18 protein-coding genes, 1 tRNA gene and 1 pseudogene are annotated in these 41,483 nt (G+C 39.6%); 8 read left to right on the top strand and 12 right to left on the bottom strand.

The features are described from left to right. A pseudogene (locus H6G74_RS31960) lies at positions 1-108 on the top strand (IS982 family transposase); the annotation flags it as partial. Between the two features lie 332 nt (positions 109-440). Here the strand turns inward: H6G74_RS31960 and H6G74_RS27215 are convergent. The 3 genes from H6G74_RS27215 to H6G74_RS27205 all read right to left on the bottom strand — a co-directional run bounded on the left by H6G74_RS27215 (position 441) and on the right by H6G74_RS27205 (position 5,304). Then, positions 441-511 (bottom strand) — tRNA-Gly (locus H6G74_RS27215). 50 nt (positions 512-561) lie between these two features. Continuing rightward, positions 562-1,689 (bottom strand): hypothetical protein, encoded by a 1,128-nt coding sequence (locus H6G74_RS27210; RefSeq protein WP_190970614.1) that lies wholly within the window; start codon positions 1,687-1,689, stop codon positions 562-564. Between the two features lie 60 nt (positions 1,690-1,749). Beyond that, positions 1,750-5,304, bottom strand: a complete 3,555-nt coding sequence (locus H6G74_RS27205; protein WP_190970613.1) for a response regulator — start codon at positions 5,302-5,304, stop codon at positions 1,750-1,752. 1,059 nt (positions 5,305-6,363) lie between these two features. Here H6G74_RS27205 and H6G74_RS27200 point away from each other — a divergent pair. Next, the gene (locus H6G74_RS27200) at positions 6,364-6,981 is read left to right on the top strand and encodes a GNAT family N-acetyltransferase (protein ID WP_190970612.1); all 618 of its coding nucleotides are present in this window, start codon (positions 6,364-6,366) and stop codon (positions 6,979-6,981) included. A gap of 1,003 nt (positions 6,982-7,984) precedes the next feature. Continuing rightward, positions 7,985-8,539, top strand: a complete 555-nt coding sequence (locus H6G74_RS27195; RefSeq protein ID WP_190970611.1) for a hypothetical protein — start codon at positions 7,985-7,987, stop codon at positions 8,537-8,539. 45 nt (positions 8,540-8,584) lie between these two features. On the opposite strand, the gene H6G74_RS27190 is transcribed toward H6G74_RS27195, so the two are convergent. The 3 genes from H6G74_RS27190 to H6G74_RS27180 form a co-directional block, all read right to left on the bottom strand. Beyond that, a complete protein-coding gene (locus H6G74_RS27190; RefSeq protein ID WP_190970610.1) occupies positions 8,585-9,730 on the bottom strand; it encodes a histidinol-phosphate transaminase in 1,146 nt (381 codons plus the stop codon). Positions 9,731-9,809: 79 nt separating this feature from the next. Further along, positions 9,810-10,442 (bottom strand): YqiA/YcfP family alpha/beta fold hydrolase, encoded by a 633-nt coding sequence (locus H6G74_RS27185; RefSeq protein ID WP_190970609.1) that lies wholly within the window; start codon positions 10,440-10,442, stop codon positions 9,810-9,812. A 124-nt stretch (positions 10,443-10,566) separates the two neighbouring features. Next, on the bottom strand, positions 10,567-12,213 hold the full coding sequence (locus H6G74_RS27180; protein ID WP_242051363.1) for a FecR family protein: 1,647 nt from the start codon (positions 12,211-12,213) through the stop codon (positions 10,567-10,569). 312 nt (positions 12,214-12,525) lie between these two features. On the opposite strand from H6G74_RS27180, the gene H6G74_RS27175 reads away from it, so the two are divergent. Beyond that, complete coding sequence (locus H6G74_RS27175; protein ID WP_190970607.1) at positions 12,526-13,908, top strand: hypothetical protein; 1,383 nt, start codon at positions 12,526-12,528, stop codon at positions 13,906-13,908. Between the two features lie 24 nt (positions 13,909-13,932). Here the strand turns inward: H6G74_RS27175 and H6G74_RS27170 are convergent, their stop codons facing one another. Further along, on the bottom strand, positions 13,933-14,754 hold the full coding sequence (locus H6G74_RS27170; RefSeq protein WP_190970606.1) for a sulfurtransferase: 822 nt from the start codon (positions 14,752-14,754) through the stop codon (positions 13,933-13,935). A 126-nt stretch (positions 14,755-14,880) separates the two neighbouring features. On the opposite strand from H6G74_RS27170, the gene H6G74_RS27165 reads away from it, so the two are divergent. The 3 genes from H6G74_RS27165 (at position 14,881) to glmU (ending at position 19,311) form a co-directional block, all read left to right on the top strand. Beyond that, complete coding sequence (locus H6G74_RS27165) at positions 14,881-15,789, top strand: tRNA (5-methylaminomethyl-2-thiouridine)(34)-methyltransferase MnmD (RefSeq protein ID WP_190970605.1); 909 nt, start codon at positions 14,881-14,883, stop codon at positions 15,787-15,789. 788 nt (positions 15,790-16,577) lie between these two features. Then, positions 16,578-17,807: an HD domain-containing phosphohydrolase gene (locus tag H6G74_RS27160; RefSeq protein ID WP_190970604.1), complete on the top strand. Its 1,230-nt coding sequence runs from the start codon at positions 16,578-16,580 to the stop codon at positions 17,805-17,807. A gap of 145 nt (positions 17,808-17,952) precedes the next feature. Continuing rightward, complete coding sequence (gene glmU, locus H6G74_RS27155; RefSeq protein WP_190970603.1) at positions 17,953-19,311, top strand: bifunctional UDP-N-acetylglucosamine diphosphorylase/glucosamine-1-phosphate N-acetyltransferase GlmU; 1,359 nt, start codon at positions 17,953-17,955, stop codon at positions 19,309-19,311. A gap of 74 nt (positions 19,312-19,385) precedes the next feature. On the opposite strand, the gene H6G74_RS27150 is transcribed toward glmU, so the two are convergent. The 4 genes from H6G74_RS27150 to H6G74_RS27135 form a co-directional block, all read right to left on the bottom strand. Beyond that, positions 19,386-20,342, bottom strand: a complete 957-nt coding sequence (locus H6G74_RS27150; protein WP_190970602.1) for an isoaspartyl peptidase/L-asparaginase — start codon at positions 20,340-20,342, stop codon at positions 19,386-19,388. Between the two features lie 198 nt (positions 20,343-20,540). After that, a complete protein-coding gene (locus tag H6G74_RS27145) occupies positions 20,541-20,699 on the bottom strand; it encodes a DUF2256 domain-containing protein (RefSeq protein ID WP_083468775.1) in 159 nt (52 codons plus the stop codon). Between the two features lie 148 nt (positions 20,700-20,847). Beyond that, the gene (locus H6G74_RS27140; RefSeq protein WP_190970601.1) at positions 20,848-22,989 is read right to left on the bottom strand and encodes a PAS domain S-box protein; all 2,142 of its coding nucleotides are present in this window, start codon (positions 22,987-22,989) and stop codon (positions 20,848-20,850) included. A gap of 6 nt (positions 22,990-22,995) precedes the next feature. Next, the gene (locus H6G74_RS27135; protein WP_190970600.1) at positions 22,996-28,782 is read right to left on the bottom strand and encodes a trifunctional serine/threonine-protein kinase/ATP-binding protein/sensor histidine kinase; all 5,787 of its coding nucleotides are present in this window, start codon (positions 28,780-28,782) and stop codon (positions 22,996-22,998) included. Between the two features lie 410 nt (positions 28,783-29,192). Here H6G74_RS27135 and H6G74_RS27130 point away from each other — a divergent pair, with 410 nt between their 5' ends. Beyond that, positions 29,193-35,126, top strand: a complete 5,934-nt coding sequence (locus tag H6G74_RS27130; protein ID WP_190970599.1) for an AAA family ATPase — start codon at positions 29,193-29,195, stop codon at positions 35,124-35,126. Between the two features lie 106 nt (positions 35,127-35,232). Here H6G74_RS27130 and H6G74_RS27125 read toward each other — a convergent pair whose 3' ends face one another. Then, positions 35,233-41,076 (bottom strand): trifunctional serine/threonine-protein kinase/ATP-binding protein/sensor histidine kinase, encoded by a 5,844-nt coding sequence (locus H6G74_RS27125; protein ID WP_190970598.1) that lies wholly within the window; start codon positions 41,074-41,076, stop codon positions 35,233-35,235. Between the last annotated feature and the right edge of the window lie 407 nt (positions 41,077-41,483).

Here is a 41,483-nt window from a genome sequence, read left to right as displayed (position 1 = left end):
CATGTTGCCGCTAAAATCACCAGTCATACTCTACGCCTTTTTCTGCGTCAGCGTTTTGGTATTGATGTGCTTACTTTTGAACAGCATCCTCTGGCTTCATTCACATAAGGCGTACTCTTCTTCCGCCTCTGGTTGGTGTTTAATACCTACTGCACATGGCACTTTTAGCTTCGCAATCAGATTGATAACGCACTGTATCGTGTACTACTTTGTAAGATCCCTCTGTTGTGGCAACTGTCGTCGGGTTTCCCGTTAGTGCAGTGTTAGCGACACAAAAGCTTCACCCAAGGGGCTTCCCGCAGGATAAGGCATGAAGTTATAAGAGCTTGAGAGGGTTCTTGCGTAAGTCCTATATATTTTTAGTACAAAAATACTATAAAAAGAACTGTCCTATAAACAAAACTCTTGTAATCCATAAATTACAAGGGTTTTACTTTTTAAGCGGGCGGCGGGAATCGAACCCGCATTAATAGCTTGGAAGGCTATAGTTTTACCACTAAACTACGCCCGCGAATTTTCAACTTAATCATGATAACACTATTTTGGATAAAATTCAAATATTTAATTAGAATTAACCGATTGAACTGTAATTCTGACAAACAGATTACTCAATTCTGGTTTGCTACCATCTTGATTGTAGGCGGGAGTAAACTTCTCGTTGCTGAAAAGTTCCTCGATCGCTAGTTGATAGAGATTCTTTTCGCCTTGGAGTTTGGCGGGTTGTATTTCTAAGACTCTAGCTTCTTGAAAGTTACCATTTTGATCAATTACTAAGCTGGCTAAAAGTTGTGCTGGTGCAAGTCCCTGTTCGCCATTGAGAGAATTTACGGCTAATGTTTTCATACTGCTTCCCTGGTATTGAGCCAGAACATCAGGTAAATCTTGGCTGAGTTGACGCATTTCCTGATCAGTTAAAGGCACTATTTTAATTGTTGAGCCAACTTGTGGAGAGGTTTGAGAATTTGTGCTTGTAGGAGTTGGAGAAGTCTGGGGATTTTTCGGTGTTGGGGTGTCAGAAGTTGTACCTGTAGAATTTGGAGGGGGATTTCCAGTCGGCGTAGGCGAATTTTTCTTGGTTCCTGTGGTGGAACTTGTTGGTTGATCACTAGGAAGATTGCTGGGTAACGGCTTTCCTTTTCCCAGAACGATTTGTTGGCGACGATTCCAAGGAAGATTACCAACAGCCACTGTCGGTGTAGGTCTAGGCTGTGGCGGAGATTTAGTTAAGTCAGGTGTAAAATTGGGTTGCGGTGTCGTTTGTTGTGTGGGTTTTGGCTGCGAAACTGATTTTTTGACTGATGGTTTAGGTTTAGTGTTTTTTGGCGAAACCGCAGGTTCTTTTTGATTCAAAATGCTGGTATTTGCGTCTTGATTTCTGGGTGTAGTTTTTGCTGTTTCAGTTCTGGCTACAGATTTTGGCGATGAGTTGTTTGGTTTGGGTGAGACTGTCGTCTTAGGTAATGTTGATTTGGCTGTGGGAGAAATTTCCACAACCTCAATAGGAACAATAGCTTGGCTTGGCGCTGGAAACCACATTCCCAAAGCATTAGAAGATCGCATCAGCCAGAAAACCAACAAATGTAGGGAAACTGAACCTAGAGCAACAAATATCCATAAACTGGGAGGATCGCTATGTCGTCGCCAAATTTTGGGCGGAACAGGAGTTTTATCTGCAACAGGCGTTGTCATATCACCAAAGCCAAATATAATCCAAAGTCTTTAGCAAAGCTTAAGGACTCCGTTTGGATCTTAGCGATTAACTACTAAATCTGGCGAAACTGCAAAAGTCAGGACAGTTTCATCAACTCCTTTGAGTTTTAATGGACTACCTTTGGTAATTTCTTCATCCTGTAAATAATCTGCCACAGCCGCCGAAACCAAAATTGTACCGGGAACCGCAGCAGCTTGCAACCGGGCGGCAATATTCACACTTGGCCCAATCGCAGTATAATCAGCGCGTTCGGCGCTACCAAACATCCCCACAACGGCTGTACCTTGGTGAATTCCGCAGCGAAACTGTACGCCAGAACGTCCATCGCTTTCAAATACACCTTGGTCTCGCCAACGCTGGTTTAATTGTCCTAGTGAACGGTGCATTCCTCTGGCTGTGTTGACAGCGCGACGTACCTGTTCATTCGGAGTGAGTTCTTCTGGCGCTCCATACAAAGCTAAAATCGCATCTCCCATGAATTTATCTACAGTCCCGCCATTGTCAAACACAACTTTGGTCATACATTCTAAATATTCATTCAGTAATTCTGCCACCCGACGAGACCTGAGAGTGTTAGCTAACTGAGTAAATCCGACAATGTCACTAAACAAAACTGTAATCAACCGTGGTTCAGGACGTAAATCTAAAGTTAAATCCCCGGCGGCGGCTTTCTGCACCAAGACACTGGGAAGAAATCGCTTGAGAACTGATTCTGTTAGATAAGTATTCAGTTCTAAAACCCGTCGTTCATTTTCCTTCAAAGCCAAAAGATTTCTGACTTCTGCCAGCAATTCTCTATCGTTAAATGGTTTGGCTAAATAAGCATCTGCACCATGTTCTGTACTTTCAATGCGAGTTTCTTCGTCTACTTTGGCGGTAAGCAAAATGATGGGAATTCCTTTTAATTTCTCATCAGAACGAATCATCCGAATCATTTCTAGCCCTGTCACCAGAGGCATCATCAAGTCTGTGACGATTAAGCTGGGTAAAATTTCTTGAACTACACCAAACCCTTCATAACCATTACGTGCTGTGTGGACTTGATAGCCGTTGCGGCGAATAATATCAGATACGTAAGTTCGTAAATCTGGGTTATCGTCAACAACTAAAATAGAGTGACGGCTATTCTGCTGTGTGCTGGAGTCTGCCACCGCCGGATGGTGATTGATCTCTGAATTCTGATTTAGCAGCACAGCTGATACATCTTTTGTGATGTGTTCCAATTTTTCGGCTGTTGGTTCTATCAGTTCCAAATCAGCTAATTCCACAGTGGCACGGCTGGTATTCAATTCAGCTGGTGTTTCTAATACTTGATTGATTGGTAAGTGTTCATGACCAGTCAGTAACCACAATGTAAAAATAGTTCCTTCACCGTACACTGAATCTACAGTGATTTTACCGCCATGCAGTTCTACCAATTCTTTGACTAAGGCCAACCCCAGTCCACTACCTTCATAAGAACGGTTTTCTGAGCCTTCAGCTTGGCGGAATCGCTCAAATAACATCGGAATCTGCTCTTGAATAATGCCAATTCCTGTATCTTTGACTTGCAGGATGCAGTATTCGTTGTGATGTTGGAGTGTAACGCTGATTGTGCCATCTTCAGGTGTAAACTTCATGGCATTTGACAGTAGGTTGTAAACCACTTTGTCAAATTTTTCCATATCTAAGTAAACCTTGGGACAGGCATCAAAATCAGTGGCAAGATGCAGTTGTTTTTTCTCACAGTAGGGACGAAATGACTCGACAATTTGGCTGACGAATTCCACTAAATCACAGGGACGAAAACTAGGCTGCATTCGGCCTGCATCTAAGCGTTGTAAATCGAGTAATTGGTTGACTAGTCGCAGCAGACGGCGAGAGTTACGTAAGGCGATCGCACTTTGGGCATGAGATAATCCTTCACCAGCCGCTACTGCCGATTCTAACGGCCCTTGAATTAAAGTAATTGGGGTACGGAATTCGTGGGAGATGTTTTGGAAAAACTCGGTTTTTTGTTTATCTAATTCTAATAAACGCTCGGCTTGTTCACGGGTTTTTTGATACAGGCGTGACTGCTGTACGGCGATCGCGGCTTGCGCGGCTACTGCTTTAGCCAGTTCAATATCAGATGATACCCACTGCCGGATTTTTCGCCCTTCCCGTAAGGTAATACTACCAATACATTTGCCATCTGCTAACAAAGGCACAACCATCAGCGATCGGGCTGGCTTTTTCACAGGTAAGTCTAAACCCTTTAGTTCTAAGGGGCTGACACTTATATCAGAAATTACTACTGGCTCCTGTGTCCGCAAAATTTCTTGCAACAAAGGATTATCTTTAATAGGAGCTTTCGTTGAGTAAGGGAAATTTTGAGATATTAAGTCAAGATTAATATTTAAATTAGTATTTTGCCCTGGTTTAAGTATATGGTCAGGATGTTGAAAAACATCATATAATCCCACACACTGAACAGCTTCATCTTCCTCTGTCCATAAAGACAGCGCACAGCCATCAACTTGTAAGGCTTGCCCTAATTGATGGGTAATGGCAGCAAAAATATCTTGTGGGTCTAAGCTAGAGCGAATTGCAGTTGTAACTGTATTAATCAGTGCTTCTCGTTTCGCTAAAGCACGTACCTGCTCATAAGCATAGGCTTGAGATAAAGCCAGCGCCGCCTGATCTGCCACCATTGTCACTAGCTGAATTTCTTCATTCCCCCAAAGGCGGGACTCATGACACTGATGCAGTGCCAATACTGCTAACAATTCTTGTTGACAAATCAACGGTACAACTAAGCTAGAGCAAATATTCGCAGTAGCAAAAGCTTGTCCTCTTTGTTGTAGTTTTGAATCGTCTCCTTGAATTCGCTCATCAGTAGCGACATCGTGAATTACCTGAACTTCACGGGTTTCCCAAACTGTTTGCGCTAATAAAGCCGCTGAAGCCGAGAAGGATGTGGCTGCTGTATCTCCTGAAATTTCTGATACTGTTTCTGTTTGTGTCTGGGACAGTTTTTGGTAGACAAATCCTTCGTCTGCTAACTGTTCATCTTGAAAAGGACGTAACAGGCAGACATCTACCTCTAACATGTGACCAACGGTATCGACAATTGCTTGCAAAATTTGCCGATAGTCTAAAGCACTGCGAATTGTATTAGTAACTGTATTCAGCAGCGATTCTTGACGCAATGTGCGGGTGAGTTCGCGGGTGCGAGCTTTTAAAACATTGTGGGTATCCAAAGCTTGGCGTACCACTGCTTTAAGTTCTTCCGCTTCCCACGGTTTGGTGACATATTTGAATACCTTACCAGCGTTGATGGCTTCTACTAAGTCTTCGACATCAGTGTAGCCAGTCAAAATAATCCGAATAATATCTGGATATTGAGTTGCTGTCAGGCTCAAAAATTCCGTACCACTCATAATTGGCATCCGCTGATCGGAGATAATCACTGCGACTTCTCCTTCTTCTGCCAGCAGGTCTAGTGCAGCCGGGCCAGAAGTTGCCCGCAACACTTTATAATCACGATAAAAAGTACGGTAAAGCAAATCTAGGTTGTCTGGTTCGTCATCAACAACCAAAATTTTCGGCTTACTGTTTACTTGAGATTTCATGCACCGCTTTCCTGCTGCAATAGCAGTTGAATAAAGAATAATCTGCTCAAGAGATAATTTGTCTGAATCAGGTAAGAGCAGAGCATTTCGCCCAATCGGGTTTTCTGGCTATACAAATGCTGGGTGTAAGAGTATCTACTCACAGTAATTAGCCTCAATCGGTGGTAATGTTTGCCACTGGCTCTGATACAGCACAGTTGTTGGGACGGTTGGTTTTTGTACTACAGAGTAGATGCTTGCTTTTCAAGTCTTGTTTCACCTCCTATGAAAACCTTTGCGGATGACATACAACATTCAGGTCTGCTGGAAAAGCTAACTGAAGCTGCATATTAAGTTTGCCCTTTGTCGCCGTTGTAATAACATTTGCAAGTAAATTTTATTTATTTTGGTCATGGGAGAGTGAGCTAGGTCACAACGATGAGTATTAAAGGCAAAGTATACTATTAGACTCATTGCTTGTTCTAATTTAGCAATCATAACCACCAGTGAGAAAAGTGACATGGGGCTGTCACAGATTAATGCTGCTTTAACTATTACAGCATGTACTTAGTTTATCTAGGCGATCGCTAAAAAATAACTGCATTATTATCCCAAAAATGTTTGAGATATTTTTTCAGTATAAATACGGTAGTAATCTATCTTTTTATCCAAATTACTATATAGCTTTTTAGTTTTATAGTATAAAAATAATTCTTTATCCCACCCGGTAGAGACGTTACATACAACGTCTCTACCGGGTGGGAGTAGGAATACTATTTCTGAAAGCAACTTAGTATCATCCTCAGAAGTGCTTGAAAAGCTGTCTAAGATCAGTAGTGAGTCTTTTTCCCCTAGTAATTAATTTCGGAGTTCTGAATTCTTCAATGGTTGTGACAATTGATATCCTTAGTTGCCTAAAATGATGCCAAGTATGTTATTAACTTACAGAAGAACCTCAGCTACCGAAATAATTCCCTGATATGCAAGTAAATAAAACAATTGTATTGAAAGTAGCAAACGGTGTTTTAGAATATTTGAGAAAATTTTTGTAAAATACAATTAACTAATAATAAACTAGCCTTGACATCCTGGTTTTTTGACTCATCTCACGAACAACCACTGACATCAGCTACAGAACAAGCTGGTCAACAATTCCAAATTCGTGCAGCTACAGCTACCGATTTAACAGCTATTGCCCAGATTATTGCAGAAAGCTTTCACTCCCCAACTGGTTTCTGGGGATGGGCTTTTCCGTTGTTACGCCTGGGTATTTACGAAGACTTCAGAAATCGTTTATCCTCAGCCGCACCCCATCATATTTGTTTAGTTGCTGTTCAAACCAGTGTTACTGGTGCTAACAATTTAGTGGGAACTGTAGAGTTGGGACTGCGTTTCCCTGATTCATGGAGAAAAAATGGTATAAGTTTTATTTATTTGTCTAATTTGGCTGTTGACCAAAAATATCGGCGGCATGGTGTCGCCTCAAAGCTACTACTGAGTTGCGAAAAACTTTGCCAGGAATGGGGTTTTCAAGATTTATATCTCCATGTTTTAGAAGATAACCATCAGGCACGACAGTTATATTTCAAATTAGGTTACAAGATGTGTAAAGTAGAGTCTAATTGGAATTTTTTCTTTCTCCAGCAGCCTCGTCAAATCTTATTGCATAAACGCTTACAGCCAAATTCAGAGTGCTGACTCCTGAATTCTAAACCACAAATTGCTGTGAATACGTCTTAGGTGATGGCAGAAAGATGTAGCGATCGCAGTTAGAACTTGTATTGAGATTCTTCTTTAAGAACTCACACCTAAGTTTTTTAACCTACATTTTAAGCCTAAGTTAGTTTTTGATAATCAAAATTGTGCCATCACCAATTAAAATAAATTAAGCTAAATTTTCGATTATCGATAAAGTTATTTTTATATGAATTTTCCTAAAATATATTTCGTAGATATTACGATTCATATTTGATTTTTGAAAAAACATTACACAAAAAATACCCTTTAATATTTGCAATTCTTTGCCTGTAAGGATAATTGCAAATATTCAACCTGAATTAATGTATAGGAATCATATTTGATTTATGAAAACAATCAATAAACCCAGGTAAGGCTTCTTTGCGACTCCACAACGCCACTTGCTACAACTTTGGAAACCTCCGCAACGCAGTGGCTCCTCTCTATTCGCTGTCTACACAACTAAACTCGGAAATCAGACAGGATTTCTATAGTAATAATCTGTTTGATATCCAGCCATTGTAGAAACGGTAAATAGAAAATCAAATCTAGATTTACTTGCTATTCTGAGACAAAATGCTTTATATTTTCAACTGCTCTCAAATAACGACTTAATACCTTATTTAATCAACGCCTAATCTAAATTCTTCAATATATGATATCCACTATGTGGAAGCCATCGGTAAAACTACGCTAAATAAAATATTCCTCATAATAACTTTGTATTCATTTTATTCATCTTTATAAAAACTTTAATTTTTTGAGAGTTTAGTTGGAAGACAAATTCAGCTATATCTCATAAAATATGATTACATAATTACTGAGTGAAATCTGATTCATCTCTGTTATTAAGTTGAACAAAAAGTTCTTGATAGTAAGATAACCAAAAAACTAATTTGATTTAACACCAAGTTACTGCTTGACGTGCATCAAACTACCAAATTATTCAAAAGTTATAGAAAACATGGATAGCGAACAGCCAACGCGCTATCAAACCGCTATGGTATCAACTTATTACCCCGAAACCAGTTTTCTGAACCATCTTGTTATGTCAGATGGAACTGAGCAATCTTGCGGCTCGGATACTTTAAACCTTCTGCATAGCGGAAAAGTTTTGATTGTTAATAGTCGCAAGCGGAATGGGTTAATACTTTTTAAACGCTACCATGCAGAATTTGCTGGCCCAGGGGCAGCGGTTGGTGGAGAATATGACAGTGATTGCCAGATGGTTCTGCCGATCGGCAATTTATCTTTATTAGATCCCGAATCTTATGAAGAACGCCAGAAAGCTTACTTAATTCGGCGACAATGGATTCGCTTAATCAAGCAAATTACCGAAAATCCTGTGCCGCAACAGCGAGTCCAAAAGATTTTAGATCAGTTTGACCAATATTTTCAAGCAGAAATAGTGACTGATTTACCAGATGCAGCTTTTGCGCTTTTAGTGGGTGTATTTCCTCAAACTGTGAGGATGGTACGTCGTTTTGGTAGTGAAGTTGATGGCAGATTCAATTACTAGCTATTACAAAATATGAGTCGGAATGATTCATGATTCAGTATTTTTTTACTTGAGATTTGCCATAGCAGCTTGTAGTCTTTCCCAGGTACGGGAATTTTCTGCGGGAGTTCCAATTGTGATTCGTAATCCCTCACTCAGTAGTCTGACAAGAGTGCCAGAGTTGCTGAGTTGTTGGTGTAAATTTTGTAGGGTAAGATTTTTGGCGGTGGAACTATTGGGTTTGAGACGTACATAAAGGAAGTTAGCTGCACTGTCTGATACTTGCAAGACGGGATGTTGTGCCAAAACTTCTATCAGCCTGTCACGCTCATTGAGAGTTTGTACAATTGAACCCAGTAAGAGTTGACGATTTTGTAAAACTACTAATGCGGCGGCTAGTGAAAAGCTTGGCAGGTTATAAGGCAAGCGGACTTTCTCTAAAATGGCGATCGCTTCTGGATGAGCAATACAATAACCCACACGCAATGCAGCTAAACGGAAAGCTTTAGAAAAAGTTCGTAGTATTATCCAATTGGGATGCTGTGCCAATTCACCCACTAAAGTATTTTGGCTAAATTCAAAGTAAGCTTCATCGATTACTACTAAAATTTCCTCTGGTAAACTTTTTAGCCATACTAATTCTGCCGCAGTGAGTGGATTAGCGGTGGGCGAATTAGGATGTACAACAAAAACTACCCGAATTGGTGGATTTTGGGTTTGGGTAATGGCTGTTTGTGCGGCTTTTAAGTCGATTTCAAAGTTTGTTTCATCTCTGCCGACTGACACCACTTTGATACCCAAGGTTTGGGCTAGAATGCCGTACATCGAAAAAGTGGGATTGGCTACTAAGATTGAACCTTCTCCTCCCAGACAGGTGGCGATTAATAAAGAGCGAATGAGTTCATCGGAACCATTACCCACAGAAATATTAGCCCTAGTCAACGGTGAAGAGGCAAGATTAGCTGATTCATTGACATATTCTGCGATCGCATCTTTGAGTGACTCATGGCCGCCATCAGGATAACGATTGGTTTCGATAACTTGCTGATATGTCCAGGCTAATTTTTCTTTGAGTTCAGGGGGTAAATCCTCAGGACTTTCATTGGTATCCAGTCGATCAAACTGGGTGGCGACTGGTTCTGCTGTATTGCTGCTAGGGTGGGGTTTGTAAGCTGTAAATTGGGCTAAATCTGACCGGATAAAAGGAAGCATAATTTTTGGTCGATAGTCATTATTGATTTGTTCTTATGACTAAGAGAGTGCTTGTTGGTATGTTTCATATTTTACCGTTTTACGGTAACTGACAGAAGAGGCGAATTGCTTGCCAAATTTCGGTTGTGACATTACCTAAAGCATGATCACTCTCAAGTTCTATTAACTTTACCCAAGGGCGCGAGTTTGCAAAGTGACGACTGGCTGTAATGGGAATTACCTCATCTTGTCTACCGTGTAGAATCAGCATTGGCACTGGACGCTGTAAGATATCCTCTCGGTATTGCTGGGCATCTGTCACGAAATCGTAACTTAGAGGCAGCGATCGCGCTTCCCCATAGTGGTAAATCATGAGATATTTTTCTTGTTGCCAACGCTTCATCGCTTCATCTCCTAGCTTCGGCAACCAATGAGATAAAAAGCCAAAAGCAGGTGCTAACAAAATTAAGCGTTCCACTTGCTCTTGTTGTTGTGCCAAATAAGCAGATACTAAACCACCTAAACTAGAACCGATTAATGTAACTGGTTCAGAACTATCCAAGAATGCTGCTACTTGATTGATTTGGCGAGTAATTGTCAACTGGGAAAAATTACCAGCATTGAGATCAGGAATGTTTAGCTGTATTGGAATTGTTTGAAAGCGATCGCTCATCGCCTGGGCTTTAGCAGATTTAGGGCTAGAAGCAAACCCATGAAGATAAATGTATTGCAAGACCGTAGTTATTGAAATTAAAAGGAATAGGGAAAAGTGCAGACTGACAAAGAGGGTTAAAACCTTTCCAAAGCGATCGTCTTAACCCTGAGCAAACTTGTATTATTTATACCCATTCAAAGGTTTAAGGTGGGGGGAAATCTCCTTCTAGTGGTCTCCCTCCAGAATGACCACCACCAGTATCATCACCACCGGGATTGCCACCAGGGTTTCCGCCTGGATTGCCTCCGGGATTACCACCAGTATCATCACCACCGGGATTGCCTCCGGGATTGCCACCTGGGTTGCCACCTGGGTTTCCGCCGGGATTGCCTCCGGGATTGCCTCCGGGATTACCACCTGGGTTTCCGCCTGGATTACCACCGGGATTGCCACCTGGGTTGCCTCCGGGATTACCACCTGGGTTTCCGCCTGGATTGCCTCCGGGATTGCCTCCGGGATTACCACCTGGGTTGCCACCTGGGTTTCCGCCTGGATTGCCACCTGGGTTGCCACCTGGGTTTCCACCTGGGTTGCCTCCGGGATTACCGCCGGGATTGCCTCCGTGATCACCGCCTGGATTGCCTCCGGGATTACCGCCTGGATTACCACCGTGATCACCTCCTGGATTGCTACCGTGATCACCGCCAGGGTTGCCACCGTGATCACCTCCTGGATTGCTACCGTGATCACCGCCAGGGTTGCCACCGTGATCACCACCAGGGTTTCCACCAGTGTTGCCGCCAGTGTTCCCGCCTGAGTTGCCGCCAGTGTTCCCGCCTGAGTTACCGCCAGTGTTACCACCAGTGTTGCCACCAGTGTTGCCACCTGGGTTACCGCCAGTGTTGCCGCCAGTGTTACCACCTGGGTTACCACCAGTGTTCCCGCCTGGGTTACCGCCAGTGTTACCGCCTGGGTTACCGCCAGTGTTGCCACCGGGGTTGCCAGGATTATCAATATTACTTGGCAGATTTATTTCATTATTGCTGGTATTGCGGGTAGTGTCTGATATGACTTCTCCAGTATTGACAAAAGAATCTACTGAAGAATTATCTAATTCCTCATTTTGGTCAGATGAGTTAGAAGCGTTATTACCAGATAACTCCATAAAAGATGGATTTTCAATGACTCCTTGACCGGCTAGAGGCATTTGTGTTGCTAATGCTGCGATAATTTCAGATTGAACACTAGCGATCGCTGGGTCAGGGTTAGCTGTATTATTTTGCTTGGTTAAATCTAATCCTTCTACTAAATCACTGGTTTCATAAAAAGTTTTCAGATCAAAATCATATAAGCCCCGAAATTCACCTTTGACGATGACCATCAGTTGTCCTGCTGATAAGACCTGATTTTGGGAGGCTGCTTGATTCAATACTTCAATACCGCTATTTGTCAGCGCCCCAACAATTGTGGTGTCTGTTTGTTTGTCGTAGCGGACAAATAATGCTGAACCACGAATAGCCGCAGTCGCACTTGGTGTTTGTATGCGTGTCTGTCCTTTTCCTGGTGGAATCAGCAATAGTACTGTCCCGTTTGATAGCCGAAAATTTCTAGTTTTGGGCAAGAATTGAAATACTGCTCTTTCTCCAACCCTCGCTAAAGAACCATCGTTAAAACGTAAATCAGCTAAAGATGCTCTACCTGTAGACAACCCATCGCCAGGAATTATCGGATCTAATTTGCGTGCTGGGCGCTTTTTATGATTCTGCGGTAACAATTGCACTAAATTTCGCAGATTTTGAATCTCGGCGCGAGTCAGAGGAGTAGACGCGATCGCCGATAAAGGCATCATGTTCACTCCCCATACACTCATTATCAACAAGGCAATAAATTTCAAAGACATCGCTTTAATGCTGGATAATTTACCTGAGACAACACCAACTGAAGATAGATTCTGAAATATTAGATTTACTTATCAGTTTGTGAGTTTTATCACTAAATTTTTTTGTATTCATTGAAAATTTTAGCGAAATTTTGTTATAAATCAAAGTAATAAAAATTATCAAAAAATATTAAAATCAAATAATTAATTTTTAAAAGGTAACAATCTTTGTCTTTTAATGAGCAAACTGAATGACGATATTCTGTTGTCTATAAAATATAAATGTTAATACAATCCCAGGACTGGACAAAACTGTTATTTACAACTTTATTAGCTTTGATTAGTGGCAATAAGTGTTGTATGGGAGTAGATGTAGTATTGGCTGCTAACTTAGATAACTCTGGTGATCAACACAAAGCAAACATAAAATCTGTTAAAGATAGCCAGCAAGTTTATCAGTTTTACCAGAATATCAAATTTCAGGCAAGTAATTTTGATTTTCAGCGATCGCCGCTACCGAATTTTAATTCAGTAGCAAACATACTCATATCTCAATCTAACCCTGAAGCAAACCCTGAGACTGAATCCTTACCTCAAAGGCCAACTCCACCTAGCAATCCTCCACTATCCAATGAACCACTACAGCTAGAAGCACAGCCTAGAGAGTTTCCGCAGTCTTCACCCACAATTATCGAAGAACTGTTAGATAAACCCGCAGTCAATAGAACTGAGCAGTTAGAGATACTCAGAAGGATTTTACAACCAAGACAAAAACCCAAAACCCAAACAGATAATCGGCGAGAATTACAACTAAGAGTTAGACAAAGACCTTTACCCCAACAACAACCAACATCTAATGCTAATAGTATCCGGGAACTGGAGTTAAGGGTAAGGCCAAGACCTTTACCACAAATAAAACCACCTGTAGCCAAGTTTAAACCTATCGGCTCTCTACAGGCTAATGTTGGTTACTTTCAGACAAATAACATTTTTTCTTCTGAGTTTTTTCCTAGAGAAGATGGCTTAATTTTTTATGGTCTGAGTCTGGCTTCTGCTTATTTTCCTTTAGGCAATAAAACTTATATTAATGGTTCAATCAATGGAAATTTAATTCGTTACATTGATCAATCAAGATTTAACTATAATCAAATCAGTTTTAATGTAGGTATTTATCAACAACTCTCGCCTCGGATGTATGCAGAGTTAGATTTTAACAACCAACAGTTTTTCTATGCTAAGAGCGTTGGTAGGTTTCAAGCAGGCGATCGCTTTTTAGATGAAAATTCAGTCAGAGTGTCTTTAGGCAGACGAGATCCCCTTAATTCTAAATTAACCCTAGATAGCTTTTACGAATTTAGTGCTAATTTTTCGGAACCCAATAGTCGCAGTCGGCTAATTAATAATTTCTGGTTATCTCTGAGTTATGCGTTACAAGAGCCGCTACAAGTAGGAATCAACTATCAATTAACCCTTGCTGATTTTACACAAAGACAAAGAGATGATAATTATCACCGTCTGTTTGGCCACGTGATTTACCGAGTATCAAACTCTAGTAATTTAAATTTACAGAGTGGTTTTAGCTTTGGAGATTCTACAGATAGAAATATTAATTTCGACAACTGGTTTTTGAGTGTTTATTACAATTTGAGAATTGGTGAATTTTAATATAAAAATCCAAAACAGAAAATTCTACATATAACTAATCCAATCACTCCAGCTACCTGCATACAATTTACCTGTATGAATGCCGGCTAATTCTAAAGAAAGCAAATTCACGCAAGCTGTGACACCAGAACCACAGTAGACTAAAATTTCTTTGGCTGTGGCAATATTTTCCCATCTTTGACGGTGCTGTAATTGGGAAAGTAGATAACCAGAGGAGTCTGTCACTTCTTGCCAAGGATAGTTAACTGCGCCAGGAATATGTCCAGCAATTTTATCAATGGGTTCTCGTTCACCACGATAGCGATCGCCTTCTCTAGAATCAACTAAAATAACTTCTGGTAAGTCTTTACGGCTTTTCACAACGTCTATATCTACTACCAGTTCGGTTTGAATTTGCGGAATAAAATTACCTGTCTGGGGTTCTGGAATCGCATCTGTCATGGGGTATCCAGCTTTTTGCCATGCAGCATAACCTCCATCCATGACTACCACTTGTTCATGTCCGAGATAACGTAATAACCACCACAAACGAGATGCAAAAGCCAAGCGAGAGTCATCATAAGCTACCACCAAAGTTTCTTGGGAATTAATTCCAATTGCTGATAATTTCTTCGCTAAATTATGAGTATCAGGTAAAGGATGTCTCCCACCATGTTTGCCTATAGGACTGGAAAGATCCTGATTTAAATCTAAATAATATGAGCCAGGAATATGACTAGTTTGATATTGTTGTCGTCCCAATTCTGGTTCAGCTAGAGAAAAACGACAATCAACAATAACAACTTGTGAATCATTGAGATGATTAAGCAGCCAATCTGGAGAAACAAAAAGTTGAGTATTAACCATAAATATAAGAATTTATAAGAGTCAGAGAATCAAAATCACAATTTATTAATAATACTAGATTGTGATGCAATTATAACTAGTCAAAGTTTTTTAACTATTGACTATCAACTAAAATGGAAAAGTCTAATGGTAGAATTTGAAAATTTCATACCACAAGTAACAGCAGATGGTTCGTTTACTTTTTTCTCCCCAGAGTTTAACGAATCATTTCACAGTCATTTTGGTGCGAAACAAGAAAGTTATTTTAAGTTTGTTGAACCAACCCAACTGGCTCAAGCAGCGCAAAAACCAGTTGTGCGGTTATTAGATGTTTGTTATGGTCTAGGATACAACACTGCGGCAGCTTTACAGACAATCTGGAGAGTAAATCCTAGTTGTTATGTGGAATTAATAGGTTTAGAACTGAATCCGGCTGTACCGCAAGCTGCGATCGCCAATCATTTATTTGATCAGTGGGATTATGAATATACACCAATTTTGACCCAACTAGCTTTTGAGGGGCAAGTGAACACAGAACGCATGCAAGCAAAGTTATTCATTGGTGATGCGAGAATTTCAATTCAAGCAGTTAATCAAGCAGGGTTTTATGCAGATGCTATTTTTTTAGATCCCTTTTCACCACCCCAGTGTCCTCAACTATGGACTGTAGAATTTATGCAGCAAGTTTCAGTGTGTTTACAGAAAAATGGCTGGCTGGCGACTTATTCTTGTGCGGCATCTGTACGGACAGCCATGAAATTAGCGGGTTTAAACATAGGTTCTACGCCACCAGTCGGCAGGCGATCGCCTGGTACAGTGGCGGTATATCCTGATAATGAGTGTTTGAGCAATTTACTGCCGCCTCTTTCCCCAGAAGAACAAGAACACTTGTTAACTCGTGCCGCAATTCCTTACCGCGATCCCCAATTAAATGAGCCGCCAGAAGTCATTATTGTGCGGCGACAACAAGAACAACAAGCTTGTTCATTAGAACCTACTTCCCGTTGGCGCAAACGTTGGTTATGGAAAAACCAAACAGGCCATTCTAAGACTTAAGCACTGACAGCAATAATACAATATGCTTGGGAACTTTCTGGTCTTGAGATTTGATGATTGACCATAAGTCAGTGATTGCACTTGCTCCAGCACAATTATCCAAGCTTCTAGAACGACGTATTTTCACTATGCATAAAATAGTTGTTTTGTACAGTGCATAAGTCCTAATATATTCCTAATTCAAATCATACCCATTGGGCGAGACAACAACTAAAAATATATATATGGACGTTTTACTGCCAGCTAGTGTTTAATCACACCTGAAATGCCTGACACACTGCGTTGCTAATTCTTAGATGTTGAAATCTACAGTCTTTCATACGCGATGCTTTTAAAATTGTTCTATTTTTCCATGTATAGGTTACGTCAGTTAACCTCAGAGCCAACTATTTATTGAATATGATGATTATCAAAAAATTCTCGCAAGAAGTATATCTTTTTTTGAAATTTTCCTAAAAAATCAAAATAAAAATATAATTTTTCAGACAATTTATAACAGTAAAACATCATAACTGTAGCTGTACTGAAATTTGAAAAAATCTCCGTAAAAAACCTGATTTAATATCTGCATGAATTTATGATACTAGAATGAGTACTTAGGATGTTTACGGCAAATTTACCTTAGTAAAATTATATTTTTATAAAGAAAATATCCTTGACATGATAAAAACAAGCAGCTTCAAAACAGGTAAGCAAGCTTGTCAAAATCCAAATAGGAGTAAGTTAGCAAAGCTAAATTTGATTTTTGTAGACGGAAACTGTTAGTTTAAAAAAAATGGGGTGCTTGCGTGATTTACTGGAGTGCTAATTCCACCAACTCTAATCAACAAAGTCATAGTGGAACAAATACCAAAAAAAAAGTACGTACAGAAAATGCAAATCCTGAGCTAGAATGGCGAGATTTAGAGGAATATCCACTAAACTTATCCCAGCAAGAAGTAATGATTGAACAGGGACAAACCGAGTCTTCTTGGAGCAAATCGGAGATTAATTCTGGTTACAATTCATTATTATCTAGAAATCTACAAGCTAAAGGCTCCAAAGTGAATTGCTTCTTTGATAATGAAGCACCAAAAATTTTAGTAGTTGACGACCATGCGGCAAGTCGAATGACAGCTGCGGCGTTGTTGGCAATGGAAGGTTATGAAGTGATTGAAGCAGACAGTGGTGCGGCTGCTGTAATGTTAGTAACACAAAAACAACCAGATTTAGTTTTACTAGATGTGATGATGCCCGGTATGGATGGGTTTGAGGTATGTCAATTACTCAAACAAGACGAACATACAAGACTGATTCCAGTAATATTTATTACAGCATTAAATGATCGGCGATCGCGCATTCGTGGTATTGAAGTGGGCGCTGATGATTTCCTCACCAAACCTTTTGATCGAGTGGAATTAGCAGCCCGTGTGAAGTCTTTAGTCAGACAAAAGCGTTTAAACGAAGACTTAGACCATGCTGAACAAGTCTTATTTTCCATTGCGAGAGCCATTGAAAGCCGAGACCCCAACACCGGAGATCACTGTGAGCGCCTCGTCAAGCTAGGACAAGCTTTTGGTGAATACTTAAATCTTTCTCGTTCTCAACTGCGGGATTTGATGTGGGGTGGTTATCTTCACGATATAGGTAAAGTTGGCATTCCCGATGCAGTGCTACTCAAAAATGAGCAACTCACCTTAGAAGATTGGGAAATGATGCAGCAGCATGTTTTAATTGGGGAAAGAATTTGTCAGCCCCTACGTAGTATGCAGGGTGTAATTCCGATTATTCGCCATCATCATGAGCGTTGGAATGGTTCGGGTTATCCTGATGGACTCAAAGGTAATGAAATTCCTTTCCTCGCCCAAGTATTTCAATTGATTGATATTTATGATGCTTTGACTAGCGAAAGACCTTACAAAAGAGCCTTTACGCCAGAGGAAGCTTTATCAGTAATGCGAGAAGAAACAGAAGCAGGTTGGCGTAACCCCGAACTCATGGAACGGTTTACTGATTTTATTCACACTTACAAGCGGTGATGATGTTTTAGCTCTCAATTGTCAGTGGGAGTAGAAAGTAGAACTAAAGGCTACCTTCATCTAAGGCTTGTGCAACTTGCTTTATGCCTCCTGCTATACTACCCTTTGGGAACGTCAAGGGCGAACACGCTTCATACTTTTGATTATGGTAGTTGTAGCAATTCTAGCGGCGGGACGCGGCACAAGGATGAAATCAAGCTTACCCAAAGTTTTACATTCTTTGGGTGGGCGATCGCTAGTAGAAAAAGTTTTGGAAAGTGTAGAACCACTTTCACCTACAAGGCGCATCGTGATTGTAGGCTATCAAGCCTCAGAAGTAAAAGCTGCTATCCAGTCAAGCTTGAGCTTAGAGTTTGTGGAACAGACGGTACAACTGGGAACAGGTCACGCCATCCAGCAATTACTCCCCCATCTTGAGGGCTACACTGGAGATTTACTAGTTCTGAATGGTGATGTTCCACTTTTACGCACCGAAACCATAAAACAGCTATTGCTCACTCACCAACAAAATCAAAACGCTGCTACTATTTTGACTGCACATTTATCCAACCCTAAAGGTTATGGGCGAGTTTTTTGCAATGGGGAAAACATCGTTCAACAAATGGTTGAAGATAAAGATTGTACCCCTGCTCAAAGAGAAAATCGCCGAGTTAATGCCGGGATTTACTGCTTTCGTTGGCCGGACTTAGCTCAAGTTTTACCGCATTTAGAAGCCAACAACGCCCAAAAAGAATATTACCTCACCGATGCTGTTACCCAGGTTGGGAAAGTGATGGCGGTGGATGTGGCAGATGAGCAAGAAATTTTGGGGATTAACGATCGCCTACAATTAGCTACAGCTTACGAAATTTTACAAAGGCGGATCAAAGAAAAGTGGATGACCGCAGGTGTGACGCTCATCGACCCCAACAGTATCACCATTGACGACACTGTAGAATTACAAGCCGATGTGATTATTGAGCCGCAAACTCACCTGCGGAGAAATACCATAATTAAAACTGGTAGCCGCATTGGGCCGGGAAGTTTGATTGAAAATAGCCAAATCGGTGAAAACGTCAGCATTCAATATTCTGTAGTCACAGATAGTATTGTCCAAGCCGGAACTCGAATTGGACCTTACTCTCATTTACGTGGTAATACTGAGGTGGCTGAAAATTGTCGTATCGGTAACTTTGTTGAGTTGAAAAATACACAACTAGGTGAAAAAACTAATGTAGCCCATCTATCTTATTTGGGCGATTCTACTGCAGGTACTCAAGTCAACATTGGCGCAGGTACAATTACCGCTAATTATGATGGTGTCAAAAAACACAGAACCAAAATCGGCGATCGCACTAAAACAGGTTCTAATAGCGTCTTAGTTGCACCAGTGACTTTGGGTGATGATGTCTATGTCGCCGCAGGTTCCACAGTTACTGAAGATGTGCCTAATGATAGTTTAGTGATTGCTCGTAGCCGTCAGGTAGTCAAACAAGGGTGGCGGAAGAAGAGTGCTGAGTGCTGAGTAGGAAAAGTTGTGAGTTATCAGTATTATCTCCATTTATCTAACTACAACTCAAACTGACTCAGCACTCAGCACTAGGATATACAGCCGACTTGCGTACCATCAGCCATTTCTAAAGTGTCGCCAATTTTTTCACCGTTGTGATAGGCGGCGAGTAAAACTTGGCTAGTTTTACCCCAGGCGATCGCACCACTAGCATCTAAAGCGATCGCACCTAAATCTCTTTGATGTTCGTGGGCTTCAGCAAAAGAGCGTTGCATGGCATCTTTGAGGGTCATCCCATCAGTTACCCGCACCACAATTCTGGGTGCTAAACATTCATCGATAATATCTTCGCCAATGCCAGTACAGCTAACAGCCGCATGACCAGTTGCATAATTCCCCGCCGGCATGGCTGAATCACTGACTCGACCAATGCGTTCAAAACCTTTGCCCCCGGTGGATGTGCCGACTGCTAGTCCACCATGAGCATCTAAAGCAACTACGCCAATTGTGCCACGTCCGGCATTGCTGGTTTCTAATAACTCTGGCTCTGCTACCACCCCAGCCATTGTTCTTTTAAAATTATCTTGCCGTTCTTGAATCCATTCTTGTAAGCGTAAGTCAGTTAAGGCGTTGTAACTGGGAACTTGTAACTCGCGGGCTAATTCCGCCGAACCGTAATCTGAAAGTACACGGTCAGGAGAGTTTTGTAAAAAATAGGCTAACTCAATGGGGTTTTTGACTCGTGAGACATTAATCACACCGCTAAACCGCCCGGAGATTCCATCCATTAAGGCAGCACTCATCCGAATTTGACCATCAGATTGCAGTACCGAACCAGTACCCGCATTAAATCGGGGGTCATCTTCTAATAATTGGCAACCCCGCAGTACTGCGGCGGCAGCGTTTGTGCCTGATAATAACAAAGCATAAACATCTTCAATGACTGCATGGAGCGATCGACGTACAGCCTCTAATCCTCCTTTGCCGTGGAGAGAACTACCAGCCCCTCCATGAATAATTAATTTTGGTTGCACTTTTACCTGCATTTATAAATTTATTGCGCTATTTGCGTCTCAATTGCAGTTGATTTTACTAGGAATTGGGACTGATACCAATTCTCCATGAATATGCACTTAATTTTTTTACGAACCGCCAAGAACGCCAAGAGCGCCAAGTCAGACACAAATAATTATTAAGTGCAAGCTTACAGAGATTTACTCTGAGAAAGTAATTTTTTCATCCTCTTACTCTGTTTTCGCTTCAGAACGACGACGGCGACAACGTTCTGAGCAATATTTCACTTCATCCCAGCAATCTTGCCACTTTTTTCGCCAAGTGAAGGGACGTTGACATACAGGGCAGATTTTTGTAGGTAGGTCAGATTTAGAACGATAGCGCCCCATATAAATACTGTAAAAATATCAAGTTGATTTCTGAGAGAGACGAAAAATAATTATAACCAGTTTGCGAAAAAGCCGGGAGGCTGGAGGTGATGTTGCTGTGTGAATAAAAGAGACGTGGGGGACAAGGGAGAGATGTTTATACAATCAATTAATCAATGATTGGTTGGCAAATGGGAATGGTGATGACAAACTCTGTTCCTTGTCCTGGTTGGGAGTAACACTCCAATTTACCTGCGTGTTTTTCCGTAATGATTTGATAACTGATTGACATTCCCATCCCAGTTCCTTTACCAACGGGCTTGGTGGTAAAGAAGGGATTGAAAATTTGTTTTTGAATTTGTTCAGACATACCCATTCCATTGTCAGCGATCGCAATTGTTATCCAATCAGAATCAATTACCGCAGTCCGAACTGTAATTGTTGGCGGTTCATCTTTCCTTGTTCCCATTTCTAAAGCATCAATGGCGTTTGTCAGAATATTCATCAACACTTGATTGAGTTGTCCAGCGTAGCATTCTACTAAAGGTAAAGAAGCATAATCTCTAATAACTTGAATTTCGGGAAATTGTGGCTTTTCTTTGAGACGATGTTGCAAAATCATTAAAGTACTATCTATACCTTCGTGAATATCAACATCTTTAAATTCGGCTTCATCCATCCGTGAGAAGTTACGTAGAGATAAGACAATCTGACGGATACGTTGAGTGCCGATTTTCATGGATTGCAAGATTTTGGGTAAGTCTTGCTGAATGTAATCTAAGTCAATTTCCTCAGACAAAGTTTCAAATTCTGGCAGATTCATCGCTTGGTATAAATTAATTACCTGCAATAAATCTTCGGTATGTTCCTCTAAATGGGTAAGATTACCGTGAATAAAATTTACAGGGTTGTTGATTTCATGGGCAACTCCCGCAACTAATTGTCCCAAGCTAGACATTTTTTCCGCTTGAATCATTTGTGCTTGGGTGCGTTGTAGTTCTTGGAGAGTTTGGGCTAAATCTTCGGCTTGTTGTCGCAGTTGGGCTTCGATTTGCAGGCGATCGCGGATATCACGGGCGATAGTTGATAAAAATTCTATTTCTCCCTGTTCATTCTTATGGGCAATCATTACCTGAGAAACGGGAACTTCTTCACCACTCCGACTAAGTAACTTAGATTCTCCTGACCAGATACCCTTTTCAAGTAGAGTTGGTAGGCTTTCTTTCTGAAATTTGTCTAACATCGAAGGTTCTACAAACTCGCTAATATGAAACTTATCAGTTTCGGAAGCAGGAATACCCAACATTTTCTGCCCTGCTTGGTTGAGATAGCGATTATTTCCGTTGACATCAGCTATACCAATGATGTCTGTGGTTGCTTCCAGGATGGTGGTTAATCTGCGTTGTTCTTTTTCAGCTTGTTTACGCTGGCTAATATCACGCACTACCGAAAGTGTATGGGGTTTGCCATTGTAGTTCAAGAGTTTACCTGTAACTTCGATATCAAAACAAGTACCATCTTTGCGAATATCTACCGCTTGAGCGTGAAATTCTAAACCCATATTGATGGTACGAATAAATTCCTCAAATAAATGAAAATAATCGGAATGAATATAATCAAAAGGGCTTAATTGTATAAATTCTGCTGGCGTATAGCCGTGCATTTTGCATAAAGCTGGATTGGCAGCAACAAGCTTACCAGTCTCTAATTCCATAAGACTGATGCCATCACTAACAGCCTCAAAAATATTACGATACTGGGCTTCTTGTTCACGTAATGCTGCTTCAGTTGCTTTGCGATCGCTAATATCTCTCGCTACCCAAACAACAGTATTATTGGTCATTGGTGCAATATTTGCCTCAAACCAAATTTCTTGATCACCAATGGGCAAACTGTATTCGATTTTGGTATTTTTCTTTGTTTTAAGTACTTGTTGAATACATCCCACAAAAAGATCAGCTAGGTGGGTAGGTAAAACTTCATAGGCAGTTTTACCAATAATTTCTGTAGGAGGTTTATACAGTAATGGCGCACAACTAGGAGCAATTTTTAAGTATCTACATTCGGCATCAACAACAATAATTACATCTTGGATAGCGTTAAACAATGCGAGTAATTCGGCTTGTTCAGCTTTGAGTTCTATTTCGGCTTGCTGGTAGTTTTGTAACAGTTGTTGAGTATCTTGCAGTTCCTTTTCTAATTGAGCAATTCTGGTATTGGATTCACTGGTAAATTGTGCTAACTGTTGTTGTAAATCAGCATTTTGTTGCCGCAGCAAGATAATTTCTTGTTGTATGGGTATATTATTCATAATTTATTAGTTAATCGGAAGTAAAATGACAAATTCTGTACCTTGTCCTGGTGAGGAATTACATTCAATGGAACCGCCATGTTTTTCGACAATAATTTGACGAGCGATCGCAAGTCCTAAACCTGTTCCTTTACCTACACCTTTAGTAGTAAATAAGTTGTCAAATATTTTTTGCTTGACTTCTGCATCCATCCCAATGCCGTTATCAGCAATTTTGATTTCGACATATTGATTTATTAAAGATGTTTGAATTGTGATTTGATGTTTAATTACTTGGTTCTTGCCAATTTTTACTTCTTCTAAAGCGTCAATAGCGTTTGCCAAAATATTCATAAATACCTGATTTAATTGCCCAGGGAAACATTCAATTGCAGGTATGTTGCCATAATTTGTAATAACTTCTATGGCGGGGCATTTTTCGTTAGCTTTGAGGCGATGTCGCAGAATTAAGATTGTGCTATCAATACCTTCATGAATATTAAAACTGACTTTATAATCTTGGTCAGCACGGGAGAAAGTGCGAAGACTAGTGCTGATATTTTTCAGGCGATCGCAAGCTAAAATCATCGCATCAATTACCTTGGGTAAATCTTCTAAACTGTAATCCAAATCAATTTCTTCAGCATGTTCTTGGATTTCCTCACTGGGATGGGGTAAACTTGCTTGATAAAGTCGCAAATGTTCAAAAATCTCCGCAATTGTTGGTTGAGTTTGTTTTAAACTAGCAGCAATAAAGCCCAAAGGATTATTCATTTCATGGGCAACACCAGCAACTAAATTACCCAATGCTGACATTTTTTCGCTTTGCACCATTTGTAATTGGGCTTGTTGTAAATTCTGCAATACTGCTTCTAGTTCTGCGGACTTTTGCTTGACAGCAGCTTCGGCTTGTTTGCGTTCGCTAATATTTCTACTAAAGGCAAAGTTATATGCTTTACCATGAAATTCTACATAGTTAACAGTAACTTCCACAGGAAAAATCTGGCCATTTTTATGCCGATGATAAGATTCAAATACACAAAAACCTTTCTGAGATAATGATTGCCAATGTTCTGCCCATAATTCTTGCGGGAAACCAGCATCAAAATCAAAAATGTTTTTCCCAATAATCTCTTCTCGCTGATAGCCCAATTCTTGACAAGCTGCATCATTTACATAAAAAATACTGGCATCTTCTTCAACCCACCAGATTCCAATAGAAGCCCGATCAATTGAAAATTGTTTGAGTAAAGAATCTTGGAGTCCTTGCTGTACTTTTTGGAACAGTTGGGCATTTTCTAGAGATATTGCTGCTTGGGAAGCCAGGAGTTTAATAACTTGTACACGTTCTTGAGTAAATACCCCAGCAGTTAATTTATTTTCTAAATAAAGCAAACCGACTAAATTCCTTTGATTCAATATCGGTGTACACAATACACTCTGGGGTTGATGTTGCAGCATATATTCACCAATTACCCCTGGAATATCTGTTTGGCAATTTTCAATCACCAGTGTTTCTTGGGTATTCTTAACATAATAGATAATTCTTCTGGGAATATCTGGGCAAATTTCGAGTAATTGTGGTTCCAGAATAGTGTGTAATTTTCCATTCTCAATCACAGTAAGGGCTTGTACTTGCCAAATATGATTTTGAGGAAGTAACAATATAGCTTTTTTTGCCCCAGAGTTTTCCAGAATAATCTGTAGTAAATTAGTAATTAGTTCATTTAATTCTAAAGAGCTGGAAATTGCTTGTGCCGCTTTGATTACAGAAGTCAGATCCAGAATTTTGGAATAACTAGTGCTATTACTACTAGAAGTACGAGTCGATAAAGTAACGTTATGGGAAGCAATAGTCTCTAAGAAGCTGAAGTCATATTTTTGTTGTTGCAAAATTAAATGCAACAGTTGGGGATAGTGTTTTTCTAAGTCGGTGACTTTGGCTTTCGCACCCCAGCGAGCGTAACAGTAGTATGCTTCTTGCATATAACCTGCGGCAACTTTCTCTTTACCCCAGTTGAGGTAAAATTTAGCTGCGAGTTCGTTAGCTAAAGCTTCTTCTTGGATGTAGCCGTTAGCTTTAGCTCCTGAAATAGCGCGATCGTAAAAATCTCCAGCTTCGTAGAAGTTGCCTAATACCCGATATTTTTCTGCTGCGATTAAATCAACTTTATGCTGATGATTCATTGGTGCATAATGCGCCCAGTTTTGAAGTTTGGTTTGATTTTCGGCTACACGTTCTAAAGGGGCTGATGTTTCATCTAGCTGTGCCAAAGCCAGGAGAGAATCATAAAAATAAAAAACTGGTTCACTGACTAATCCTAAACCAGCCATGAAATAGCGTTTGACTTCCATTGCATAATTTTCGGCTGATTCTATGTCTGCAAACCAGAAACAAAGCATTAGCTTATATAAAGAGAAAATATATAATCCGTAACTATCATTCCCAGACCGCAGGCGGTAAATAAATTCATCTTCTTGTAAGGCTTCTCCAGATAAAATTGTCGGATTCTCTGTGAAACCCAGTAAATTTAAAATTGCTTGCCAATAAATGCGGCAATAATTGGCGGTGGTTAATTGGTTAAGCTGCATCAACCCCTTGCAGTAAGCGCGAGTCTCTTGTTCTAAAGTCATTAAAGACTGACCGCAGCAAAAAGCGTAAAAGCAAAAATTGTGGGCGTTGTGTCCAGCAAATTCTAATTCGCCGACTTCTAGCGCCATGCTATAGCCTTCTTGCAACAGTGGTAGACTTTCTTGGATGTGAGATTTGCGTTGGCGAATGTACAACCCTAGGAGGAGACATACTTGAGGTTTAGCTGCTTTCCCATCTAATTTGGTGATTAGTTGGAGTGCTAATTGTCCAAACTCTGTGGCTGTATCAATATCTTGCAAAAAATTACACAGCAGCACACTATAAGAGCAATAAATATAACTTGTAGCGGGTGTGTTGCCAGACTGAATGGATATTTTCACAGATAAAGAAATCAGTAACGGAAACAAAGGAGAAGCAGAAAGATAAGCTACGGGCATGATGCTACCAGCAATTTGTACAATTGCCAATTTTGTGGCATCTGTCATCAATGGGAGATGAACTAAATCTGCAATTTTTCTCTTGCCAATTAGTTGCTTAATTTCTTGGATTTCTTGTTGAATATCGGCTGGTGTGGGCGTATCTTTTAAGGTTACGCCCAGTTGTTGCAAAATTGTTTGAGCGATCGCAATAGCTTCACTAAATTTATTCTGGGAAACAAGAGACTGAATTTTAATCCGGTAAACCTGTATCTTTTCTGGTAAGGATTTAGCTTGCTGAATCACTTGATTCACGAACTGTTCCATCGCCGCAAAATCACCGCACAACATAGCCAATTCTGCCGCTAATTCATGGAAAGCAAGAGTGATTTCATATTGCTGTTGCCAAGCTTGGGCAGTTAATAATGATAATCCTACTGTGGCGTATTCTCGCGCAGCTTGATAAGCAGTGGCGGCTTTAGCTTTATGACAAACCATCAAGTTGAGTTTGACGAGTTCCTCTTGTTCTGTTGCTTGGGTAATTAAATCAATACCATGATTTAATTGATTTACCAGTTCAAAAATCCGCTCTTCTCTGGCGGCAGGAGAAATTTTTTGTAAAAGTAGTTTGCCGATGCGATAATGGGTTTTTTGTTTTTGTTCTAGAGGAATTAAGGAATAAGCCGCTTGTTGGATGCGATCGTGTAAAAATCGATATTGAACTGATATTTGATGATTTTCATCGTTGATGATTAATTCATCATTAACATCTCTTTGATAAAATTTATAAATATTATTAGTCGGTAAAATTAAACCTTCCTGTAAAGCTTTCCATAAATCCGCCGCTACTTCAATTTCTGATGTTTCTGCGACAATGGCTAAAGTTGTCAAATCAAATTGATTTCCAATATAAGCGGCTAATTGTAATACATATTGCGTTGCTAATGGCAATCTTTGTAACTGAAATGTCATGAAGGTGACAACATCATTTGTTGCTGCTTGTTGACTGACTTTTGTGATGTCGCATTCCCAACATCCCAAGTCAAAGTTAAATTGAATCAGTTTATCTAGATGTAGTGCTTTGAGAAACTGTGCAGTAAAAAAGGGATTACCGTGGGTTTTTTGCAAGATCAGTTGTGAAAGCGGCCATGCTAAATTTTCTGGACACCTAAGTGTATCAGCCACTAATTGATTAACTTGCCCTTGACTGAGTGGTAATAAATGCAGCTGATGAATTGTTGTTTGTTTTTTTTCAATTTCACCTAAAGTTAACATCAATGGATGTATGGGACTGACTTCATGATCCCGATAAGCCCCAATTAATAACAGATGTGTTGTATCGGTCATTAATAGCTGCATCAATTTTAATGATGCCGAATCTGACCATTGCAAATCATCTAAAAATAATACTAATGGATGTTCGTCACTGGTAAAGACTTTAGTGAATTTTTGCCAGATTAAATAAAACCTATTTTCGGCTGTTGTTCCTGATAATTCTGGTATTGCTGGTTGCTTACCAATAATCCGTTCCAATTCTGGAATGACATCAATAATTACCTGTCCATTTTCGCCAATAGCCTCTAATATTTTACTTTGCCATTGCTGAATTTGGGCATCACTTTCCGTCACCAATTGCCCGATTAAATCCCGGAATGCTTGGACAAAAGCACTAAAAGGAATATTGCGATTAAACTGGTCAAATTTGCCTTTAATAAAATAACTATTTTGTTTAACAATCGGTTTATGAACTTCATTGACAACGGCTGTTTTCCCAATTCCCGAAAAGCCGGAAACCAACATGATTTCAGTTGCACCTTGGCTAACTCTTGCAAATGCTTCTAAGAGAGTATTTACTTCAGCTTCTCTACCATAGATTTTATCAGGGATGAGGAAGCGATCGCACACATCCCTTTGGGCAATGGGGAAACTCTCGATAATGGCAGTTTCTTTTAATTGACGCAAGCATTTTTCTAAATCAAATTTCAATCCCAAGGCACTTTGATATCTATCTTCAGCATTTTTCGCCATCAATTTACTGACCATCTCAGCCAGTACAGGCGGAATTTTCGGGTTAATTTGATTGGTTTGTAGGGGTTGTTTGGCAATGTGACAATGTACCCAGTCCATCGCATCATTTGATTGAAATGGTAATTTTCCTGTGAGTAATTCGTAAAAAGTCACACCTAAGGAATAGAAATCAGTGCGGTAATTAATACCCCGATTCATTCTTCCGGTTTGTTCTGGAGAAATGTAAGCAAGTGTCCCTTCTAAAACATTAGGATTAACGAGAGTTTGGGTTTCTCGTGGGAGTAATGATGCAATACTAAAGTCGATTAATTTAATTTGTATGCTTTCAGGATTAATTAAGATGTTGCTGGGCTTAATATCTTTATGAATGATGCGCTCGCGGTATAGTATTTCCAAGGCATTGCATAAAGCGATCGCAATTTCTAAAAATTCCTGTAAGGATTGGGAAGTTTCCCCCATTCCCGACTCCCAACGCTTGATTCCCCATTCTTTCAGGGAAATACCCCCATAGTCTTCCATTACCAAGACATAGCCATTTTGGTAAGGTTCCAGGCTATGGGTTTGGATAATTAATGGCGAATTGAGATTTTTGGTGACGGTGTATTGATTGCGAAATTGTACCAGTTCCTCAAAACTAGGGTAAGGGTTTTTCAGCAGTTTGATAACCACTTTTAATGAGTCAGCCTCTCGATATCCTCGATACACCAAGGTTCTGGAACCGTTATAGAGTTCTTCTGTAACCTGATATCCAGGTATGCTGACCATTGTTTTAACCATACTGCCAAATCCTGATGACTCACAGCTTTATTTTTCCCAATTTTTCTCAGCCACGTTAAATTTATGATAAATATGAGCAAAAATTTACAACGGCACTTGAATGATAAATTCTGTCCCTGAGTCTAGAGTTGAGTGACAACTTCAGGTTTCGCCGTGGGTTTATGCGACAATTTGACGCGCGATGGCACATCTTAATAAGTCAGTCTCTCGATATCCTCGATAAACTATATTTCTGGAGCCATTGTATAATTCTTCACTGAATTTGTAGTTTGAAAGACTGAGCATACTAATGAGTTCCGAAATATATGCGTATTATTCAACACAGTTCAGATCAACTTTTTTGCTTTTTGAAGTCCCCTAAGTAAATTTGGGAACACTAAAGTCAGAAATTCTCCAGCCTGAACGCAGTTATGATTAGTACTCCAGTCAGTATTCCCGGATATATAGTCAGCGAACAAATCTATGATGGTTCTAGAACTGTAGTTTACCGAGCAGTCCGAGAAACTGACAATTTACCTGTAGTCATTAAACTGTTAAAAAACTCTTATCCTAGTTTTAGTGAACTTTTATCTTTTTGCAATCAGTACAGCATTGCGAAAAATCTCAACTCTCCTCTCATTATTCAAACTTATAGCCTTGAAGCATACAAAAATAGTTATGCCTTTATTATGGAAGATTTTGGTGGAATTTCTCTTCCAGAATGGAAGGCTAAGAGTAGGAAAGAATTTCTGGAGGAGTTTTTAGAAATAGCCATTTCTCTTTGCATAACCTTAGATATTTTATATCACGAGCGGATTATTCATAAAGATATTAAACCCAGCAATATCTTAATTAATCCTGTAACCAAACAAGTTAAATTAATTGATTTTAGTATTGCATCTTTATTACCACGAGAAACACCAGCGATTGTTAATCCTAACGTCTTAGAAGGGACACTTGCTTATATTTCTCCAGAACAAACCGGAAGAATGAATCGCCCAATTGATTACCGGACTGATTTCTATTCCTTAGGTGTGACTTTTTATGAATTACTCACAGGAGAATTACCTTTTCAGTCAAATGATGCGATGGAATTGGTACATTATCATATTGCGAAAATGCCGCCAAGTCTGGAAGGCAGGAGACTCACTTCTCCTGGGGAGACGCTAACGCGAACGACTTCGCTTAGTGAGCAAAATGGAGGAGGTAGAAGGGAAGAAATACCAAAAGTTTTATGTGATATTGTGATGAAATTGATGGCGAAAAATGCTGAAGACAGATATCAAAGTGCCTTGGGAATAAAATATGATTTAGAAAAATGCCTATCTCAACTCCAAGAAACGGGTGCGATTGAACATTTTGAAATTGGACAACGGGATATATGCGATCGCTTCATTATTCCTGATAAACTTTATGGTCGAAAGGCGGAAGTAGATACTCTATTACAAGCATTTGAACGAGTCAGCCAAGGCACAACAGAAATGATGCTGGTAGCTGGGTTATCTGGAATTGGTAAAACAGCAGTTGTGAATGAAGTTCATAAACCAATTGTCAGACAACGTGGTTATTTTATCAAAGGTAAATACGACCAATTTCAAAGGAATATTCCCTTGGGTGCTTTTGTCCAAGCATTCCGAGACTTGATAGGTCAAATCTTAACTGAAAGTGACACACAAATTCAACAATGGAAAAATAAAATTTTAGCGGCTGTGGGTGAAAACGGCGGGGTAATTATGGAAGTTATTCCCGAATTAGAAATCATTATTGGTAAACAGCCACCTGCTGTAGAATTATCCGGCACAGCAGCACAAAATAGATTTAATTTAGCATTTCAAAAGTTTACGCAAGTATTTACCAGTGCAGAACATCCCTTAGTGATATTTTTAGATGATTTGCAATGGGCAGATTCAGCATCATTAAACTTAATCCAACTTTTAATGGCTGATATAGGTTATCTTTTTCTAATTGGGGCGTATCGAAATAACGAAGTCAAACCAGCAGATCCATTAATGTTGACTTTGCATGAAATTCAAAAAGCTCAAACTCCAATTAATACTATTACTTTAGCACCACTAAATCAACTTGAGTTAAATCAATTAGTCGCAGATACCCTAAAATGTCCCGAAAATCTGGCTTGGAATCTTTCTGTACTAATCTATCAAAAAACTCAGGGTAATCCATTTTTTGCCACCCAGTTTCTGAAATCATTACATCAAGAAAATCTCATTCAATTTGATTTTGCCTTGGGTTGTTGGCAATGTGATATTAGCCAAGTCAATCAAATGGCACTTACAGATGATGTTGTGGCGTTTATGGCATGGCAATTAAAAAAAATGCCACAATCTACGCAAAATGTCTTACAATTAGCGGCTTGTATTGGGAACTCTTTTGATTTAGCAACTTTAGCAATTATTTCTCAGCAGTCAGAGATAGAAACTGCTGCTGATTTGTGGAAAGCTTTGCAAGAAGGACTAATTTTACCGATTAGTGAAGTTTATAAATTTTATCAGGGAATTGAAGGCGATCGCTTAACCCTAGAACCAGGTAATACTACTCAAAAATTAGCCAAATATAAATTTTTACATGACAGAGTACAGCAAGCCGCCTATTCGCTGATTCCCTCGGAGAGAAAACAAGCAACTCATCTGCAAATCGGACAATTACTCCAACAAAATTTATCTGATACCGAACAAGAAGAAAAAATCTTTGATATTGTCGGACATTTGAATAAAGGCATTCAGTTAATTACTGAACCAAAAGCACAGGAGAAATTAGCCCAACTTAACTTAAAAGCAGGAACTAAAGCGAGAAATTCTACAGCATATTCCGCAGCTAGAATATATTTCCAAACTGGATTGGAACTCTTACAAGAAAATTGTTGGATTCAGCAGTATGAATTGGCGTTGCATCTTCATATTGCGGCGGCGGAAGCGAGTTATTTAAATAGTGACTTTGCCAGTATGGAACAAATAGCAACCATAGTATTGCTATCGGCGCACACAATTTTAGATAAAGTGAAAATTTATGAAATTCAAATTGCCGCCCAAGTTTTACAAAGTAATGTGTTGGAAGCGATCGCAGTTGGCAGAACAGCGTTAGCACAATTGGGGGTTGAACTGCCACAAGCACCTAATCCAGCCTTAACTGGTAACATCCTACAAAACCTCAATACTCAACTTGCAGGCAGAAACATTGCAGATTTGATCAATCTGCCATTAATGACAGATCCCATCACAGAAGCCGCAATCGAAGTCTTGGGAATGCTGTTTTCACCCATCATCCAAGGAATGCCAGGTTTATTACCCTGGTTAAGTTCAATGATGGTGAGTTTATCTCTGCAATCAGGTAATACTGTGGCATCCACAACTGGATATGGCATTCACGGGATGGTGTTGTGTGCATTCTTAGAAGATGCGGTCACAGGCTATGCCTTTGGTCAGTTGGCTATCAACTTACTGGAAAAATTTCAGATCCAAAAGCATAAATCCGTTGTCCTTTCTTTGTTTGGCTGCTTTATTCAACATTACCAAGAGCGATTAGATGCCACAATTCCGTTGTTGTTAACAGCCTACCAAACTGGCATCGCAACCGGAGATTTTTTACACGCTGGTTTTGCTTTGGGTGGTCACAGTGATGGCAGATTTTTTACTGGTGAAGAACTGCATCGTTTTGTTCCAGCGATGGCTGATTATAGTCTGGCATTGGCTCAGGTAAAACAATATTCGGCTCAAGTATATTTGAATTTGGGCAAACAAGCGGCGGAAAACTTGATAGAACCAGTCAGCCAACCAGATTGCTTGATTGGTCATACCTACAATGAAACATTGATGCTGACTAAGCACCAGCAGGATAATGACTTGATTGCGATCGCCCAAGCTTATATCTACAAACTGCTACTTGCTTGCTATTTCGCTAATTATACAAATGCACGTAACTATATTGACCAAGCCAAACCGTGTTTAATGGCAGTATCAGGATCAATTTTTGTGCCGATTTTCCATTTTTATGCGGCGCTAACTTATCTAGGACTTGTCCCCACCCAGCCAGAACCAGAACAAGCCCAACTGTTGGCGGTAGCAGCCAGCCACCAAACAGTTCTGCACCAATGGGCGGGTTATGCGCCGATGAACCACTTGCATAAATGGTACTTAGTCGAAGCGGAACGTCATCAAGTTTTGGGTGAAAAATTTGCCGCCAGTGAATGTTATGACAAAGCGATAAATCTGGCTAAAGAACATCAATTTATCAACGAAGAAGCCCTCGCCCAAGAATTAGCAGCCAAGTTTTATCTGCAATGGGATAAACAGCGCATCGCCGAGGAATACATGATTCAAGCCTACTATGCTTATGCCCATTGGGGTGCCAAAGCCAAAATTGCCCACTTAGAAAAACACTATCCCCAATTACTTGCGCCGATATTAAAATCAACTCGTGCAGCGATTACAACTAACGAAACTATCCTAGCTTCAGGAATTTTCACATCTACCAGTTCCCCCACTTCTAGTAGCAATATCTCCGATACCTTCGATTTACAAGCAATTCTCACAGCTTATCAAACTCTAGCTGGTGAAATGGAACTAGGAAAACTGCTGTCAACATTGCTGACTATTGTTGTGAAAAATTCTGGAGCTGATAAATGCGTGTTAATGTTATTGCGAGATGAGCGCCTGTTCATTAAAGGCTTGATGACAGAAGGAAAACCGCCAGTTGTCTTGCAGAGGATTCCGGTTGAAGACAGTCAAGAAATTCCCCACAAGTTAATTTACAAAGTCAAGCACAGCAGCCAAACTGTTGTGCTAAGGGATGCAGCCGCAGATTATACCTTAGCCAACGACCCATATATTTTACGACAACAGCCCAAGAGTATCTTATGTAGTCCAATTTTGCATCAAGGTAAATTGCTGGGTATTTTATATCTAGAGAATAATTTAGCAACAGGAGCCTTCACTAGCGATCGCGTCGAACTGTTGAATTTACTCTGCACGCAAGCAGCGATTTATCTAGAAAATGCCCGACTTTATGAGCGAGAACAAGAAAAATCCCATTCCTTACAAATTTCCCTGGCACAATTACAACAAACTGAAGTATCTCTGGCTCAAGAAAGAGAATTTTTAAATATCATCATTGACAACATTACCGATGGAATTGTTGTTTGTGATGCTAATGGTAACTTGACTTTATTTAACAAAGCAACTTGTGAATTTCATGGCTTACCAATAGCATCATTACCCCCTGAAGAATGGGCAGAACATTTTGACCTTTATCAGCCTGATGGTCAAACACCATTATCAATTCATGAAATTCCTTTATTTCGTGCCTTGCAAGGGGAAAAAATCGAAAATATCGAGATGGTAATTGCTCCCAAAAATGGTACACCGAGAATTTTGTTAGCCAGTGGACAAGCAATCTTTGATGCTTGGGGTAACAAAGTTGGTGCAGTAGTTGTTATGCGAGATATTAATGAGCGCAAACAAGCTGAACTGGCTTTACAGCAAAAATCCCTAGACTTACAACAAGCTCTCCAAGATTTACAAACAGCACAATTGCAAATCATTCAAAATGAAAAAATGTCGGCTTTGGGTAATTTAGTTGCGGGCGTAGCTCATGAAATGAATAATCCTTTAGGCTTTATTTCAGCAACTCTCAAACAGACTAAACCAAATTTGGATGATCTCATAGAACACTTAAAGCTCTATCAAGAAACTCTGGAAAACCCTAGTGAGAAAATTCAAGACCATGCTGACGAAATTGACTTGATTTATCTTTTAGAAGACTTACCAAGAACTCTAGATGCAATGATGATAGCTTGCGACAGATTAAAAAATATTAGCACTAGCCTGCGGACTTTCTCTCGTGCTGATAAAGATTACAAAGTCCAATTCAATCTTCATAATGGCATTGATAGCACTATCTTAATTCTCAAACATCGCCTCAAATCTAATGAACAACGTCCAGCGATAGAAGTGATCACTGAATACGGAGATTTGCCTCAAATAGAATGTTTCCCTGGGCAGCTAAATCAGGTGTTTATGAATATTCTCGCTAATGCTGTTGATGCTTTAGAAGAAGCAAGTACAGGTAGAAGCTTTGCAGAAATCAAAGCTCATCCCAACCAAATTAAAATTACAACATTGCTCTTAGAGAAATCAGTCAAAATCTCAATTGCTGATAATGGTAAAGGAATCAGTGAAGAAGTGAAACAAAAAATCTTTGACCATTTATTCACTACTAAAGGAGTTGGTAAAGGTACGGGATTAGGATTAGCCATTGCTCGGCAAATTGTTGAAGAAACTCACGGTGGTAAGTTAACTTGTCACTCTGTTTTAGGACAAGGTACAGAATTTGTGATTGAAATTCCAGCGTGAGCTTGATAGAACAAGGCAAAAGTAAAAAATTAAAAGGCAAAATAAATTGACTGTTACCTGTTTCCTTGACTACACAGGGAAACTTGCTTAACTGAAAGGTATTAACTCATGCTATGGGTAGAGAAATTATAAATTCCGTTCCTTCTCCAACAACAGAATTAACAGTGATTTTACCGCCATGTTTTTCTTCGATAATTTGACGGGCGATCGCTAATCCTAAACCTGTACCTTTTCCCACTGATTTGGTAGTAAATAAATGGTCAAAGATTTTTTGTTTGATTTCTTCACTCATACCCTTACCGTTATCAGCAATGGAAATGTTGACATATTGATCTAGCATTGCTGTGGTAATTTTAATCTGGTTAGGATTAGCTTGAATTTCGGCAATTTTTTTGCCAACACTTGCTTCTTCTAAAGCATCAATAGCATTAGCCAGGATATTCATAAACACCTGATTTAATTGCCCAGGAAAACAATTGACTGGCGGTAAATCACCATAACTAGTCATAACTTCAATGGCTGGACGCTGGGTATTAGCTTTGAGACGATGCTTAAGAATTAAAATTGTGCTATCGATGCCCTCATGTAAATTAAATTTTACTTTGTAATCTTGATCAGCGCGGGAAAATGTCCGCAGGCTAGTGCTAATATTTTTCAGGCGATCGCAGGCTATGACCATTGCATCAATAATTTTAGGTAAGTCTTCTAAACTATATTCCAAGTCAATTTCTTCAGCATGGTTGAAAATTTCTGCATTCGCATCAGGAAAGCTATTTTGATATAACTTCAAGTGTGTAAATATATCAGTAAGAATAGGTTTAACTTGTTTGAGACTGGCCACAATAAAACCCAAAGGATTATTCATTTCATGGGCGACTCCAGCAACTAGATTACCCAATGCTGACATTTTTTCGCTTTGCACCATTTGTATTTGAGCTTGTTGCAAATTAGAGAGTGCTTGCTCTAATTCCTGAGATTTTTGTTTGAGTGCGATTTCTGCGAGTTTGCGATCGCTGACATCAATTACTACCCCATCCCACATAATTGTGTTGTCTGCTTGTAGTTCGGGACGCGCATTCGATTGAATCCATTTTACAGTGCCAGAAGGTAAAATAATCCGCCATTCTTGATCAAATGGCGTTAAATTTTGGGCAGATTCAGCAATTGCTTGGGCAATAATTGGGTCATCTTCGGGATGGTGTAGAGTATGAAGGGTTTGTCTACCTGCCATAACATCTTCTGAATCTACACCATAAAGTTCATAACAACCAGAACTAATGTATGGAATGGAAATTGTACCATCAGGAGCAAGCCGAAACTTGTAAACCACACCAGGAATGTTATCTGCGAGATTGCGAAATTGAGCTTGGCTGGCTTGCTGTTGTACTAAAGATTGTTCTAATTGTTGAGCATAGTTTTGAGTGTCTCGATACAAACGCGCATTTTCTAAAGAAATTGCGGCTTGAGTGCAGAGTAAATTGATAATTTCGATGCGATCGCTAGTAAAGACTTCGCCGGTTAAACTATTTTCTAAATATAAAATGCCAATTAATTTACCCTGATTAACAATCGGAGTACAAACAATACTCTTGGGTAAATATTGCTGAATATAACTATCTGTTACCCAGTTATTTTCTTTAGTGATGTCGTGAATAATGATTGGTTGCAGAGTGTGTTTAACAGCATAAATTATTTTAATGGGAACATCATAACTACTGTTGAGGGTATGGGGTGAGAAAACAGAAGTTTCGACATCTTCAATGGTAGCCATAGATACCACAACCAAATCGGCGTTTTCTGCCAATACCAATGCTATTTTCTGCGCTCCAGAATTTTGCAATAATACTTGCATTAAATTTGTAATCAATTCCTCAAGTTTGATCGCACTTAATAATACCCGTGAAGCTTTGAGAATAGCTCCCAAGTCTAAACTATCCGAAAAGGTGCTGCTATGAGAAGTCGAGGCTTGACTAGTATAGGTAGCAATAGTAGCGTTACTGATGGTTTCTTGAGGATGAAGGTTAATTTTTCGTTGTTGCAGAATGTGTTGCAGTAGGTGGGGATATTTTTTTTCTAAATCGTCTGTTTTAGCTTTTGCACCCCAATGAGCATAGCAGTAGTATGCTTGCTGCATGTATGCTTGAGCGACTGTTTCCTTACCCCAATCAAGATAGAATTTTGCCGCTAATTCATTAGCTAAAGCTTCTTCTTGAATATAGCCATTTGCTTTCGCGCCAGCAATAGCGCGATCGTACAATTCTATCGCCTCCAGTTTTTGATCTAAAACTCGATGCTGTTCGGCTTGAATTAAATCATACTTGTGTTGAAAATTCATTGGTGCAGCCAGCGCCCTTTTCTGGAGAATTTGCTGATTAGCTGCGATGATTTCAGCATCACCTGATGTTGCCAACAGTGCCAGTGATTCATAAAAATACACAAGCGGTACATTAAATGTACCAGCCCCACTTCCTAAGAATTGTTTAGCTTGTTGTACTACATCTAAAGCTTGAGAATATTCCCCAAACAGGAAACACAAATAAACTTTGTTTGTTAACAAAAACCACAATCCTGAGCGATCGCCAAGTTGATGCAGCATTGCCAACATACTAGCTTCTTCCATTGCTTCCCCAGTCAAAACAACAGGATTAGTTGTTTGTCCCAGCAAATTTAGAACTGTTTGTTGACATGATTTTGTAAAATTCAAAGCTGTCTGCTGACCAATTTGCTGGATACCTTGACTGTATATATTGATGTTTTGGATCAATTCATTTAACGGCTGCCCAGTCAAATATGAGTGTGAACAATAAGTAAACCCGCCAAAACCAGCAAATACTAAGTCTCCCACTTCTAAACTACGTTTGTAAGCTTGCTGTAAAGGCGCTAGGGTTTCTTTAGCATGATGGGTACAGAATGTAATGTAAAAATGGACGAGAACGAGGGTGCGCCCATAAAACTCTTTTTCATTTAATTGTTCGCAGAGATTGAGTGCTAGTTGTCCAAACTCGTAACCTGTGGAAAAATCTTCGAGTACAGCACATAGCAACAACCCATAATAAACATAACCAATCACAGAAGTATTAGCATTACCATACTGGAGTGATAATTCTACTTTTTTCAAAGCTACAAGCGGAAACAATACTGGATTGCAAGCGTAAGCAGCAACTCCAACCTTAACTAAAATCCGCATAGTAGCTAAGATTTTCGCATCAGTCATTGGCGGAAGATCAAGTAACTCCGATGCCGATCGCCCATTTAGTTGCCGGGCGATCGCTTGAAATGCGGCGGGAATTTCTTCTGGTACAGGTTGTTTAGGCAAATGAATGCCTAACTGATTAAGTAAATCTAATGCCATCTCAATGGCAAATACAAATTGACCTTGGTTGGTGTAAGCTTCTAGTCTGACTTCGGTAATCTTCGCCGTATCAATTAAGGTTTGTGCATGGTGTTGAATTGTTTGGGAATAAACCTCCATTGCCTCAATATTGCCTGATAAATAAGCCACTTCCGCCGCTAAATTATGCAGGTTGAGAGTTAATAAATACTGTTCATTCCATGCCGATTTATCTAATAATTCTAATCCATTCCTGGCATAATCCCAAGCACTAGTATAAGCAGTGGCAAGGAGAGCTTTTTGACTAGCTTTGAGGTTACATTCTGCTAGTAAAAATTTTTCGCTTACGTCAGTAATTAAGCTCTGCCCTAAATTCAGTTGACCAACAATTGCAAAAATACTTTCTTCCTGCTGCTCATCCGAACTATCTTGGAGTAAGAGTCTACCAATTTGTAAATGAGTGGCTTGCTTTTGTTCATCAGGTATTAATGAATATGCCGCTTGCTGAACGCGGTCATGGAGAAATTTATAAGTAACGAATTGAGAAGTTTGTTCAGTTGAATGTTGATTATCTTGCCCTACGTAAAATTTGTAAATTTCACTTTGGGGTAAGATTAATCCTGCTTGTAAAGCTGTCCACAAAACTGCCGCCGCATCTCTGTCTGATTTTTGACAAACAATTGCCAAAGTTTTTAAATCAAATTGATTGCCGATACAAGCGGCTAGTTGTAATATTTCTTGAGTAGATGCTGGCAATTTTTGTAACTGCATTGCCATAAATTCGACTACATCATCAGTGAGCGATCGCTGGCTAACTTGAGTAATATCACATTCCCATAAACCTTGATTGAAATTAAAATAAATCAGCCCATCTTGGTGTAAAGATGTAAGAAATTGCGTGCTAAAAAATGGATTACCTTGAGTTTTTTGATATATCAGATGCGCTAGTGGTAAAGATGATTCAGATGGGCATCCTAAAGTATCAGCGACTAACTGATTTAAATCTACTTCGCTTAGAGGTTTTAAATTAATTGTATTAATTCTGGAATTACTCTTATTAATTTCCTCTAATGTCAACATCAAAGGATGCCCCGGAAATACTTCATTATCTCGATACGCACCAATTAATAGCAGATAACCCCTATCAACTTCACTCATTAATAATTTAATTAGCTGTAAAGAAGCTGAATCAGCCCATTGTAAATCATCTAAAAATATCACTAAAGGATGTTTTTTATTAGCAAATATTTGAATAAATTTCTGTAATAATAAATTAAAGCGATATTGAGCCGCAGTCCCAGATAATTCTTGTACAGGTGGTTGTTGACCAATAATTTTGGCTAATTCGGGAATCACATCAATAATTACCTGACCATTTTCACCTAAAGCTTGGAGAATTTTAGCTTGCCATATTTGTAGCTGTTGGTCAGTTTCAGTTAATAACTGCCTGATTAAATCGCTGAGGGCTTGCACAAAAGCCGAAAAAGGAATATTGCGATTGAATTGGTCAAATTTACCTTTAATAAAATAACTGCGTTGTCTGACAATTGGTTTATGAACTTCGTTGACAACGGCAGTTTTACCAATACCCGAAAAACCAGCAACCAAGACTAATTCACTGCGGAAATTAGATGAGTCTTGAACTGTAGCCACTCGTTCAAATGCTGCTAGAATTTGTTCGACTTCGGTTTCTCGTCCGTATAATTTCTCAGGGATGATGAAGCGATCGCAAATATCCCACTCAGCAATTTCAAAGTTGGCAATATTACCAGTTGCTTGCAAATGCGACAAGCAGATTTCTAAATCATGCTTTAACCCTAAAGCACTCTGATAGCGGTCTTCGGCATTCTTTGCCATCAATTTCATCACAATATCGCATAAAACTTTTGGGATATCTTCCCTTCTGCCTTCTAGACTAGTCGGCATTTTCGCAATATGACAATGCACCAACTCCATTGGGTCTTCACTGTTAAAAGGCAATTCTCCTGTTAACAGTTCAAAAAATGTCACTCCTAAAGCATAAAAATCACTGCGATAATCAATCCCGCGATTCATTCTACCAGTTTGTTCTGGAGATAAATAAGCCAGAGTTCCTTCTAAAATATTGGGGCTAATCAGTGTTTGAGTTTCTTTAGGTAACAGCGAAGCAATACTAAAATCTATAAGTTTAATTTCGGGAGTTTTAGGATTAATTAAAATATTGGCGGGTTTAATATCTTTGTGAATCACCCGATTTTGATATAGGTAGTGAAGAACATCACACATTTGCAGAGCAATAATTAAAAATTCCTGTAATGTTAATTTTTGAGTTTTAAGATATTCTCGCAATGAAAAGCCACCAAAATCTTCCATTACCAAGGCATAGCCGTTGCGATATGTGTCTAAACTTAAAGGACGAACAATACCAGAAAAATCAAGCTCTTTTGTAATGGTGTACTGATTCTGAAATTGCAAAAGTTCGCTAAAAGTGGGATACTCACGATTGAGTAATTTAATCACTACGGGTTGGTCATCTGCGGCTCGAATACCTCGGTAAACTACCGTTCTAGAACCAGCGTAAAGTTGTTCTATCAGGTGGTACCCAGGAATTTTTGCTGTCATATCCACAGGTGTATTCATTTCCACATACCTCAGTACAGAATTGTTGTTGCGGAATTAGCAAATTTATTATTCCCGTAGTTTAAGTATTGTGAACAGCAAAATTTTTCAGTAGGTCGATGCAATTTTAAAGATAACTGGTAATACCAAATCGATACGAAGAAGCATATAATTAGCCTGCGAAGGCAGGCTTTGTTTGTATAGCCCCAGACTTCAGTCTGAGGGGTTTATATGCAGACTCTCATAGAATTGGTATAAAGGCTATCATTAGCTATTGATAAGAGTTTCAGGCAAATTTAAATTTTTTAATATAGTACGCCTTATGTGAGATGGGGTAGCAAAAAAGAAGGGGAAACCACAAGATAAAGGTAACGACACCAAAGCTTGAGGTCTCCCAATGAATATGGTAGACGGTTCGACCCTGTTGA

The sequence above is a fragment of the Nostoc spongiaeforme FACHB-130 genome (genome assembly GCF_014698475.1).
Classification (GTDB): domain Bacteria; phylum Cyanobacteriota; class Cyanobacteriia; order Cyanobacteriales; family Nostocaceae; genus Nostoc_B; species Nostoc_B spongiaeforme.
Note: the sequence above shows the minus strand (reverse complement) of the source record. Positions and strands in the feature narration are given on the sequence as shown.

Coding starts and splice junctions, on each gene's coding strand:
- H6G74_RS27130 (WP_190970599.1), top strand. CDS start 29,193: ATGATTAGTACTCCAGTCAGTATTCCCGGATATATAGTCAGCGAACAA.
- H6G74_RS27195 (WP_190970611.1), top strand. CDS start 7,985: ATGGATAGCGAACAGCCAACGCGCTATCAAACCGCTATGGTATCAACT.
- H6G74_RS27135 (WP_190970600.1), bottom strand. CDS start 28,782: ATGGTTAAAACAATGGTCAGCATACCTGGATATCAGGTTACAGAAGAA.
- H6G74_RS27140 (WP_190970601.1), bottom strand. CDS start 22,989: ATGAATAATATACCCATACAACAAGAAATTATCTTGCTGCGGCAACAA.
- H6G74_RS27145 (WP_083468775.1), bottom strand. CDS start 20,699: ATGGGGCGCTATCGTTCTAAATCTGACCTACCTACAAAAATCTGCCCT.
- H6G74_RS27125 (WP_190970598.1), bottom strand. CDS start 41,076: ATGAATACACCTGTGGATATGACAGCAAAAATTCCTGGGTACCACCTG.
- glmU (WP_190970603.1), top strand. CDS start 17,953: ATGGTAGTTGTAGCAATTCTAGCGGCGGGACGCGGCACAAGGATGAAA.
- H6G74_RS27180 (WP_242051363.1), bottom strand. CDS start 12,213: ATGATGCCTTTATCGGCGATCGCGTCTACTCCTCTGACTCGCGCCGAG.
- H6G74_RS27190 (WP_190970610.1), bottom strand. CDS start 9,730: ATGCTTCCTTTTATCCGGTCAGATTTAGCCCAATTTACAGCTTACAAA.
- H6G74_RS27175 (WP_190970607.1), top strand. CDS start 12,526: ATGTTAATACAATCCCAGGACTGGACAAAACTGTTATTTACAACTTTA.
- H6G74_RS27205 (WP_190970613.1), bottom strand. CDS start 5,304: ATGAAATCTCAAGTAAACAGTAAGCCGAAAATTTTGGTTGTTGATGAC.
- H6G74_RS27150 (WP_190970602.1), bottom strand. CDS start 20,342: ATGCAGGTAAAAGTGCAACCAAAATTAATTATTCATGGAGGGGCTGGT.
- H6G74_RS27165 (WP_190970605.1), top strand. CDS start 14,881: ATGGTAGAATTTGAAAATTTCATACCACAAGTAACAGCAGATGGTTCG.
- H6G74_RS27170 (WP_190970606.1), bottom strand. CDS start 14,754: ATGGTTAATACTCAACTTTTTGTTTCTCCAGATTGGCTGCTTAATCAT.
- H6G74_RS27210 (WP_190970614.1), bottom strand. CDS start 1,689: ATGACAACGCCTGTTGCAGATAAAACTCCTGTTCCGCCCAAAATTTGG.